Origin of the sequence: Amycolatopsis sp. MJM2582 (assembly GCF_000754115.1) — a bacterium.
In the GTDB taxonomy this organism is placed as follows: Bacteria; Actinomycetota; Actinomycetes; order Mycobacteriales; family Pseudonocardiaceae; genus Amycolatopsis; species Amycolatopsis japonica.
The window spans coordinates 153,572-207,855 of record NZ_JPLW01000002.1 but is presented as its reverse complement, the minus strand read 5'-3'; the positions used below and the strand labels follow the sequence as shown (position 1 = coordinate 207,855).

Annotated in this window: 41 protein-coding genes and 1 pseudogene; 15 read left to right on the top strand and 27 right to left on the bottom strand. The window is 69.3% G+C overall.

Annotation, left to right across the window (positions count from 1 at the left end; translation table 11 throughout):
• Nucleotides 1-12: 12 nt before the first annotated feature.
• Nucleotides 13-1,236: an HNH endonuclease signature motif containing protein gene (locus ED92_RS11275; protein WP_037336699.1), complete on the bottom strand. Its 1,224-nt coding sequence runs from the start codon at nucleotides 1,234-1,236 to the stop codon at nucleotides 13-15.
• Nucleotides 1,237-1,383: 147 nt separating this feature from the next.
• Complete coding sequence (locus ED92_RS11270; RefSeq protein ID WP_052120474.1) at nucleotides 1,384-3,444, bottom strand: tetratricopeptide repeat protein; 2,061 nt, start codon at nucleotides 3,442-3,444, stop codon at nucleotides 1,384-1,386.
• A gap of 213 nt (nucleotides 3,445-3,657) precedes the next feature.
• Here ED92_RS11270 and ED92_RS11265 point away from each other — a divergent pair, with 213 nt between their 5' ends.
• Complete coding sequence (locus ED92_RS11265; RefSeq protein WP_037336697.1) at nucleotides 3,658-6,642, top strand: family 16 glycoside hydrolase; 2,985 nt, start codon at nucleotides 3,658-3,660, stop codon at nucleotides 6,640-6,642.
• A gap of 67 nt (nucleotides 6,643-6,709) precedes the next feature.
• Here ED92_RS11265 and ED92_RS11260 read toward each other — a convergent pair whose 3' ends face one another.
• Both ED92_RS11260 and ED92_RS11255 read right to left on the bottom strand, forming a co-directional pair.
• A complete protein-coding gene (locus tag ED92_RS11260; RefSeq protein ID WP_037336695.1) occupies nucleotides 6,710-8,503 on the bottom strand; it encodes a carboxypeptidase-like regulatory domain-containing protein in 1,794 nt (597 codons plus the stop codon).
• A 75-nt stretch (nucleotides 8,504-8,578) separates the two neighbouring features.
• Entirely contained in the window at nucleotides 8,579-9,325 is a 747-nt protein-coding gene (locus ED92_RS11255) for an EI24 domain-containing protein (RefSeq protein ID WP_037336693.1), read from the bottom strand.
• Between ED92_RS11255 and ED92_RS11250 the strand changes: the two are divergent.
• Both ED92_RS11250 and ED92_RS11245 read left to right on the top strand, forming a co-directional pair.
• Nucleotides 9,276-10,322 (top strand): annotated as a pseudogene (locus ED92_RS11250) (MFS transporter); the annotation flags it as partial. The gene ED92_RS11255 and the pseudogene ED92_RS11250 sit on opposite strands and share 50 nt — an antisense overlap.
• 228 nt (nucleotides 10,323-10,550) lie before the next feature.
• Nucleotides 10,551-10,967, top strand: coding sequence for a Dabb family protein (locus ED92_RS11245; RefSeq protein WP_037336691.1), 417 nt, complete (start codon nucleotides 10,551-10,553; stop codon nucleotides 10,965-10,967).
• An 8-nt stretch (nucleotides 10,968-10,975) separates the two neighbouring features.
• Here the strand turns inward: ED92_RS11245 and ED92_RS11240 are convergent, their stop codons facing one another.
• A complete protein-coding gene (locus ED92_RS11240; protein WP_037336689.1) occupies nucleotides 10,976-11,968 on the bottom strand; it encodes a hypothetical protein in 993 nt (330 codons plus the stop codon).
• A 127-nt stretch (nucleotides 11,969-12,095) separates the two neighbouring features.
• Between ED92_RS11240 and ED92_RS11235 the strand changes: the two genes are divergently transcribed.
• The 3 genes from ED92_RS11235 (at nucleotide 12,096) to ED92_RS11225 (ending at nucleotide 15,132) form a co-directional block, all read left to right on the top strand.
• Nucleotides 12,096-12,668, top strand: a complete 573-nt coding sequence (locus tag ED92_RS11235; protein ID WP_037339778.1) for a TetR/AcrR family transcriptional regulator — start codon at nucleotides 12,096-12,098, stop codon at nucleotides 12,666-12,668.
• An 8-nt stretch (nucleotides 12,669-12,676) separates the two neighbouring features.
• Nucleotides 12,677-13,813 carry an SGNH/GDSL hydrolase family protein gene (locus ED92_RS11230; protein WP_152610914.1) on the top strand — a complete coding sequence of 379 codons (1,137 nt, stop codon included), beginning with the start codon at nucleotides 12,677-12,679 and terminating at the stop codon, nucleotides 13,811-13,813.
• 224 nt (nucleotides 13,814-14,037) lie between these two features.
• Nucleotides 14,038-15,132 carry a S1 family peptidase gene (locus tag ED92_RS11225; RefSeq protein WP_037336686.1) on the top strand — a complete coding sequence of 365 codons (1,095 nt, stop codon included), beginning with the start codon at nucleotides 14,038-14,040 and terminating at the stop codon, nucleotides 15,130-15,132.
• An 18-nt stretch (nucleotides 15,133-15,150) separates the two neighbouring features.
• On the opposite strand, the gene ED92_RS11220 is transcribed toward ED92_RS11225, so the two are convergent.
• On the bottom strand, nucleotides 15,151-16,047 hold the full coding sequence (locus ED92_RS11220; RefSeq protein ID WP_037336684.1) for a LysR family transcriptional regulator: 897 nt from the start codon (nucleotides 16,045-16,047) through the stop codon (nucleotides 15,151-15,153).
• 80 nt (nucleotides 16,048-16,127) lie between these two features.
• On the opposite strand from ED92_RS11220, the gene ED92_RS11215 reads away from it, so the two are divergent.
• Nucleotides 16,128-16,535 carry a hypothetical protein gene (locus tag ED92_RS11215; protein WP_037336683.1) on the top strand — a complete coding sequence of 136 codons (408 nt, stop codon included), beginning with the start codon at nucleotides 16,128-16,130 and terminating at the stop codon, nucleotides 16,533-16,535.
• Nucleotides 16,532-18,100, top strand: a complete 1,569-nt coding sequence (locus ED92_RS11210) for a multicopper oxidase family protein (protein WP_037336681.1) — start codon at nucleotides 16,532-16,534, stop codon at nucleotides 18,098-18,100. Before ED92_RS11215 ends, ED92_RS11210 begins: the two co-directional genes overlap by 4 nt.
• Here ED92_RS11210 and ED92_RS11205 read toward each other — a convergent pair.
• From ED92_RS11205 to ED92_RS11195, 3 genes are read right to left on the bottom strand one after another with little or no spacing between them, the layout of a single operon-like run.
• Nucleotides 18,097-18,834: a fumarylacetoacetate hydrolase family protein gene (locus ED92_RS11205; RefSeq protein WP_037336679.1), complete on the bottom strand. Its 738-nt coding sequence runs from the start codon at nucleotides 18,832-18,834 to the stop codon at nucleotides 18,097-18,099. The genes ED92_RS11210 and ED92_RS11205 overlap by 4 nt on opposite strands.
• A complete protein-coding gene (locus ED92_RS11200; protein ID WP_037336677.1) occupies nucleotides 18,831-21,728 on the bottom strand; it encodes an FAD-binding and (Fe-S)-binding domain-containing protein in 2,898 nt (965 codons plus the stop codon). Before ED92_RS11200 ends, ED92_RS11205 begins: the two co-directional genes overlap by 4 nt.
• Nucleotides 21,729-21,738: 10 nt before the next feature.
• Entirely contained in the window at nucleotides 21,739-22,905 is a 1,167-nt protein-coding gene (locus ED92_RS11195) for an alanine--glyoxylate aminotransferase family protein (protein WP_037336675.1), read from the bottom strand.
• Nucleotides 22,906-23,060: 155 nt separating this feature from the next.
• Here ED92_RS11195 and ED92_RS11190 point away from each other — a divergent pair, with 155 nt between their 5' ends.
• A complete protein-coding gene (locus ED92_RS11190; RefSeq protein WP_037336673.1) occupies nucleotides 23,061-24,374 on the top strand; it encodes an SLC13 family permease in 1,314 nt (437 codons plus the stop codon).
• 306 nt (nucleotides 24,375-24,680) lie between these two features.
• Here ED92_RS11190 and ED92_RS11185 read toward each other — a convergent pair whose 3' ends face one another.
• Entirely contained in the window at nucleotides 24,681-25,418 is a 738-nt protein-coding gene (locus ED92_RS11185) for a GntR family transcriptional regulator (RefSeq protein WP_081975766.1), read from the bottom strand.
• Nucleotides 25,419-25,530: 112 nt separating this feature from the next.
• On the opposite strand from ED92_RS11185, the gene ED92_RS11180 reads away from it, so the two are divergent.
• From ED92_RS11180 to ED92_RS11170, 3 genes are read left to right on the top strand one after another with little or no spacing between them, the layout of a single operon-like run.
• Nucleotides 25,531-25,884 carry a RidA family protein gene (locus ED92_RS11180; protein ID WP_037336671.1) on the top strand — a complete coding sequence of 118 codons (354 nt, stop codon included), beginning with the start codon at nucleotides 25,531-25,533 and terminating at the stop codon, nucleotides 25,882-25,884.
• On the top strand, nucleotides 25,877-26,521 hold the full coding sequence (locus ED92_RS11175) for a transcriptional regulator (protein ID WP_037336669.1): 645 nt from the start codon (nucleotides 25,877-25,879) through the stop codon (nucleotides 26,519-26,521). Before ED92_RS11180 ends, ED92_RS11175 begins: the two co-directional genes overlap by 8 nt.
• Nucleotides 26,518-27,477 carry a pyridoxal-phosphate dependent enzyme gene (locus ED92_RS11170; RefSeq protein ID WP_037336665.1) on the top strand — a complete coding sequence of 320 codons (960 nt, stop codon included), beginning with the start codon at nucleotides 26,518-26,520 and terminating at the stop codon, nucleotides 27,475-27,477. The genes ED92_RS11175 and ED92_RS11170 overlap by 4 nt, the downstream gene beginning before the upstream one ends.
• Nucleotides 27,478-27,569: 92 nt before the next feature.
• Here ED92_RS11170 and ED92_RS11165 read toward each other — a convergent pair whose 3' ends face one another.
• From ED92_RS11165 to ED92_RS11115, 11 genes are all read right to left on the bottom strand, one after another.
• The gene (locus ED92_RS11165) at nucleotides 27,570-28,547 is read right to left on the bottom strand and encodes an alpha/beta hydrolase family protein (RefSeq protein WP_037336663.1); all 978 of its coding nucleotides are present in this window, start codon (nucleotides 28,545-28,547) and stop codon (nucleotides 27,570-27,572) included.
• A gap of 13 nt (nucleotides 28,548-28,560) precedes the next feature.
• Entirely contained in the window at nucleotides 28,561-30,126 is a 1,566-nt protein-coding gene (locus ED92_RS11160; protein WP_037336661.1) for an acyl-CoA carboxylase subunit beta, read from the bottom strand.
• The gene (locus ED92_RS11155; protein WP_037336659.1) at nucleotides 30,123-36,542 is read right to left on the bottom strand and encodes a type I polyketide synthase; all 6,420 of its coding nucleotides are present in this window, start codon (nucleotides 36,540-36,542) and stop codon (nucleotides 30,123-30,125) included. The genes ED92_RS11160 and ED92_RS11155 overlap by 4 nt, the downstream gene beginning before the upstream one ends.
• On the bottom strand, nucleotides 36,539-38,296 hold the full coding sequence (locus ED92_RS11150) for a fatty acyl-AMP ligase (RefSeq protein WP_037336657.1): 1,758 nt from the start codon (nucleotides 38,294-38,296) through the stop codon (nucleotides 36,539-36,541). The genes ED92_RS11155 and ED92_RS11150 overlap by 4 nt, the downstream gene beginning before the upstream one ends.
• Before the next feature lie 169 nt (nucleotides 38,297-38,465).
• Nucleotides 38,466-39,842 (bottom strand): MFS transporter, encoded by a 1,377-nt coding sequence (locus tag ED92_RS11145; protein WP_037336655.1) that lies wholly within the window; start codon nucleotides 39,840-39,842, stop codon nucleotides 38,466-38,468.
• Nucleotides 39,843-39,948: 106 nt separating this feature from the next.
• Complete coding sequence (locus tag ED92_RS11140) at nucleotides 39,949-40,866, bottom strand: helix-turn-helix transcriptional regulator (RefSeq protein ID WP_037336653.1); 918 nt, start codon at nucleotides 40,864-40,866, stop codon at nucleotides 39,949-39,951.
• A 185-nt stretch (nucleotides 40,867-41,051) separates the two neighbouring features.
• Complete coding sequence (locus ED92_RS11135; RefSeq protein WP_037336651.1) at nucleotides 41,052-42,824, bottom strand: alpha/beta hydrolase; 1,773 nt, start codon at nucleotides 42,822-42,824, stop codon at nucleotides 41,052-41,054.
• Nucleotides 42,825-42,981: 157 nt separating this feature from the next.
• Nucleotides 42,982-43,782: a siderophore-interacting protein gene (locus tag ED92_RS11130; protein ID WP_037336649.1), complete on the bottom strand. Its 801-nt coding sequence runs from the start codon at nucleotides 43,780-43,782 to the stop codon at nucleotides 42,982-42,984.
• Between the two features lie 144 nt (nucleotides 43,783-43,926).
• Nucleotides 43,927-44,382: a flavodoxin family protein gene (locus ED92_RS11125; RefSeq protein WP_037336647.1), complete on the bottom strand. Its 456-nt coding sequence runs from the start codon at nucleotides 44,380-44,382 to the stop codon at nucleotides 43,927-43,929.
• Between the two features lie 62 nt (nucleotides 44,383-44,444).
• Nucleotides 44,445-45,347 (bottom strand): serine hydrolase, encoded by a 903-nt coding sequence (locus ED92_RS11120; RefSeq protein ID WP_037336645.1) that lies wholly within the window; start codon nucleotides 45,345-45,347, stop codon nucleotides 44,445-44,447.
• A complete protein-coding gene (locus ED92_RS11115) occupies nucleotides 45,344-46,225 on the bottom strand; it encodes a LysR family transcriptional regulator (RefSeq protein ID WP_037336644.1) in 882 nt (293 codons plus the stop codon). Before ED92_RS11115 ends, ED92_RS11120 begins: the two co-directional genes overlap by 4 nt.
• A gap of 75 nt (nucleotides 46,226-46,300) precedes the next feature.
• Here ED92_RS11115 and bla point away from each other — a divergent pair, with 75 nt between their 5' ends.
• Nucleotides 46,301-47,194, top strand: coding sequence for a class A beta-lactamase (bla, locus tag ED92_RS11110; protein WP_037336642.1), 894 nt, complete (start codon nucleotides 46,301-46,303; stop codon nucleotides 47,192-47,194).
• A 53-nt stretch (nucleotides 47,195-47,247) separates the two neighbouring features.
• Here bla and ED92_RS11105 read toward each other — a convergent pair whose 3' ends face one another.
• From ED92_RS11105 to ED92_RS11095, 3 genes are all read right to left on the bottom strand, one after another.
• The gene (locus ED92_RS11105; protein WP_037336641.1) at nucleotides 47,248-49,122 is read right to left on the bottom strand and encodes a Calx-beta domain-containing protein; all 1,875 of its coding nucleotides are present in this window, start codon (nucleotides 49,120-49,122) and stop codon (nucleotides 47,248-47,250) included.
• Between the two features lie 349 nt (nucleotides 49,123-49,471).
• The gene (locus ED92_RS11100) at nucleotides 49,472-50,098 is read right to left on the bottom strand and encodes a hypothetical protein (RefSeq protein WP_152610913.1); all 627 of its coding nucleotides are present in this window, start codon (nucleotides 50,096-50,098) and stop codon (nucleotides 49,472-49,474) included.
• A gap of 19 nt (nucleotides 50,099-50,117) precedes the next feature.
• A complete protein-coding gene (locus tag ED92_RS11095) occupies nucleotides 50,118-50,594 on the bottom strand; it encodes a MarR family winged helix-turn-helix transcriptional regulator (RefSeq protein WP_037336639.1) in 477 nt (158 codons plus the stop codon).
• A 92-nt stretch (nucleotides 50,595-50,686) separates the two neighbouring features.
• Here ED92_RS11095 and ED92_RS11090 point away from each other — a divergent pair, with 92 nt between their 5' ends.
• Entirely contained in the window at nucleotides 50,687-51,112 is a 426-nt protein-coding gene (locus tag ED92_RS11090) for a Rid family hydrolase (RefSeq protein ID WP_152610912.1), read from the top strand.
• A gap of 75 nt (nucleotides 51,113-51,187) precedes the next feature.
• Entirely contained in the window at nucleotides 51,188-51,583 is a 396-nt protein-coding gene (locus tag ED92_RS11085) for an ATP-binding protein (protein WP_037336637.1), read from the top strand.
• A gap of 1 nt (nucleotide 51,584) precedes the next feature.
• Here the strand turns inward: ED92_RS11085 and ED92_RS11080 are convergent, their stop codons facing one another.
• From ED92_RS11080 to ED92_RS11070, 3 genes are all read right to left on the bottom strand, one after another.
• Nucleotides 51,585-52,508 carry a chlorophyllase gene (locus tag ED92_RS11080; protein WP_037336636.1) on the bottom strand — a complete coding sequence of 308 codons (924 nt, stop codon included), beginning with the start codon at nucleotides 52,506-52,508 and terminating at the stop codon, nucleotides 51,585-51,587.
• A 66-nt stretch (nucleotides 52,509-52,574) separates the two neighbouring features.
• Entirely contained in the window at nucleotides 52,575-53,306 is a 732-nt protein-coding gene (locus ED92_RS11075; RefSeq protein WP_052120472.1) for an aminoglycoside adenylyltransferase domain-containing protein, read from the bottom strand.
• A gap of 17 nt (nucleotides 53,307-53,323) precedes the next feature.
• On the bottom strand, nucleotides 53,324-54,226 hold the full coding sequence (locus ED92_RS11070; RefSeq protein WP_037336634.1) for an NmrA family NAD(P)-binding protein: 903 nt from the start codon (nucleotides 54,224-54,226) through the stop codon (nucleotides 53,324-53,326).
• Nucleotides 54,227-54,284 lie beyond the last annotated feature (58 nt).

Here is a 54,284-nt window from a genome sequence, read left to right as displayed (position 1 = left end):
CCGGCGACGGACTCAGAAGGGTGGCGGCTCGTCGCTTCCCGGGCGGGGTTCGTGCAGCGGCGGAGGAGCGCTGTCGTAACGCTGCCCGGTCGGTGTGGTGATCGTCAGAGTGCCATCGGAGGCGAGGTGGTAGATCCAGCCGGGTTCGTCTTTCAACCGGTGGTCGCGGCGGCAGAGGTCGATGAGGTCGGTGTCGGTGGTGTGCCCGCCGTGCTGCCACGGCACCGCATGATCGAGATCGCACGCCTGAGCCGGGCGATGGCAGCCGGGTCTTCGGCACTCCCGATCCCGCACCCGCACGAACTCGGCCAAACCCGCGGTCGGTCGGTACCGGTCCCGGCCGAGATCGAGCACTTGCCCGGACAGCGGATCGGTGACGATCCGCCGCAACACACTGTTCCCACCCGTGGCGATCTCCCTGGCCAACGTGGCGGGGATCGTGCCGTGCCCGGCCAGCTCCGCCGGATCCTCATTCAGCCCGAGATAGGTGAACAAATCCATATAGAGAAACACTTCGCTGCGCTCACTCGCCCCGCCCTGGCCGCCGAGCAGGAGATCGAGCGCGACATCCGCCCGCAACTGGTCCAACGTACGAGTCTCGCCACGGGTTCTGAGTGCGCGCGCTTCACGGTCGATCCGCTGATACGCGGCAGCGACCTTCTCCACCGGCCCATCCTCCACCTCGATCGACGCCACCCCCGTCTCACCATGCCGCATCGTGAGGCGGCGGCCTTCACGGTGCTGCTCGGCCCGTTTACCGGCACCCTCAGGGTCGATCGTGTTCGCCGCATGGTTCGCGGCTTTCCGGACCTGATCCGGGTTCTTGTCCCCGATCCGGTTCTCTAGCACGGCGTCGACCGCGCGAGCGTCCTTGTCGGAGAGCCAGGCGGTGGCCGTGGCGACCTTCATCGCGCTGAACCCGGCCAGCTTCCCCTCATCCATCAAGCTCAGCGTGCGGGGCAGGCGGGTGGTCAGCGCGTCGGCGGCGGCGACCAGCGCACCGGCGTGATTGTCCACAAGGGACAACTCAAGCGCGACCTCCTGCGCCATACTCCGCGCACCCTCACGATGACGGTTCAACTGCGCCAACGCCCGAAACCGCACCGCCTCCAAGCGCGCGATCCCCGCCGACGCGGCTTGCGCCAACGCCACGCAATCCTTGTCATCCAAAGAATCCACCACGGAGTTCACCGCGGCCAACACCTCGGGATCGGTGAGACTTTCCAAGAGCGCCACAGGCGCGGAATGAGTATCCACCCCACAAACCTACGACCCACCACCGACAATTCCCGACCCCACGAACAACCAAAGCATCGCCGATTTTCGGCAACAAAACCGGCGGCCCATCACATCTCCCGCCAATGAGTCGCCGCAGGCAAAACCCTAGCTCGCTTGAACCTCACGAAGCCGCGCGTACACCTCCGCAGCCCTCGGCGCACCGAGTTCGTTGAAGATGTTCAACGCGTCACCCCAGCAGGTCTTCGCCCACTCGGTTTCGCCCTTTCTCGCCCAGAGCTGCCCCAAGTGGTCCAGCGCCGCCGCTTCACCATAGCGATCTCCCATGTCGCGACGTAGTTCCAAGGCCCGCTTCAGCTGCCCTGCGGATTCGCCGCTCCGGTCGATCTTCTGGAAGACGAGGGCCAGCCCCACCAGTGTCTCCGCTTCGCCGTAGCGGTAGCCGATCCGATGGCGGATGTCCAAGGCCTGCCGGAGGTTCTCGTAAGCCTGGTCGAATCGGCCCAGCCCATGGTTCGTGAGGCCGAGGAAATGCAGTGTCTGCGCCGCGCCCCATTCGTCACCGAGGAGCCGGAAGACCTCCAGCGCGTCTGTGTGGTGCCCGAGGGCTTCGGCGAACCGGCCCTGCTCGTGGTACGCGATTCCGAGACTGATCAGCGCCTGGCCCTGCCCCCAGGAATCGTCGATCCGCCGCCGGATCGCGAGCGCCGACTCCAAATACGCCAACGCCTCTTCGAACCGGCACAGATCCCGGTGCGCGATGCCCAGTCCGGCCAGCAGGGAAGCCTCGCTGAACTGGTCGGAGCATCGTCTCGCGGCCTCGACGCCCGCTTTGTAGGTGGCGATCCAGTCGGCCCACGGTTTCCGCAAGGTGAAGAACGCCCACAGCGCGAGCGGCAGCCTGCACGCGATCGAGCACCAGTCCGCGGCCAGCGCGGCGTGCACCGACGCGACCAGATTGGCCTGTTCGGCCTCGCACCAGGCGAGTGCTTCCCCGTAGGTGCCGAATTCGAGCTTGCCGGAGACATCCGGGGAGACTTCGAGAGCGACACGTCTTCGCATGGGTGTGAGCACCCGGTCCGCCGAATCGGCGCAGGCGAGATACCACTCGAGCAAACGCCGAGGCGATTCCTCGCGTTCTTCGGCGGACTCCTCCGCGTCGACACGTTCCTTCGCGTACACGCGCAGCAGGTCGTGGAAACGAAATCTGTCGTGATCGACTTCGCTCAGCAGGCATCCCGCGGTGAGCTTGTCGAGCCTGCGCCGGACATCGGCCGCGGGCAAGCCGACAAGCACGGACGCGGTGGCCACGCTGACGGTCGGCCCGGGATGCAGGCCGAGCATCCGGAAGACGCGGGCCGTGGCGGGATCCAAGGCTTGGTACGACCACGAGAACACCGGCCGCAGGGCGGACATTTCGTCGTCACCCGTTTCGAACGCGTCGAGTCTTCGTGCCTCCGACCGGAGTTCCCCGAGAAGATCCGCCAGCCTCAGATACGGATGCGCCGCCACTCGCTCGCCGGCGATCCTCACCGCCAGTGGCAGATGCCCGCACAGATCCGCGAGCTCCCTGATCGCGCCGGGTTCGCCGTCCGCCCGGCGCGCTCCGATCGCCGTCCGGAGCAGGGTCTCCGATTCGGCGGGCATCAGCATGTCCAAGGTGATCCGGCGGGCACCGTTGGTCACGACGAGGCCCGACAGGCTACTGCGGCTCGTCACCAGCACGAAACAGCCGGGCGTGCTGGGCAGCAGCGGGCGCACCGCGTCCGGTGAGGTGACGTTGTCCAGCACGATGACGAACCGGCGATCGTTCAGCAACGAGCGGAAGAGCGCCGACTTCGCCTCCAGGCTTCGCGGGATCTTCTTCCCGGGAACTTCGAGCGCACGCAGGAAACCGGCGAGAACTTCGGGTGGCGTACTGGCCGGACCCGGCGCGTAGCCGTGAAGGTCGCAGTAGAGATCGCCGTCGGGAAAACGCTCGCGCTGCGCGGACGCCCATTGCACGGCCAAGGCGGTCTTCCCCACCCCCGGCGCGCCCGCGATGATCGCGATCGCGTTGGAGCGGCCGTCTCCTCGGTCCGCGATCGCGCTGATTTTCGCCAATTCCGTTTCCCGCCCGACGAACGTCGCGGTCACCGACGGGAGCTGATGCGGGGTCAGCGGAGAACCGTCACCGCGCCCGGGGGACTCGTCGTACCAACGATCCATACCGGGAAATCGCGCCGGGACGGACCGTTGTCGCGAGTTCCCGGGGTTCCCACCTGAATGGCGCAGGTCGAGACGGCAGGGCAAAGACCCTGAACGCGGCCGTTCGGTCTAACTTTCGTCCGTTCTGTACAGACTTTCGTTGACTTCGATCGAAAGTCCTCTTAGGTTCAGCGGCGTCACAGAGGTGCTCCGCCGCCGACCCGAGGAGCAACGATGCTTCCGTTTGTCCGCAAGCGCTTCAACCGGTCCATCGTCGCCTCGTTGGCGCTGGTCACGGCATTGACCGGGCTGACGACAGTCCCGGCCGAAGCGGCCATCCCACCCCAGCAACCCGGTGTCACGCTCCGCACGTACGACCTCCAGCGTGAGCTCACCAAGCTCTGCGCGATCAAATCCGGCCAGACCCCCAACGTCGACAAGTTGATGCCGACGATCAACTGGACCACCACCGCCGACTTCGGTCTGGACGAGCGGTTCGTCTCCGAGGTCATCGGGAACATCAACATCGCCACCGCGGGCCAGTACGAATTCCGGCTCACCAGCGACGACGGCTCCCGGCTCCGGATCGACGGCCAGACGGTGATCAACCACGACGGCCTGCACGGGGCGACCCCGGCCACCGGGTCGGTGCAGTTGAGCACCGGGTATCACGCGTTGCGGATCGACCATTTCGACAACACCAACGATCAGCAGGTCACCCTCGAATGGCGGCCGCCGGGCGCGGCGGATTTCGCGCTCGTGCCGAATTCGGTGCTCAGCACCGACGCCGACGTCGTGCGGGTGACCTCGCCCGGGCGCAAGGAATGCGAAGGCGCCACGGACTCCCCCGGTGATGGCCTGCCGCTCAACGGCGTCCACCCCGGCTTCACGCTGACGAACCTGCGTCCCGAGGGATTCCAGCCGCAGGTCACCGGCATGGACTGGCTCCCGGACGGACGGCTCGCGATCGCCACGTGGGGCGGCTCCGACAAGGTTCTCGGCGAGGTCCACCTGCTGAGCAACGTCAGCGGGAACACCGACCCGAGCAAGGTCCGCACGCAGCGCGTCGCCAGCGGGCTCAAGGAACCGATGGGCGTCAAGTACGTCGACGGCAAGCTGTACGTCTCGGAGAAGACGCGGCTCGTCGAACTGAACGACACCAACGGCGACGGCGTGACCGACGACTACCGCACGGTCGCCACCTGGCCGTTCGGCGGCAACTTCCACGAGTTCGCGTTCGGCCTGCTGTACAAGGACGGCTACTTCTACGCCAACCTTTCCGTCTCCATCAACTACGGCGGCGCCACCACCGACCCGCAGCCCGCGAAGAACCGCGGCACGACGATCAAGGTGAACAAGGCCACCGGCCAGGTCTCCTACATCGCCGGCGGGCTGCGTACACCGCACGGCATCGGCTGGGGACCGGAAGGCGACGTCTTCGTCACCGACAACCAGGGCGGCTGGCTTCCCGCGAACAAGCTCGTCCGGATCAAGCAGGACCGCTTCTTCAACCACTACACCAATCCCGCGGGCCCGTTCGACGCGAAGCCGGTGACCGCGCCCGTTTTGTGGTTGCCCCACAACGAGATCGCGAACTCGCCGAGCAACATGGTCATGCTGCCGACGGGCCCGTTCGCCGGGCAGATGGTGTACGGAGACGTGACCTACGGCGGGCTGCAGCGAGCTTTCCTGGAGAAGGTCAACGGCGAGTACCAGGGTGCGGTCTTCCGCATGACCCAGGGCCTCGAGTCGGGTGTCAGCCGGATCAGCCTCGGCCCCGACGGCGCGATCTACACCGGCGGGATCGACGGCGGCGGGAACTGGGGCCAGCCCGGCAAACTCGCCTACGGCCTCCAGAAGGTGACGCCCAACGGCACGAACGCCTTCGACATCCGGGCGATGCGGGCCGTCGCGGGCGGATTCGAACTGGAGTACACCCAGCCGCTGTCGGCCGGGACCGCGCAGAACCTCGCGGCGAAGTACCAGGCACAGCAGTGGCGCTACCAGCCCACACCGGCCTACGGCGGGCCGAAGATCGACGAGCAGACGTTGTCCGTCACGTCCGCGAGCCTGTCGGCCGACCGCAAGAAGGTCACGCTGCAGGTGGCGGGTCTGAAGGCCGGGCACGTCGTCCACCTGCGCTCGCCGCGTCCGTTCGCGTCGGAGTCCGGTACGGCGCTGTGGAGCACGGAAGCCTGGTACACGCTCAACTCCCTGGTCGGCGGTCCGCCGGCGAGCACGACCTACGAGGCGGAGCGGGCCGCGCTGAGCGGTGGCGCGGGGACGAACACGAACCACGCCGGCTACACGGGCACCGGTTTCGTCGACGGCTACTGGAACCAGGGCGCCGCGACGACGTTCACCGTGAACGCGCCGAAATCCGGTGCCTACAACGCGGCCTTGCGCTACTCGAACGGCCCGGATCCGGCGCCGGGGACCAAATCGGTGACCGTCTACGTCAACGGGATGAAGGTGAAACAGGTCCGGCTCGCGAGCACCGGCAACTGGGACACCTGGAACACCCAGCCCGAGACGCTCGACCTCAAAGCCGGAGCGAACACGATCTCCTATCGCTACGACACGGGCGACGCGGGCAACGTCAACCTCGACAGTCTCACCCTGACCGAGTCCCGGCGCATCACGTTGTTCAAGGGCACCGATCTGAACGCGTGGGAGAAACGCGCGGGCGGCGCGGCGACCTGGCCGGTGTCCGGCGGCGCGATGGAGTCGAACGGCGGGGACATCCGCACGAAGCAGCAGTTCGGCGACTTCCGGCTGCACGTCGAATGGAACGAGCCGAACTATCCGCCGGAGGTCACCGGACAGCAAAGGGGCAACAGCGGCGTCTATCTCCAGGAACGCTACGAACTGCAGGTGCTCGAATCCTTCGGGGACACCACGCTCGCCAACAACGAGGCGGGCGCGATCTACTCGAAGAAGGCGCCTGACCGGAACATGGCGACGGCGCCGGGCACCTGGCAGACCTACGACGTCACCTTCCGTGCCGCCCGGTTCGACGGTGCCGGGAACAAGACCGACAACGCCCGTGTGACCGTGGTGTGGAACGGCGTCGTGGTCCACGACGACGTGGCGATCGACGGCGGTACGGGCGACAGCATCCCGGAAAGCGCGGCACCGGGCGCGATCCGCTTGCAGGACCACGGGGATCCTGGTGAGAACCCGCGGTTCCGCAACATCTGGATCGAGCCCATCGGCTAGTACGCATTGCGCGTGAAGGCCTCCTTCCCTCGGCTGAGCCGAGGGAAGGAGGCCTTCACGGACTTTGTCAGCGGCGGCAGGGGCGGAGGTCCACTCCTCCCGTCGTCTGCCCGGCGGTGACCGGAATCGGCGTGGCGGAAGCGAAATCGGCCGCGTCGCGGTACCAGCAGTCGGCATCGATGTAGTGCTTGATCTTGACGTTCTGCGTGGTGAGACCGTTGACCGTGTACTGCCCGTTCGAATCCGAATTGGTCGCGTCCAGGATGTCGCCGGTGCGCGCGCTGTAGGCGTAGACGTAGCCGAAGGTCGGCTTGCCGTCCTTGTCGAGGATCCGTCCGCTGACCGCGCCGTTCGGCACCAGCGCGGCGTTCTCGGTCACGGTCGCGCCGGACCGCACCCACACCGGACGGGCGGCGAACCGGTCCGCGCCGCCTCCCGACCACTGCCACGCGTAGTCGCCCCGCGAGGACGCGAATTCGAGCGGCCACTTGTACGGCCCGAGGCCCTTGATCGTGTAGACCCCGCCGTCGCGGCTGCAGTTCACGTCGAAGCGGAAGCCGATCCTGGGATCGACCGCGTACGGGTAGACGCAGACGCCGTTCACCGGCGCCCCCGTGGCGCGATCGGTGACCTTGCCGGTGATCGCGCCGGCGGGATCCATCTTGATGTCCGCGGTCGGGACGGCCTTGCCGAGTTCGGCGGTGACCGTGCGGGCCTGCCCGATGTCGCCGGTGCCGCCGTCCGGCCCGGCCCACTGGATGCCGTAGCGCTCGTCGAGCGGCTTGACCAGCAGTTTGTACGCGCCGGGTTCGATCGGCCCGATCACCAGTTTTCCGTTCGCGTCACTGCAGTAGTACTGATAGTCGGCGTCGAGGACACCGACGATCGGAAGGGCGTAGGTGTCGACGCAGATCCGCTCCAGCGGCGCCTTGGTCTTCGCGTCCCGCACGGTGGCCACCACCGACGCGGCGGGTTTCATCGACGCCCGGAAGTCGGTGGTCTGCCCGGGAGCCAGATCGACATGCTGCCAGTTGACCGGGTAATGCGTACCGTCCGGACCCCATACGCTCAGCGTGTAGTAGCCGAACGGCGGCATGTCCTCGTACAGCATGGCTCCGTCGGCGCCCGCGCACTTCCGCAGCTCCGGCGGATGCCCTTGCTCGACCTGCGAGCACGCACCCGCGACGGGCGCTCCGGTCTTCTCGTCCGTCGCGACCACCCGGAGCTTTCCGTACGGCGCCATGGCCTCGTCGACGACAGCGACCTGACCCTCCTCGACCGCGAAGGTGTCCGCGCCCGGGAAGCTCGACTTCTGCCGGATCCATTGCGTGCGATCGCCGTAGGTGACCGCCATCGTGTAGGTGTCCGCCTTGACACCGCTGAACGAATACGTGCCGTCCGCCGCGGTGAGGACCGTCGACCACCACCGCTGGTTCTGGTCGGTGAGGCTCACCGAGGCACCCGCGGCGGGCTTTCCCTCGGCGGTGATCTGCCCGCGGACCGTGGCCGTGCCCTGCCGCAACGAGAAGTCCAGACCGTGCGGCAGGTCCAGCACCTCGGCGGCGAGCGCGCTTCCCCTGTTGTACGCCCAAAGCTCGGCGTACCCGGCGGCGGTCGCGCGGGCCTTGTACTTGCCGGGTGCGACACCCGCGATCTCGTAGCGGCCGTCCGCGCCCGCGCACCCCGAACCCGTTTCCTTCAGGTCGAGATCGAACAGCGTCACACACGCCCCGGCCACCGGCTCACCGGAGTCGGCGGCCTTGACCACCCCGGCCACGATCCCTTCGTCGGCCATCGCCGGACCGGTCGTCAGCAGCGCGACGATCGGGATGGCGGCGGCCAGGAACAACGCTCTCTTCATCGGAAGCTCCCCTCAGTGTCCCGCCAACGATGGCGCCGGGGAGCCGCCCGTGTCTGCGTCATCTGACACAGACACCTAGGCCATGTCGTCCGCCAGGACTTCGCGCGCCACGAGCACGCCACCGACGAAACCGACCGGCATCACGATCAGCGCGGCGAACGGGATCAGGCACAGCAGTGACACGGGAAGCCCCAGCCCGAGGGCGAGCGCGCGGTGCCGTCGCAGCACCAGCCGGCGCTGCTTCAGGCCCATTCCGCGCCGGTAGAACGGCACGGCGATCAGTTCCAGCGCCAGGAACCACGCCGTCACCAGGGCCAGCAGGACCGGCACCACGGTCTGCCCCACCACGGGGATGAAGCCCGCGATCAGCAGCGGGATCGTGAACAGGAGCGAACGCAGCACCAGGGCAAGGCCGTCCTTCAGGCCCATCACCAGCAACCGCCACCCCGACAGGTCCACCGCGCCGGGCACGCCGCCGAGATCGTCCTCGACCTTCTCGGCGATGTGCTCGTAGAACGGCCCGCCGACGGCGAGGGTGATCGCCGTGAAGCCGATCATGGCGATCGCCAGCACCGCGCCGAACACCGCGACGCCGACCGCCACCCGGATCGTCGTCCGCCAGCCCGGCGACCAGTCGTCGGCGAACGGCGTGATCAGCAGCGAGAGATCGTCGATCCAGAACGCCAGCGCGACGATCCCGCCGATCAGCAGCACCGTGGTCAGCAACGCGGGCAGCGCGCCGATCAGCAGCAGTCTCGGCGACCGCGCCAGGATGCCGAGGCCTCGCCCGAACATCCGGATACCCCTGAAAAAGTCCCGCACCGGACATTTCTACCAGTGCGGGCGCCGGCCGGGGTCGAGCAGGTTCTCCGGCGCGTACTGGGCCTTCGCGTCGCCGAAGCGCTCACGCCAGGACGGACATAGGCGATTTTCACCGACGCGAACGCCGGTGTCCCGCTGCGAAATTGGTGGCGTGACGGACACCTTGGCACCGACGGGGCGGGCTCGCGGCACCGTGCTGGCCGCCGCGCCCCTGACCATCATGGCCGCGGCGATCATCGCGCCCAGCTTGCCCGCGATGCGGGAGGACTTCGCGGATACGCCCGGTTCGGGTCTTCTCGTCCGGTTGGCGCTGACCGTGACCTCGCTCGCGATCGCGATCAGCGCGCCCCTCTCCGGGATCGTCGCGGACCGCGTCGGACGCCGCCCGCTGCTCTTGACGGGTCTGGGGCTCTACGCGGTTTCCGGTACGGCCGGGTTCTTCGTGGACGACCTCTACCTGCTGTTGATCACCCGGGCGGCGCTCGGACTGGCCGTCGGCGGGATCATGACCGCGGTCAGCACCCTGATCACCGACTGGTTCACCGGCGGACGCCGTGCCTCCTTCCTCGGTCTGCAGCAGGCTTTCGCGAGCCTGGGCGGCGTCGTCTTCCTGCCGCTGGCCGGACTACTCGCCACCGTGAGCTGGCATGCCCCGTTCTGGATCTACTCGGTCTCGGCGATCGTGGCGGTCTTCGCGATCGTGTCGCTGCGCGAACCGGAACGGAACAGCCCCGCGGTCGGCGAAGGCGGCCGGCTGCCCGCCCGCGTCGTCGGGGTCTACGTCCTGGCGTTCGTGGTGACCCTGGCCTTCTACATGGCCCCGACCCAGTTGCCGTTCCTGTTGGAGGGTTTCGGCAGCGGGCCCGTCGTCGTCGGCGCCGTGGTCGCCGGGAGCACCTTGACCGGCGTCGTCGGCGCGCTGGCCTTCCCGCGGCTGCGCCGGCGCCTGGGCCCCACCGCGATCACCACCGTCAGTGTCGCGCTCATGGGCGCGGGCTGGCTGGTGATCGGGACCGCGGGAACCGTCGCGCAGGTCGTGACGGGACTGCTCGCGGGCGGTGGTCACCGGGATCTTCCTCGGCCAGTTCCTGTCCCCGCTCGTCGTCCAACCCCTCGTCCAAGGCATCGGCATCGCCGAAGCGTTCACCTGGACCGGCATCGCTTTGGGTGCCGGAGCGGCGCTCGCCGCCCTTCTCTCGAACCGGAACAACGGAAAGGAAACACGATGATCTACCACGGCAACCGTTTCACCCTGCGGCCCGACGCCTCGCCGGAGCAGGTCGAAGAGGCCTTGGAGAGCCTCCGGAACCAGGGCCGGGTCATCCCGGCGGTGAAATCCTTCGTCGTCGGCCGCGATTTCGGCGGCGACTACGAATGGGGCGCCGTCTTCGCGATCGAAGACCTCGACGGGTACTGGGAGTACCTCATGCACCCGGCGCACCGGAACACCGACCGGGTCGGGCTCCCGCTGGTCGACCGGTTCGCGTCCTTCGACGTCACCGACGACCCGGATCCGGAGATGGGCGCGAAGATCGCCGAACTGCACCAGCGCCGTTACGACAACGACGCCGAGCTGACCGAGCTGATCTCCGGCCTCGGCGAGTACTCCGGCAGTGCCGCGCCGGGAAAACACGGAGCCTGACCACGGCTTCAGCCACCGTCCGCGAGTGAGCCGCTGCCATCGGGGCCGGTCACGATCACCCGGCTGCTCACCGCGGTGCCGAACGGGATGATCGTGACCTGCCACGTCTTCGGCTCCCCGACGTGGATGGTCGCCTTCGCCCGCTGCACCAGGGCAGGGACCCGGTCGACCGCCAACTCACGGAGGTCGAACCGCGGCACCTGGGCGTCCGTCGGGGCGAAGACCACGGTCAGCCGCCGGTCCTCGACGACCGCGGTGATCACTCGGGAAACATCCGTCGCCAGTGCCAGCGAGTCGATCGCCCGGCGCAGTTCCCCCTCGCCCAGCAGGGATCTGTCGACGTTCACGGTCGCCGATCCCGAGGACGACGTGGTCGTCGACTGGGTTTCCTCCGCCCGGACGGGCGCTTCCGGCGCGAACAGTTCCGCACGGAACAGGTACAGCACGAGCGCCGCCCCGAGGGCGAATCCGAGGACCGCGAGCGCGCCGAACGCGCAACCCTCCGCCGGTTCCCGCACCAGGCTGGACTCCGGGGCGGATTCGATCACCGCCTCGGCCACGCGGCGCTCCCACTCCGGTGACAGCCGCTCGACGACCTCCGCCTTCCACGGCCGGTCCGGCGGGTACCGCACGACGAGGACATCGCCCGCGTGGTAGTCCGGGAGGTCGACCAGGTTGATGCCGTGGGTGATCTTCAACCGGTAGGTCGCCGACCCCTCGGGGGCGACGGTGAGGTCGAAGTAGACCGGGATGTCGCCCGTTTCGGTGCCGCCCGCGCGGAGGCTCTCGATCTTGGCGAGCGCGATCACCGGCGCGATCCTCGCCTCACGAGCACGTCGTGGCGCTCCGGCGAGGTAGAGCAGGATTCCGTAGGCGATGGGGAGTCCGACGCCCGTGATCATCAGTGGCACGTACTCGATGACGATCCCCACGACGAACGCGCACAGGGTCGTCCCGGTGATGATCCCGGTCAGGAATCCGCGGGCGAGGGCGAGCGGCATGGGCGTGGCTCCAGACTTCCGGGGCGGGTGCGGTCAGTCTTCGCCGAGCCGGGCGCTACCGAACCCAGGTTTCAGCTTCCTATTCTGATTAGGCAAGTCCCGAATGGACTATGGTACGGTGGTCGTCATGGCGAGAGCGGGACTGACCACGGAACGGGTGGTCCGGGCGGGTGCGGAGCTCGCCGACGAGATCGGTTTCGAGCACGTGACGCCCACGGAGCTCGCGAAGCGGTGCGGTGTCAAGACGGCGAGCCTGTACTCGCACGTGAGGAACGCCCACGAGCTGAAGACCGAGATCGCCCTGCTGGCCTTGGCCGAACTCGCCGATCTCGCCGCCACCGCGGTGGCGGGCCTGGCGGGCAAGGACGCGCTGATCGCCTTGGCGAACGTCCACCGTGACTACGCGCTCGAACACCCCGGCAGATTCACCGCCGCGAGATTCCGGCTCGCTCCGGAGAAGGCGTCCACCAGCGCCGGCGTCCGGCATGCCGAACTGATGCGGGCGATCCTGCGCGGCTACGACCTGGCCGAGCCGCACCAGACGCACGCCGTCCGGTTGCTGGGCAGCGTGTTCAGCGGCTTCGTGGGCCTGGAGTCCGCCGGAGGCTTCAGCCACAGCACCCCCGGCCCGCAGGAGAGCTGGACCGAGATCCTCGACGCGCTCGACGTTTTGCTGCGCGCTTGGCCCCGAACGAAATGAACGGAAGAATGCTCACCACCCCGATCAGCGCCGACCTCGTCCGCGGTTCGCAGGACCTCGAACACACCGAACGCGGCGTGCTCCCCCACCGGCTGCCCGCCAGGGCCAGGCAGCAGATCCCCGACGGTCAGCTGGCCATGGCGGAAGCGCAGCCGTCCGGGGTGCGACTGGTCTTCCGCAGCACGGCGACGATCGTCGAACTGGACGTCCTGGCCACCAAACGGGTCTTCGCCGGCACGCCGCCCCGACCCGATGGTGTCTACGAGCTGCTCGTCGACGGTCGGCTCGCCGGGCGGGCGAGCGTGACCGAGGGCGACACGATCACCGTCGACCTGGCCACCGGCACCGCGCGACACCAGCCCGGCCCCGTCCGGACACTGCGGTTCGACGGCCTGGCCGGGCACGACAAGAACGTCGAGATCTGGCTGCCGCACAACGAAACGACACAGCTCGTCGCCTTGCGCACCGACGCGTCCGTCCACAGTGTCCAGTCGACCGGTGGCAATACGTGGCTGCACCACGGCAGCTCCATCAGCCAAGGCTCCAACGCGGCGACCCCGACCGGGATCTGGCCCGCCACGGCCGCGGCCATCGCCGGAAAGGAACTGGTCAACCTCGGTTTCGGCGGCAGTGCGCTGCTCGACCCGTTCACCGCCCGCGCGATGCGGGACACGCCGGCCGACTTCATCAGTCTCAAGATCGGGATCAACGTCGTCAACGCGGATCTGATGCGGCTGCGCGCGTTCGGCCCGGCGGTGCACGGTTTCCTCGACACCATCAGGGAAGGCCATCCCACCACGCCGTTGCTGGTCGTCTCGCCGCTCTACTGCCCCATCCACGAGCACACGCCGGGGCCCGGCGAATTCGACCCGGACGCCTTGCGGGAAGGAAAAGTGCGGTTCAGGGCGACCGGTGATCCCGCGGAGACCTCCGCGGGAAAGCTGACCCTCACCGTGATCCGCGACGAACTCGCCCGCATCGTCAAGGAGCGGAGCGATCCGCACCTGCGTTACCTCGACGGCCTCGAGCTGTACGGCGAGGCGGACCATGCCGAGCTGCCGCTGCCCGACCGCCTCCATCCGGACGCGGCCACGCACCGGCTCATCGGGGAACGCTTCGCCCGCCTGGCTTTCGACGCCTCGTGAGTCTCACCGTTTACTGTGCGCGTCAAGCCCGGTAGCACCCGGTGCGGCTACCTATTTTTCTTCCTGTCCAACGAAAGTCGGTATCCGCCACCGGTGCGGCGGCTCACCATGATCGGCACCGGATCACCGGTGCCGGGTCGCCTTGGCCGTGCCCGGCGACCCCACTGTGTCCAGTGCGGCCACCCCTCGCGCTGGATCCTCCCTCGCGAAAGTGAGTCACCGGTATGCGCACAAACCCCTTAGCCCGTACCGCCACCACACTGGTGGCCGCAGCCGCGGCCGTCGGCTTCCTCGCCCCGTCCACGGCCACCGCCACCACCATCGCGGGCTACTCCCCCACGGTGCAGCACGAGGCGATGACGTCCCTCGCCGCCGAAGCCGGGATCAGCCAGGCCGCCGCGGTCGAGTTCCTCCGGACGCAGACGGCCAGTGTCGAAACGCTGCAGAAGGTCACCGCGTCGCTCGGCTCCCGTGCCGCCGACGGGTACCTCGACGACGCCGCCAAACCGGTGGTGAACGTGCTCGACCAGGCCGCAGCCGACCAGGTCACCGCGACCGGCGCGCGGGCCCGCGTGGTCAAGCACTCCACCGCGGCGCTCACGAGCGCGCAGAACGCCCTGCAGGCGCTGCCCACGGTCGCGCACACCTCGATCGGTCTCGACCCCAAGGCCAACCAGGTCGTGCTGACCATCTCCGACGCCGCGAAGGGCGCCGAGGCCCTCGTGAAGGCCGCGGAAGCGCTCGGCGACCGGGTCCGCGTGGAGCGGACCACCGGCGAGATGCACACCGCGATCTACAACGGCGAGGCCATCACCGGCGGCGGCACCCGCTGCTCGGTCGGCTTCAACACCAACCGCGGCGGCCAGAACTACATCCTCGACGCCGGCCACTGCACCCGCGCGGTCTCGCAGTGGAACGTCGGGCCGTCGCAGGGCGCGAGCTTCCCGACCAACGACTACGGCCTGATCCGCAACACCACCGGCAGCGCGCCGGGCGCGGTCACCCTGTGGAACGGCTCCACCCAGCGGATCGCCTCCGCCGGTTCGGCCACCGTCGGGCAGCGGATCAGCAAGAGCGGCAGCACCACCCGGCTCACCTCGGGTTCGGTGCAGCGGCTGAATGTCACGGTGAACTACGCCGAAGGCTCGGTGTACCAGCTGATCCAGACCAGCGCGCTGGTCAACCCCGGCGACTCGGGCGGCTGCCTGTTCTCCGGCAGCGTCGGTCTCGGCATCACTTCCGGCAAGGGCAGCGGCACCTCGTACTTCCAGCCGATCGGCGAGGCGCTGAGCGCCTACAGCGTCACGCTCAACCCGTAAGCCCGTTCCGGGCCCCGGTCACCGCGACCGGGGCCCGGCCGGTGCGTGGAAGTGCTCGACGACGTGGTCGCGGAAGCGTTGTGCCGCGGCCGAAAGATAGGTGTCCTCGCGCCAGGCGACGCTGAGCACGCGACGGCAATCGGGATCGTCGACGTCGAGCCAGACCACCGTCTGGCTGGTCTCGGGCCGCAGTCCGAGCGACGGCACGAGCGCGAGTCCGAGGCCCGCGTCGATGAGCTGGAAGAGCACGGCGGCTTCGTCGCCCTCGCAGACGATGTGGAGTTCGAGCCCGGCCTTCGCGAACAGGCGCTCGACGAGCGCGCGCTGCCAGTAGCCGGGGCGCGTGGTGAGGAACGGCTCGCCTTCGAGGTCCGCCAGGCCGACGTGACCACGCCCGGCGAGCCGGTGCCCGGCAGGAACGCAGAGGAACACCTGTTCGTCGAGCAGCACGCGGCTGCGGAGGTCGTTGCCCGCCAAGGGTTGCGACGAGATGCACAGGTCGACGTCGCCGGCTCGGAGCTTCTCGGCCATACCCTCGGCCGACGCCTGGGACAGCCGGACGTCCACCAGCGGATGCCCGGGCACGAACGTGCGAAGCGGATCGGTGAGGGCGAGCAGGCTTTCGGCCGCGACGGTGACGGTGCCGCGCTCCAGCCCGGCGGCGTCATCGAGCTCTTGACGGGCGTCGTCGAGTTCGGCCAGCGCCCGGTCGACGCGGCGGAGGAACGCGGTGCCGAAGCGGTTGAGCCTGATCCGGCGGCCGTGCCGGTCGAACAGCGGCACACCGAGTTCGTTTTCCAGTCTGGCCAAGGTCCGGCTGAGCGAGGGCTGCGCGACCCGCAGCTTCTCGGCCGCGCGGCCGACGTGTTCGAGCCGGGCGACGGTCTGGAAGTACCGGAGGGCCAGAAGATCCACTGCTGATACCTCACCTGTTATGAACAGATAACCGATCTTGTCTTGGACAGCATAAGGCCTCGGCTCTTACGTTCGATCGCGTGAGTGAAACCCTGACCAGCCCGAGCCGGAAGGCGAACGGGACGCTGGTGGTGAACCGGGTGCTGGTGAGCGCCCACGCCGTCGCGATCATCGGCCAGCCGGTGTTCGCGGGCGGCTACCTCGGCGGCGATTACGACATGCTCTGGCTGCACCGCTGGGGTGCCGACGCGGTCTCGTACCTGGCGTACGCGCAGATCATCGCGGCCTTGGTCCTCTGGCTGGTGCGCGGACCGCGCTGGCTGTTCTGGATCAGCCTGCTGCTCGCCGCGGGCGAGACCGGCCAGTACCTCGCCGGGATGGCGGGCGCGCTCGATCTGCACATCCCCCTCGGCGTCGCGCTGGTCACCGGAGCGGTGCTGACGACCATCGCCGTCTGGCGGCCGCAGATCTGGCGGGCACGCCGATGAGCCGCCGTCTTCCCCGCAGGACCTTCCTCGGGCTCGCCGGCGGGGCCGGTGTCCTCGCCGCCGCCGGGATCGCTGCTCCCCGCCTGCTCGCGCAAGGCGCGCCGGGGACTGGCGAGTTGCTGCGCAGCGGGCTCCCCTTGCCGGAACCGTTCCGGGTGCCGTTGCCGATCCCGCCAGTCCTGCGTCCACAAAGGACGGCAGACGCCGATCACTACACGATCACCCAGCGGGCGGCGACGGCCGAGATCCTGCCCGGTGTCAGGACGCCGATCTGGGGCTACGAAGGGATCTTTCCGGGTCCGACGATCGAATCGCGGCGGGACCGGACGGTGGTGGCGCATCATCGCAACGAGCTTCCCGTGCCGACCGTGGTCCACCTCCACGGCGGGCACACGCCGGCCGATTCCGACGGCTACCCGACCGATCTCGTCCTGCCGCGGTCCGGCTGGAACACCGCGCACGCCGGGCACGGCATGGTCGACGCCCGTGCCCGGATCTCGAACGGGGAGCGCGACTACGTCTTCCCACTGCGGCAACGGGCCGCGACGCTGTGGTACCACGACCATCGCATGGATTTCACCGGTCCGGCCGTGTACCGGGGCCTGGCCGGATTCCACCTCGTCCGCGACGACGAGGAAGACGCCCTGGGCCTCCCGTCGGGCGAACGTGAACTGCCGCTGATGATCGCCGACCGTTCCTTCGACGAGCACGGCGAGTTCGCCTATCCCTCCCTCGACCGCTCGCTGCGGACCACACCGGGAGTCGAAAGTGCTTACGTGGAGGGCGTTTTCGGTGACGTCATCCTCGTCAACGGCGCGCCGTGGCCGGTGCACGAAGTCGCGGCCGCGCGGTACCGGCTGCGCCTCCTCAACGGTTCCAACGCGCGGCGGTACGACCTGGCGCTCGACCCGCCGCCGCCCGGTGGAGGCGGTTTCGTGCAGATCGGCGCCGACCAGGGCCTGCTCGACGCACCGCGCGCACACGACCATCTCCCCATCGCCCCGGCGGAACGGTACGACGTCGTCGTCGACTTCGGCCGATATCCGGTCGGCACCGAGGTCACCCTCGTGAACCGGCTCGGCACCGGCTCGACCGCCCAGGTCATGCGGTTCGTCGTCGCGCGCCGTGCGGCGGACGACAGCCGGGTTCCCGCGAAGCTCAGCGACATCCCGCCGCTGCCCCGCGAGCAGGCCACGACCACGCGCGACTTCTCGTTCCGCGCGGGCGCCGTCCACGGTCGTTCGGGCTGGGTGATCGGCGGGGAGCCGTTCTCGCCGGACCTCATATCGGCGAGCCCGCGCCTCGGCGACACCGAGATCTGGCGATTCGTCGCCGACATCCACCATCCCGTGCATCTGCATCTGGTGGGATTCCGGATCCTTTCGCGTGGCGGGCGGCCGCCGGGGCCGTTCGACGGCGGGATCAAGGACACCGTCGATCTGGCCCCGGGCGAATCGGTCGAGGTCATCGCCCGCTTCGACGGCTATCGCGGCCGGTACGTCTTCCATTGCCACAACGCCGAACACGAGGACATGGCGATGATGGCGAACTTCGAGGTGGTCTAGCGGACGGGGTTGGTCAACTCCCCGATCCCCTCGATCGCGACGGTGACCTCGTCCCCCGGCTCCATCGGCCCGACCCCGGCCGGGCTGCCGGTGAGGACGACGTCGCCGGGGCGCAGGGTGAACCAGCGGGTCACCCACGCGAGGATCTCCGGCACACCGAAGATCATCTCCCGTGTGGTGGCCCGCTGGACGAGCCGATCGTTGATCCGCGTGGTCACCTCGAGGTCTCCGTTCTCGATACCGGTGGTGATCCAGGGCCCGAGCGGCAGGAACGTGTCGGCGCTCTTGGCCCGCGCCCATTGACCGTCGGCCCGCCAGTCGTGCGCGGTGACGTCGTTGGCGCAGGTGTAGCCCAGGACGTGCGCCAAAGCGTTTTCGACGGTCAGGTTCCGCGCGGTCCTGCCGATGACGACGGCCAGTTCGCCCTCGTACTCCAGGCGTTCGACCTGTCGCGGGTGCAGGATCGGCCGCCCCGGACCGGTGACGGCGTTCGGGGCCTTGAGGAACAGGGCGGGCCGCTCGGGCCACGGGCGGCCCTTTTCCTTCAGCTGGCAGGGATAGTTGCTGCCCACGCAGACGATCGTGCGCGGCTCGCACGGCGCGAGCAGCCGGACCCCGGACAGCGGGCCGACGACCTCGCCAGGGCCGGTGTCCGGGTCGTACGCGCGGACGACGTCACCTTCGACGCAGCCCGTCCTGGCGGCCTCCTCCCGGCCGAAGCGGATCAGTCTCATGCCGGCCCGCCGAGCGCTTCACGGACCAGTTCGAGCGGATGCCACGCCGTACGGCCGGCCCCGTGGAAGATCTGCTGCCGGCACGAAACGCCGGTGGCGGCGACCAGTGTTCCGGCCGGTTCCCGCTCCAGCGCGGGGAAGAGCCGGTCGCGGCCGACGGCCATCGAGGTCTCGTAATGCTCGGCCTCGAAGCCGAACGAACCCGCCATCCCACAGCATCCGGAGTCGATCTCGGCGACCTCCAGCCCCGGGATACGGCGCAGGAGCGCCATCGTGGCGGCGGTGCCGACCTCCGCCTTCTGGTGACAGTGGCCGTGGAAGACCACACGCCGACCGCTCAGCCACGATCGTTCCGGCAGGTTCAGCCTGCCGTCGTCGATGGCCTCGACGAGCAGTTCCTCGACCTGGCGGACCCGCTCCTCGACCTGCCGCGCTTCGGGAAGGTCCGGCAGCAGCGCCAAAGTCTCGTCGCGCAAGGTGAACACGCACGACGGCTCACAGCCGACGATCGGCGATCCCGGTTCGGTGTCACGCGCCAAGGACGTGACCAATCCGGTGGCCTTCTTCTTGGCGTCGTCCAGCAGGCCTTTGGACAGGCTCGACCGTCCGCAGCAGCCACCGGACGCGAGCTCCACCGCCCAGCCCGCGGTTTCGAGCAGTTCGATCGCCGCCTTGCCGATCTGCGGTTCGGTGAAGGTGGTGAAGGAATCCGCGAGCCAGTTCACCGTGCCCGCCGTCCCCGGCGCCGTCACCCGGCGGCGATTCCAGCGCACTAGGTTGTCCCGCGCGAACTTCGGCAGCGGACGTTCGGCCTTGATGCCGACGGCCCGCTCCATGAGCCTGCGGAGCGGGCCGATCCGACCGGGCACATTGGACAGTGGCGCGGTCGCCGAGCCGAGCCGGTTGAGGAACCGGATCGAGCCGAAGATCCGCGACCGCAGCGGGGTGCCGTGCTCCTCGTGGTGCTGGTGCAGGGTTTCGGCCTTGAGCGAGGCCATGTCGACGCTCATCGGGCATTCGCTCTTGCACGCCTTGCACATCAGGCACAGGTCGAGGATCTCGTGCAGGCGTTCCCCGCCGAGTGCGGCCTTCGGATCCGGTTCGGAAAGCGCCTTGACCAGTGCGTTGGCCCGGCCGCGCGTGGAATGTTCCTCCTGCAGGGTGACCTGGTACGACGGGCACATCACCCCACCGGTGGTCTTGCGGCACAACCCGATGTTCATGCAGCGGTCGGCGGCGTCGCGCATCCCGCCGACGACCTCGAACGACAGCATCGTCCGCAACGGCGGCGCGGGCGGCAGGGCGTCGCGGTCGCGCAGGTTCTCGGTCATCGAGGGCGCGTCGACGATCTTGCCGGGGTTCATCGTGCCCACGGGATCGAAGAGTTTCTTGACCTGGCGCATGGCTTCGTAGAGTTCGTCGCCGAAGATCTCGCGGTTGAACTCCGAGCGGGCGAGGCCGTCGCCGTGTTCGGAGGAGTTCACGCCGCCGAATTCGGCCACGAGATCCTTGATCTTCTCCGCGACCGCGCGCATCGTGTCGACCTGCGCGGGGTCGGTGAGGTCGACGAACGGCCGGATGTGCAGGCAGCCGACCGAACAATGGCCGTAGAACCCGGCTTCGAGCCGGTGCTCGTCGAGGATTTCCTTGAACCGCGCGGTGTATTCCGCGAGGTGCTCGGGGTCGACGGCGGTGTCCTCGATGAACGCCAGCGGCCGCTTGGTCCCCTCGCCTGCCGCCATCAATAGGCCGAGACTGGACTTCCGCACCTTGAGCAGCGCCGCCTGTTCGGCGGCCGTGACGAGTTTGAGCGTGTGGTAACCGTGCCCGTTACGCTCCCAAAGCGCGGCCACCTCGTCGAGTTTGGCCGCCAGCACGGTCTCGTCGTCGCCGGAAAACGACACGAACAGCAGTGCCTCCGGATCACCGACGAGATGGTTGCCGAGATCGGCGTACTCGATCTTCCGCCGTGACAGATCGAGGATCGTCTTGTCCATCATCTCGACCTGATGCGGCCCGCAGCTGAGCGCGTCGAGCGTCGCCGAAATCGCGCCGTGCGTCGTCTCGAAATGCCCGACCGCGTAGACGGTCTTCCTCGGCTTGGGCACCAGATCGACTTCGATCCGGGTGGCCAGCACGAGCGTGCCCTCCGCCCCGACGACGAATTTGGCGAGGTCGAAGGGTTTGTCGTCACCGTATCCGGAGAGCCGGTCGAGCCGGTAGCCGCACGCCCGCCGCCAGAACATCGGCATGCCCTTGGCGATGGCGTCCTCGTGCGCGGTGACGAGTTCGGGGAGTTCGCGGTAGATACGGCCTTCGAGCGTGTCCGCCTCGGCGCGCCGCAGGCGTTCGGTCTCGCTCACCGGTTCCAGGCGGGCGGTGGAACCGTCGGCGAGGACGACGTCCAGCGCGCGGACGTGGTCGATGGTCATCCCGAAGGTCAGCGACCCGGAACCCGCCGAGTTGTTGCCGACCATGCCGCCGATCGTGGCGCGGTTGCTGGTGGAGGTGTCGGGCCCGAACATCAGTCCGTGCGCGGCCGCCGCCTGGTTGAGCTGGTCCTGGACGACGCCGGGTTCGACGACGGCGGTCCGCGCGACGGGGTCGAGGGCGATGATGCGGTTCATGTGCCGCGACAGGTCGAGCACCAGACCGGGGCCGACGGTCTGCCCGGCCAGGCTGGTACCCGCCCCACGCGGGACGACGGGCACGCCGAACTCCGCCGCGGTGGCGACGGCCGCGGCGACGTCCTCCTGGTCGACGGGGAACACGACCCCGCGCGGCATGATCGAGTACATGCTCGCGTCGCGGGAGAACAGGTGGCGCGTGTAGTCGTCGAAGGCGACTTCCCCGGTGATCCGGGCACGCAACGCGTCTTCGAGAAGGCTGGTCATCGGCGGGCCCTCAGTCGTTCTGCAGCAGTTCGAGGGCGTCCTGCAGCCCGCGTGGATCGGCCGGGGCGCCGGCGAGTGTCAGTCCCATTTGGACTCCCGCGAGGGTGCCGGCGAGGGTGAGATCGTTGAACGCGCCGAGATGCCCGATCCGGAAGATCTTCCCGGCGAGTTTGCCCAGTCCCGCGCCCAAAGACAGGTCGAACCGGTCGAGGATGATCGCGCGGACCTTGTCGGCGTCGATCCCCTCGGGCATCAGGACCGCGGTCAGCGCGCCGGAATGCTCGCGCTCGTCCTGGCACAGGACCTCCAGGCCCCAGCCGCGGACGGCGGCACGTGTGGCGGCCGCGTGCCGGGCGTGGCGTGCGAAGACGTTTTCGAGCCCCTCGTCGTAGAGCAGGCGCAAGGCCTCCCGCAGGCCGTACATGAGATTCGTATTGGGGGTATAGGGGAAGAATCCGCGTTCGTTCGCGGTGAGCATCGGGCCCCAGTCCCAGAAGATCTTCGGCAGGCTCGCGGTTTTGGCGGCGTCGAGGGCCTTGTCGCTGATCGCGTTGAAACTCATCCCCGGCGGGAGCATCAGGCCCTTCTGTGAGCCCGCGACGGTGACGTCGACACCCCATTCGTCGTGCCGGTAGTCGATCGAGCCCAGCGACGAGATCGTGTCGACGAGCAGGAGCGCGGGATGTCCGGCGGCGTCGATCGCGGCGCGGATCTCCGGGATCCGGCTGGTGACACCGGTGGAGGTCTCGTTGTGGACCACGCAGACCGCCTTGATCCGGTGCGCGGTGTCGGCGGCGAGCCGGTCGGCGACCACCTCGGGATCGGCACCACGTCGCCAGTCGCCGGGCACGAAGTCGACGTGCAAGCCGAGCACCTGCGCCATTTCTTGCCACAGCGTGGCGAAATGGCCGGTCTCGAAAGCCAGGACGGTGTCGCCGGGGCTGAGGGTGTTGGTGAGCGCAGCTTCCCACGCACCGGTCCCGGTGGCGGGATAGATGACGACCGGGTTCGTGGTGCCGAAGACGGGCTTGATGTCGCGCAGCAGCCGCGTCGCCAGCTCCTGGAACTCCGGTCCGCGGTGGTCGATGGTCGCCGCCGACATCGCCCGGAGCACCACGTCGGGCACGTTCGTCGGCCCGGGGATCTGCAGGAAGTGCCGTCCGGCCGCGTATGTCATGTGCGCCTCCACGCTCGGCTTCGAAGGTTTCGGGAACGGGACCTTGGTCTCACCGCTTGAACGGTATACCGTGTACCAAACTCCGTCGAGGGGGTACCCGAAACAACTTCGACCCGATTCCCTGAATGTGTCAGCGCCGACCGCAGAGGATTCCGATGTCCATACAACTCGTCACCGTCGTGGCGCTCGCCCTGGTCTTCCTGATCGCGACCGTGCTCCCCGTCCACATGGGAGCGTTGGCTTTCGTCGCCGCCTTCGTGATCGGCACGGTCTTCGCCGGGGAGAGCACCGACGACATCGTCTCGGGCTTTCCCGGCGATCTCTTCGTCATCCTGGTCGGGGTGACGCTGCTGTTCGCCATCGCCAAAGGCAACGGCACCGTCGACCGGCTCGTGCGCCTGGTGGTGCGCGCCGTCGGCGGCCGGATCGCCCTGATCCCGTGGGTGATGTTCGTGGTCACCGCGGCCTTGACCGCGGTCGGCGCGGTGGTGCCGGCGGCGGTGGCGATCATCGCGCCGATCGGGATGGGATTCGCCCGCCGCTACTCGATCAACCCGATGCTGATGGGCCTGCTGATCATCAACGGCGCCAGCGCGGGCGGCTTCTCCCCCATCAGCATCTTCGGCAGCATCGTCAACGGCGTCGTCGCCCGCGACAACCTGCCGAGCGATCCGGGGCTGCTCTTCGCGTCGTCGTTCGTCTTCAACCTGGTGCTGAGTGTCGTGGTGTTCTTCCTCTTCGGCGGCCGTGAACTGATCCGCCGGTCGTCGGCCAAGCCCAAGGTCGCCGCGCTCGCGCACAGCGGTTCCTCGGGGGTGACGACGTTGACCGGCACACCTTCCAGCGGTGGCACCGAGGAGCCCGAGGAACGCCTTCCGCTCACGCGCGACCATGTGTTCACGCTGATCGGGCTGGCGGCGCTGGCGGTGGGCACGCTGGTGTTCAAACTCGACGTCGGCTTCACCGCGCTGACCGTGGCGACCGTGCTGTCACTGGTCTCGCCGGGATCGGCCAAGGCAGCCGTGGGCGAGGTGGCGTGGCCGACGGTGCTGTTGATCTGCGGGATCGTCACCTTCGTCTCGCTGATGGAGCGGGTCGGCACGATCGACTGGCTCGGCACCCTGGTGACGCGGATCGGTTCGCCGCTGCTGGCCGCGATCCTGATCTGCGCGATCGGTGCGGTGGTCTCGGCGTTCGCGTCGACGACCGGGATCCTCGGCGCGCTCATCCCGCTCGCGGTTCCGTTCCTGCTGGCGGGCGAGGTCGGCGCGGTCGGCATGATCATCGCGCTGGCGATCTCGTCCTCGGTCGTCGATTCGTCGCCGTTCTCCACCAGCGGCGCGCTGGTCGTGGCGAACGCGCCTGCCGGGCAGAACGACAAAGTGTTCCGGGGCTTGATGATCTGGGGATTCAGCATGTGCGCGATCGCGCCGATCGCGACCTGGCTGTTGTTCATTCTGCCCGGCTGAGGCTCAAACATAGCGTGATCGAACCCCTGCCACGCGGGATTCCGGAATGACTCGCCGGGATCACCCGGCGACATGTGTCCACAATGGACACCTTGCGCGAACTATGCACCCGATTGATGTCATGATGTCCGGTTCCCACAGGGGTCGTGAGTGGTAAAGAGAGTTAGAACGACCATTGCCACTCACGACCCGCGGGCAATACTGCGCAAAGTGCCCAAATCAGACGTTGCGATCTCAGCAAGTGTCCTTTTTGGACAGTTCGAGGAGTACGCCAGGTATCACTCAGGACCAACCCGCGCCCTTCGGCTACCGGCGCCGGCGCTCCTCCAGCCAGCGTTCCGAGTCGGGGGTGCCGCCGTCGAGCTGATCCACCACCGCGTCGAGGAAGCTGCCGTGACCGTGATCGGCCAGCGCCCGCAACACCGCTTCGGGATCTCCACCTTCGATGATCGTGAGCAGCTCGCGGTGCCGTTCGACGTTCTGCATCAACGATTCGCCGTCACGGCGGGCGCTGCGGTTGAGGGCCATGCACAGCTGCATCTGCAGGGAAAGCGCGCGATAGGCCTCGGTGACCCGCTCGTGCCCGGCCAGCGCGACGATCGACTGATGGAAGTCGTACTTCCGTTGCGTGAAAACACCTTCGTCGCCGTCGCGGCCCGCCTGCTCGAACGCCGCGAGGGCGTCGCGGCACGCTTGCAACCGCTCCGGCGAACGGACCGGGATCCCGATCCGGACAGCGAAGGCTTCGAGTTCTTCGCGCAGGGTGACGATTTCGTAGACGTCGTGGCGGGTCAGCGGGCGGACGATGACGCCACGCCGCGGATGGGGCACGACGAGTCCCTCGAACGCCAAGACCTGCAACGCTTCGCGCAGCGGCGGACGGGACACCCCGAGCCGCTCGGTGAGTTTGGCCTCGACCAAACGCGTGCCGGGCGGGAGTTCGCCGGAAAGTATCATCGCGCGCAGCGCCCGGGTGGCCAGGTCGGCCATGCTCGGTGGCGCGACGATCCGGCCGTCCTCGTCCTGCACGGAACTCATGGTCATACGGACCCCTCCCTGCCTGTATACGGTATATCAATCACCGTCTTCGCGCGTGAGCGGTAGGTCACTTCATATTCGGTTGGACAATCCGTCCAGCACTTATACAGTCGGTCTCGTGACCAACGAGCATCCGTATCCGCCCGCCTTCCGCAGCGGTGACCTGGTTTCCGTGTCCGGACGGCTCGGCGTGACCGAGACCGGGGCGCTGGTGTCCGGCGGATTCGACACCGAATGCCCGCAGGCCTTCGCCAACCTCGACGCCGCGCTGCGTTCGGTGGGCGCGACCCGCGCGGACGTGGTGAAGGTCGTCGTCTACCTGACCGACATCGCCGACCGCGACGGCCTCAACCGGGTCTACGAGGAGTTCTTCTCCGAGCCCAGGCCGGCCCGTACCTGTGTCGGGGTCGCGTCCCTGCCGTACGGCGGCGTCGTCGAAGTCGAGGCCCTGGCCCGAGTACGCGATGTCTGAGCAGGACGCGATCCTCGACGCGCTCGCCCCGGTCGCCGACGGCATCGCGGCGACGCTCGGCTCGTTCTGCGAGGTCGTGGTGCACGACTTCCGCCGTCCGGAACAGTCGGTGGTCGCGATCGCCGGCTCGGTCACCGACCGCACCGTCGGCGGGTCGATGAGCGAGATCGGCATGGGCCTGCTCGCCCGCGGCGACGACGCCGAAGACCAGCTGAACTACGTCACACGGACGGCGTCCGGGAAGCTCGTGAAGTCTTCGACCATGCTGCTGCGCGACAGCGGCGGCTCGGTGTTCGGGGCATTGTGCGTGAACCTCGACGTCACCGCGCTGGGGCAGCTGCGGACCCTCGTCGGCGAACTCGCCGATGTCGGCACCGCCGCCGAAACGCCGACCACCACCTTCGGCGACGACGTCGACGCGGTGGTCGACGCGATCGTCGACGAGCACCAACTCCGGCTGAACAAACCGTGGACCGCGCTCAGCCGCGAAGAACGTCTCGACCTGTTCCGCAGCCTGCACGCGCGTGGCGTCTTCGCCGTGCGGCGGGCCGTTCCCCAGGTCGCGGCGCGGATCGGGATCTCCCGCGCCTCCGCCTACAACTATCTCGCCGAAATCCGTGAACAAGGAGCATCATGACCGCCCCCGTGACCATCGACGACATCCGCGACGCGGCCGCCCGCCTGGCCGGGGTCGCGCACCGGACGCCGGTCGTGCGTTCCCGCACCCTCGACGAGCTCGTCGGCGCAGAGGTCTTCATCAAATGCGAGAACCTCCAGCGCGTCGGCGCCTTCAAGTTCCGCGGCGCGTACAACGCCGCCTCCCGGCTCTCGCCGGAGCAGCTGGCCAAGGGCATCGCCGCGTACTCCTCGGGCAACCACGCTCAGGCCGTCGCCCTGGCCGCGCGCGAACTCGGGAGCAGCGCGGTCATCCTGATCCCGGAGGACACCCCGCAGTCCAAAAAGGACGCCACCGCGGGTTACGGCGCCGAGATCGTCACCTACGACCGGTACACCGGCGACCGCGTCGCCATCGGTGAGGCGCTGGCGGCCGACCGCGGTCTCGCGCTCATCCCGCCCTACGAGCACCCGCACGTGATCGCGGGACAGGGCACGGCGGCGCTGGAACTGCTGGAGGACACCGATTCCCTGGACACGCTCGTCGTCCCGGTCGGCGGTGGCGGCCTGATCGCGGGCAGCTCGACCGCCGCGAAGGCCGTGCGGCCCGGCATCCGAGTGGTCGGTGTCGAACCCGCCGCGGGCGACGACACCAAACGCTCACTGGAGGCGGGGGAATGCGTGTCGATCCCGGTGCCGCGGACCATCGCCGACGGCCAGGCCGCTTCCGTCCCCGGCGAACTGACGTTCTCGATCAACCGGCGGCTCGTGGACGACATCGCGCTGGTCACCGACGAGCAGGTCCGGGACGCGATGCGGTTCGCGTTCGAACGGCTGAAGCTCGTCATCGAACCGAGCGGGGCGACCGGGCTCGCCGCGCTGCTCAGCGGCCGGATTCCCGCCTCGGGCCGGGTCGGGGTGATCATCAGCGGCGGGAACGTCAGCCCGGAACGCTTCGCCGAACTGATCGCCGGCTGACCTCTCCGCATTTAGTCCTCTGGATGCGGCCGTCCGTGAAGGCCTCCTTGAGGGACCCTGGGTCCCTCAAGGAGGCCTTCACGGACTTGCGCTCACAGACCGAGCCCGCCCGCCAGCACCGGCCAGGAGTTCCGCAGCGCCCGCTGCCAGTACGGCCAGCTGTGCGTACCGTCGCCGTAGTAGTCGACGGTCGCCGGAATCCCCTTGGCCTTCAACCGATCCGTGAAGGTCACCGACGAAGCCAGCGCCTGCGGCTCGAAGATGTCGGACTGGCCCGGCGGGTCGAGCGGGCCGGTCCTGCCGTTCCCGCACGAGATGTAGAGCGCCGTGCCGCGCAGGCCGTCGATGTTGTCGTACGGGTTGTTCGCCGTCCAGATCGGCCGCATCCCCCAGCTGTCGCCCCAGAGTTCCAGGTAGTTGAAGATCCCCGCGCGGGCCAGGATCCCCTGGATGAACAGCGGCGCGCCCTGGTTGAGCGTGTTCGGCACCCCGCTGTAGGACGCCGCCGCGGTGAACATCCCCTTGTGCTTGTACGAATACGCGAGCGCGCCGTACCCGCCGATCGACAGTCCGGCTACCGCCCGGCGGGTGCCCGCCCGGTAGCCGCGTTCGACGATCTGCCGCACTTCCAGCGTGTGGAAGGTGTCCCAGTCGGGCGTGCTCCTGAGCCCGAAGTTCCACCACTTCGTGTACATACCGGCCGGGCCGCCCGTCGGCATGACGACGAGGGCGTCCTTGTCCGCGGTGAACGCCTTGACGTCGGTGAACTGGTCCCACGAGCGGTAGTCGACCGGTTCGCAGCAGCCGTGCAGCAGGTACAGCGTCGGCCACGTCCGCGTCGGTTGCGCGGCCCAGCCGGTCGGCACCAGCAGGCGGACCATGCCGGTGGTGCCGAGCGCGGGCGAACTGATCTTGAGGTCGACCGTGCGCGCGTCCAGCCAGGTCTCCTCGACGACCTTCGCCCCGTTGTCGGCGGACACCGGCGCGGGCGCCGCGCTCGCCGGGATCGAGCTTCCGAGCAGGGCCACCATGGCCAGCGCCAGCAGACCCCACCGCCGGGTTCGCTTCATCACTTCTCCTCGCTCACAACGGGATGTTTCCGTGTTTCTTGGCCGGGAGGGTCTGCCGTTTGGTCCGCAGCGCGTCCAGGGCCCTCGCCACTTGAAGGCGGGTCTGCGACGGCGCGATGACCTGATCGACATAACCGCGTTCCGCCGCCACATAGGGGTTCGAATGCCGTTCCCGGTACGCCTCGGTGAGCCGCCGTCGTTCCGCGGTCCGCCGCTCCGGTGGCAGCGCGGCGAGTTCATGCCGGTGCAGCACCCGCACCGCGCCCTCGGCGCCCATCACCGCGATCTCGGCGGTGGGCCACGCCAGGTTGACGTCCGCGCCGAGGTGTTTCGACCCCATCACCGCGTACCCGCCGCCGTAGGCCTTGCGGATCACGACGGTCACCTTCGGCACGGTCGCTTCGGCGTAGGCGTAGATCAGTTTGGCGCCCCGCCGGATGATCCCGTGCCGTTCCTGCGCCTCACCGGGCAGGTAGCCGGGGACGTCGGCGAGGGTGAGGATCGGGATGCCGAAGGCGTCGCAGAACCGGACGAAGCGCGCCGCCTTCTCCGAGGCGTCGATGTCGATCACGCCCGCCTGATGCCGCGGCTGGTTCGCCACGACCCCGACCGTGCGGCCCCGCACCCGGCCGAACGCGCAGATCATGTTCGGCGCGAAGGCACTGTGGATCTCGGTGAACTCGCCGTCGTCGACAAGCCGCGAGATCACCTCGGTCATGTCGTAGGCCTGGTTCAGCGAGTCGGGCACCAGGCGGTCGAGTTCGAGATCGGCGGCGGTGAGTTCCGGATCTGTCTCGTCGGCGTATTCCGGTGCGGCGTCGAGATTGTTGGACGGCAGGTAGCCGAGCAAGGTCTGCACCCAGTCGATGGCGTCGTGCTCGTCGGCGGCCCGATGGTGGGCGTTCCCGGAGACCTCGCTGTTCACCGCGGCGCCACCGAGCCGCTGGGCGGACACCCGCTCGCCGCTGACGGCGTGCACGACGTCCGGCCCGGTGACGAACATGTGCGCGGTCTCGTCCACCATCACGGTGAAGTCGGTGATCGCCGGCGAGTACACCGCCCCGCCCGCACACGGCCCCATGATCAGCGAGATCTGCGGGATGACCCCGGACGCGAGCGCGTTGCGCCTGCCGAGTTCGGCGTAGTAGGCCAGCGAGACGACGCCTTCCTGGATCCGGGCGCCGCCGGAGTCGTTGATGCCGACCACGGGGCAGCCCAGCGTCATCGCGAGATCCATCACCTTGAGGACCTTCTCGCCGAAGACCTCGCCCATGCTGCCGCCGAACACGGTGAAGTCCTGCGAGAACACGCAGACCTGCCTGCCGTCGACGGTGCCGTGCCCGGTCACCACGCCGTCGCCGTACGGGCGGTTGGCGTCCATCCCGAACTCGGTGCACCGGTGCCGGGCGAACTGGTCGAGCTCGACGAAGGAATCCTGATCCAGCAACAGTTCGACGCGTTCGCGCGCGGTCAGTTTGCCCTTGGCGTGCTGCCGGTCGACCGCCCGTTTCTCGGCGATCCGGAGATCTTCCCGGCGGGCGGCGAGGTCCGCGATCCGGAATGCCGTCGTGTCGGTCATGGCCGCGCCGCCTTGGGCGCCCCGAGCCGGGCCGCGAGCGCGGCGGCGACCACCTCGACATGCGGCGGGTCGATCATCGACAGGTGATCGCCCGGTACCCGCACGACCTCCAGATCCGCGCAGAAGGCGTCCCAACCGAGGGCTTCGTCGGTGCGCAGGTACCGCGGATCGAGGGTGGTGGTCAGCGGATGCGGCTCCTGCGCGCGCATCAGCAGCACCGGCCCGGCATACGGCTCCGGCTGGTACCGTTCGGCCACACGTGCGTCCACATAGGACTCGTACTGGTGCCGCAGCACCCCGTGCCCCATCCCGGGCACCTGCGCGGCGAGGCTGCTGATCACCAGCCGGATCTGTTCGTCGTCGCCGAGCCGGACGAGGTCCTCGCGCGGGATGTCCAGCGGGACGCCGTAGGTCCGCTCGACGTGTTCGGCGAAGCGGTCGAACCGGTCCAGCAGGATCTCGTGCGCCGGTTTCCCCGGCGCGGGCAGCGGCAGGATGCTGTCGATCATGAACACCAGATCGACCCGCTCCCCCGCCGCCGTCAGCCGCCTGGCGGTTTCGTAGGCGAGGCAGCCGCCGAACGACCAACCACCCAGCCGGTACGGGCCTTGTGGCTGGATTTCCCGGATCAGCTCGAGATAGCACTCGGCCTTGTCCTCGACCGTGTCCTCTTCGTCGATCCGTTCCAGCCCGTAGACGGGCCTGCCCTCCGGCAGCAGACGGACGAGCCCTTCGTAGACGCTCGTCGGACCGCCCGCCGGATGGAACAGGAAGACCGGATCCGCGCCGCCCTCGCGCAGTGGCCGGACAGGGCTGCCTCCTCGTCCTTCGATCGCGTCGCGCAGCAGATCGGCCATCGCTGCGATCGTCGGCGTCGCGAACAGCCCTTCGGGGACCGCTCCGAGCTGCCCGGCGAAAACGGCGCGCAGCCGCTCGGCCGCCTCGGCGTCGCCACCGGCGGCGAAGAAGTCGTCGTGGACGCCGGGTTCCGCGCCGCCGAGTTCCGCCTGCCAGTGCCGGGCGATCCAGCGCTCGGCCGGATCGCGGGGCCCGACGACCGCACTCGGTCCGGCAGGCCGCGAGCCCGCCTCGCCGAACCCGGCCTGTTCCGCGAGATGGTCGGCGAGTTCGCCGAGACTCGCGCCACGCAACAGCAGCGGGATCGGCAGCGGCAGACCGAAGTCGCGCTCCACCACTCCCCTGGCGCGCATGGCGGTGAGGGAATCCAAGCCGAGCCGGGTGAGCGGCGCGTTCCGGTCGATCTCGTCCGCCGCGAGGCCGAGCATCCCGGCGACGAGCCCGGCCAGGTAGTCGGCCAGCATCTCGCGGGCCGCTTCAGGCAGGACGGCCCGCAGCGCGTCCAGTCCGTCCCAAGTGGACTGTCCGGTGACCGGTTCGTCGCCCGGTACCAGGATTTCGAAGAAGGGCCGTCCGGCCAGCCGCGGGAACAGGGCCAGGACGGTCCCGGCGTCGACGCGGGCGATCCCGGTCGAGGCGCGGTCGAGGCGCAGCACGGCGTCCAGCGCCGCCAGCGCCTCCTCCGTACCGAGCGGTTCGAGGACGGGGTTGCGGTTGCCGACGGCCGCTCCGGCCTCGCCCCAGGCGCCCCAGCCGATGGTCGCCGCCGGCAATCCGGCGGCCCGGCGCCACGCGACGAGCGCGTCCACCCACGCGTTCGCGGTGGCGTAGGCGGTCTGCCCCGGCGATCCGAACAGTGCGGCCGCCGACGAGTACGTCAGCCACCAGTCGAGTTCGTGCCCCGCCGTCGCTTCGTGCAAACGCCACGCCCCCAGCGCTTTCGCCCGCCAGACGGCCTCGACCGCGTCTTCGTCGAGGCTGACGGCGGCACCGTCGGACAACACACCGGCCGCGTGCAGGACACCACGCAACGGCAGGCCGCCATCGGTCGCCGCCGCGACCAGCGCTTCGGCCGTCCCTGGCGCGGCGATGTCAGCCGCCACCACGCGGACGTCGACGCCCTGGTCACGCAAATCCGCCAGCATCGGTTCGACGGCGGGGCTCGCACCACGCCGTCCGGAGAGGACGAGCCTGGTCGCGCCGCGTCCGGCCAGCCAGTCCGCCGCGACCAGGCCGAGGCCGCCGAGGCCACCGGTGATCACGTAAGTGCCTTCGCGCACAACGGTTTCACGGCCGGGTTCACCGAGTTCCGGCCGGGCCAGCACCCGGGTGTAGCGCACGCCCTCGCGCCAGGCGATCTCGTCGTCCGGCGCGTCCGCGCGGAGCTCCGCCGCCAGCTTGGCGACCCAGAGCAGGGCGGGATCCGGCTCGGCGTCGAAGTCGACCTGGCTCGCCCGCAGTTCGGGATGTTCGAAGGCGAGAACACGGACCAGTCCGCGCAGCCAGGCTTGGCCGGGATCTCCGCGCTCGCCGGGTTCGACGGCCGACGCGCCCGCGCTGACGAACCACAACCGCGGCTCGCCCGCAGCCAGTTCGGCGACGACACCGGAGAGCGTCGCGACCATCCGCGCGTCCCGCATCGGGTCGGGCTCACCGGACCCGACGCAAACCAGGACTCCCGTGACATCACGGGCTCGCACGGCTTCCGCCAGCGCTGCCCTATCCCCGAGTGGGACGGTCACCAGTTCGTCCCCGGCGAGCCGGTCACGCAACGCCGTCAGCCACGGCGCGTCCTCGTGCAGGACGACCCAACGGCGCGGGCCCGGCGCGGCCGCCGGCAGGTCGGCCTGCCGCCAGACCGTCTCGAACAGCAGGTCCGCCATCGGCACCGGCAGCGCCGAACGCTGGAACCGGCGGCAGTAGACCTCGCGGAACTCGACCAGGACGACACCGTAGGCGTCGACCAGCTGGACCCCGCCGACCAGGCCGTCCCCCGCCGGATCGAGCGAGTCGAGTACGGCGTCGACCCGGACACCGCGGCGTGGGTCGCCGGTGAGCACGACCTCGCCCAAGGTCAGCGGCAGAAACACGCCATCGGCTTCGCGCAGCACGTCCCCGGCGGCCGCGGCCAGCGCGTGCAGGCAGGCGTCGGCGATCACCGGATGCAGCACGTACGCCGGATCGTCGGCGGGCAGGGTGATCGACGCCGAGGCCCGGCCGGGCGCCGCCAGGACATCGCGCAACCCGCGGAAAGCGGGACCGTAACTCTGCCCCACCCCGGCCAGCACCTGATACAGGTCGATCGGCCGGGCGTCGTCGCCGACCGCGCCGAACGGCACCACCGCGGTGTTCCCGTCGCGGACGCGGGCCGTGGCGTGCCGCACCCAGCCGCCGTCCGCGGACCGCGCGTAGACGTCCACTTCGGACGGTCCGGTGCGCAGGCTGGTCGTCACCTCGGTATGCGCGGCCAGCGGGAGGACCCGGTGCAGTTCGAGCCCGCCGACGCGGAGCTGTCCGCCTGGCCGCAGGACCGACTTCGCCGCCGCGAGCGCGAGCTCCAGGAATCCGGCGGCGGGGAACAGCGGGACCCCCATCGCCGCGTGGTCGGCCAGCCAGGGCAGCGTCTCGGTCCCGACGTCCGCGCGCCACAGGTGCCCGCCGCCGGTCGGTTGTTCGATGTGGACACCCAGCAACGGATGCGTGCCACCGGATCGGTTCGCCGGGCGGCGCGGCCAGAACCGCCGGTGCCGCCAGCGCGGACCGGGCAGCTCGACCGGAAGCGGGCGGGGGTCGCCGTCATCGAGTACGACGGGCAGTCCGAGGGTGTGGAGCCGGGCGAGCGTGGTCAGGAATGCCTGTCGCTCGTCGGCCTTGCGGCTCGCGGACGGCACCGCGAGCGCGCCGGTGCTCTGCTCGATCGCGGCCAGTGCCACCGGATGCGGCGAGATCTCGACGAACACGCCGTATCCGTCGGCGGTCGCCGCGGCCAGCGCCTGGCTGAACCGCACCGGACGCCGCAGATTCGCCGCCCAGTAGTCGACGTCGAATACCGGCATCCACTGTGGATCGTCGAGAACGCTGCTGTAGCAGGGAATTTCGGCCGGTCTCGGGGACAGCCCGGCGAGCTCGGCGCGGAACCGGCCGAGCACGGCGTCGACGGCTTCCGAATGGCCCGCGCCGCCGACCGGAAGCCGCTTCGCGAGCCTGCCGAGGCTCTCGACGTGCGACACCAGCGCCTCGACCTGCTCGGCTCCACCGCTGACGGTGCACTGGACCGGTGAGGCGTAGACCGCGACCGTGATCCCGGGGAAGTCCGCTTCCAGATCGGCCAGTTCGGCCGGGGACAGCTCGACCACCGCCATCGCGCCGTCGCCGGAGGCGTCGACCTCGGCCAGCAGCCAGGCGCGGGTGGCCATCACGCGCAGACCGTCGGCGACGTCCAGCGCGCCCGCGACGACGGCGGCCGCGACCTCGCCCATCGAATGCCCGAGCACCGCGGCCGGGACGACACCGTGTGCACGCCAGAGCCCGGCGAGGGCGAGTTGCATGCCGAACAACGCGAGTTGGGTCGCGCCGAGGTCCGGCGGGTCGTAGTCGCCGGAGAACACCGCACGCAGGGAGAATCCGGCTTCGGCCCGGAACACCGGATCGAGGGCGTCCACCTCGGCGCGGAACGCGGGCTCGGTGCGCAGCAGGACACGGCCCATCCCGGGCCACTGGGAGCCGTAACCGGAGAAGACGAACACGACGTCGGACACGGGTGCGGCCTCGCCGAGGACGACGTCGGTGCTCTCGCGTCCGGCGGCCATCGCCCGCAAGGCGTCGGCCACCCGGTCGCGGCCCTCCGCGACGACCGCGCCACGGACGGGCAGGTGGTCCCGGCTCCTGGCCAGCGTCGCGGCGACCGTGTCCAGCGAGACGGACCGGTGGGCGGGGTCTTCGAGCCAGTCGGCCAGATCGGCGGCCCGCGCCCGGAGCACCTCGGCCGAACGAGCGGACAGCGCGAACACGTGCGCCCTCTCGGTTTCCTTCCCCCGGGCGGCGAACGACGCGGCAGGCCACTCTTCGAGGACGACGTGGGCGTTGGTGCCACCGAAACCGAACGCGGAAACCCCGGCGCGCACGACGTCGGAGTAGCGCGGCCAGTTCGTCCCGGTGTCCACCACGCGAAGGCGGAGACCGGCGAAATCGATATGCGGGCTGGGTTCGTGATGATGCGGGGTCGGCGGCAGCCGCCGGTGGACCATCGCGAGGACGACCTTGATCAGCCCGGCCATCCCCGCCGCGCCTTCCAGATGGCCCAGGTTCCCCTTCACCGAGCCGATCAGGAGCGGACGGTCGGGTTCGCGGCCGGAGCCGAGCACCTCGCCGAGCGCGCCGGCTTCGATCGGGTCGCCTACCTCGGTCCCGGTCCCGTGCGCCTCCACGTAGTCCACAGAGGACGGTTCGACGCCCGCCGCCGCGTACGCGTCGCGCAACAGGTCCGCCTGGGCGCCGGGGCTGGGTGCCACGAGACCGTTCGACCGGCCGTCGGAATTGACCGCGCTGCCGCGGATCACCGCGAGCACCCGGTCGCCCGCGCGGCGAGCGGCCTTCAGCGGTCTCAGCACGAGCACCCCGCAGCCCTCGCCGCGGGCGATACCGTCGGCGGCGGCGTCGAACGGTTTGCAGTGCCCGTCCGGCGCCAGCACCCCGGCCCGTTCGAAGGACGCGGTGACCGCGGGTGAGAGCAGCAGGTTCACCCCGGCGACGAGCGCCGTCCCGCATTCGCCGCGGCGGAGGCTCTGCACCGCCTGGTGCACGGCGACCAGCGACGACGAGCACGCGGTGTCGAGGGTGAGGCTGGGGCCGCGCAGGTCGAACAGATACGACAGCCGGTTCGCGGCGATACTCGTCGCGGCTCCGGTGGCGGACCAGACGTCGACGGCGGCGGGATCGGCCATCGTCAGGTGGCCGTACTCGCCCGCCGACAGCCCGACGAACACCCCGGTCCGGCTCCCGCGCAGCGTGGACGGCGGGATCCCGGCGTGTTCCAGCGCCGCCCACGCGACTTCGAGCAGCATCCGTTGCTGGGGATCCATCGTCTCGGCCTCGCCCGGCGTGATACCGAAGAATTCGGCGTCGAAACCGGCGATGTCGTCAAGGAATCCGCCGCGGGCGGGGGTCTCCCAGCGGTCTTCCGGGACCTCGCGGATGCCGTCGCGTCCGGCGTCCAGGAGCCGCCAGTACCGCTCCGGGGAGTCCGCGCCGCCAGGCAGACGGCAGCCGACACCCACGATCGCGATCGGTTCCTCTTCACGGCCTTCACCGCCGACGGCCGTGGATTCCTCCACTGTGGACAGACGGGCGGCGAGTGCGGTGATCGTCGGGTACTGCCACACCAGCGTCGGCGGCAACGGGCGGCCGAGGTGCCTGCCCAGCTCCGCCGCCAGTTCCATCGACTCGCGTGAGGAAAGCCCGCTCTCGTGCAGTGGCCGATCGGGATCGATCTGGTCGGCGGGTACTCCGGTTCGTTCGGCCACCCGTGCGATGAGCCAGGCGCGGATCTCCGCGGTCACCCGAGCCGCCGCGCGGTCAGCGAACCGTCCAGATAGGACTTCCGGCAGAGCGCCCGGCTGATCTTGCCGCTGGAGGTGCGCGGGATCTCGCCCGGGGCGAGGAAGACGACGTCGTACGCCCGCAGGCCGTGCGCGGCCGAGACCGCCCGCCGGATCTCGCCGGTCGCCACGACGAGGTCGGCCTCGCTCCCCTTGGCACGCTCCGCCAGCACGACCGCCGCCTCGCCGTCTTCTCGCTCGATCGCGAACGCCGCGGCGGAATGCGGCCGGACCGCGGGATGGGTCTCCACGGTCTGCTCGATGTCCTGCGGATAGTGGTTGCGGCCGTCGACGATGACGAGATCCTTGAGCCTGCCGGTCATGAAAAGTTCGCCGTCGTAGCGCACCCCGAGGTCCCCGGTCGCGAGCCAGCCCGCGCCGGACTCCGGATCGATCGGCGGCAGGCCGAAGACACCGTCCGCGGCGGGCCGTCCCCAATACCCCACTCCGACGTTCGGGCCGTTGACCTGGATCTCCCCCACCCTGCCGGGTTCGACCAGCGCGCCGGTGACCGGGTCGGCGATCCGGACCCGTTGCCCCACCGGGAATCCGCACGAGACGAGCGTGGTGGACGCCGCGCCGGGAAGCGCGGGCGTCGCCAGGCCGGCGGCGAGCTGATCGCGGTCGAAGGCGACCTCTCGCGGCGCCTTGCCCGCCTCGGTGACGGACACGAGCACGGTGGCCTCGGCCAGCCCGTAGGACGACCGGTGCACCTCCGGGCGCAGCCCGCATTCCTCGAAAGCGCCGTGGAACTTCGCGATCGTCGACGGGAGGACCGGCTCGCTGCCGTTGATCAGCGAGACGACCCGGCTCAGTTCGAGGTAGCTCTTCTCGGCCTCGGTCACACGGGAAGCGCTGTAGGCGTAGGCGAAATTGGGTGCCGCGCTGATCGCGCCGGGGCTCGCCGAGAGCGCGCGCAGCCAGCGTGACGGGCGTTCGAGGAAGGCGAGCGGATCCATCAGGACCGACGACACGCCCGCCGCCATGGGCGCGCCGATCCCGAGGATCAGGCCCATGTCGTGGAAGAGCGGCAGCCAGCTGACGGTGGACGTCGTCCCGGTTTCGATCGCGTAGGCGTCGCACGCCTGGCGGGCGTTGGTGAGCGCGTTGCGATGGGTCAGCATCACGCCCGCCGGCGTCCTCGTGGAACCGGACGTGTACTGCAGGTACGCCAGTCCGTCCGGTTCCGGTCGCGGCCAGGAGCGGTCACCGGCCGCGACCGGAGCAGTGGTGTCGACGGCGAGCACGGCGGGGCGCTCGATCGCCGTCGAGGCGAGGAAACCGGCGGCGGCGTCGAGTCCGTCGGTGGTCGTGAGCACGACCCTCGGCGCGCAGTCGGCGAGCACGGCGGCCAGCCTGCCCGCGTGCCCGGGGAGGTCCGGGGCGAACAGCGGGACCGCGACCAGGCCGGCACGGATCGCGCCGAGGAACGCGACGACGTAGTCGACGGACTGCCGCGCCAGGATCGCGGCCCGGTCACCGGCGCCGGTGAACGAGGTCAGCCGGGTGGCGAGGACGTCGACACGTTCGTCGAGTTCCCGCCAGGACAGGGTGATCGCCCGGCCGTCCGCTCCGGCGCGATGGTCGAGGTAGGTCACCGCGACCTCGTCGCCGAGCCGCCACGCCCAGTACCTCAGCAGGGTCGCGAACGATTCCCCACCGGGTGCGTCGTCCGTGCCGCGGGCGGCGACGACCGTTTCCGAAATGGTTTCCATGGCCCCTCGTTTGACGACGTGAGCAGGAGCGGGTGAATTCGGAACGGCGCCGTTGCCGAAAGCGGATTCCATTCCGGAGACCGTTCTTTATCTGTCCGGAACTGTATGGACGTCCCGGGAAGGGTGTCAATGAAAGGATGATGGAACGCCGGTGCGCGTGCGGACGTGCTCACCGGGAAGTGAGAAAGGGGGCACCCCGCTTGTCACTTCGGGACGAACTTCGGGGGTTCAGGAGCCGGAGCGCGAGCAGCGCTCCGGCGAGTTGCAGTGCCGCCGCGGTCAGCAGGCCCGCCGTGTAGCCGTCGGCCAGCGCGGCCGCGGCACCTTCGTCGAGCCGGGCCGCGCGGACCACCGACAGCACGGCCCCGATCAGCGCGACGCCCAGCGCGCTCGACAGTTCACGGGACGCGGTGAGCAGTCCGGAGGCGGTGCCCGCATGCCGTTCGGCGACGATTTCCAGCGCGTACGAGGTCAGCGGGGTGGTCAGGGCCGATCCGGCGCCGATCAGCACCAGTCCGGGAATCCTGGGCGGTATTTCCGGCAGATGGTTGACCGCGGCGAGCGCCAGCAGTCCGGCGGCCACCGTGGTCAGCCCGGCCGCGACCGTCCGATGTGGACCCCAGCGCGGTACCGCCCAGGGCACCAGCGGCGTGGCGGCGACGACCGCGACCGCCACCACGACCAGCGGCAATCCGGCGAGCATCGGCCCGAGGCCGAGGGATTCCTGATGCAGCAACGGCGTGAAGAACAAGACGCCCGAAACCCCCAGCCCCCACAGCAACTGCACGGTGAGCGCGCCGGTGAAGACCCGCGTTCCGGTCAGCGCCTTTGGCACCAGCCGCACGCGCGCGCGTCTTTCCCTGAGCACGAACCAGATCGCGAGGGCCGTCCCCGCCGCACCGAGCACGACGCTCAGCTCCACCACGGCGGCGGTGGTCAGGACCATCGCGGTGGTCACGACCAGCATGGACAGCACAGCGGGCCTCCGCGCCGCCGGATCACGATCGGCGAGGGCGACCTTGCGCACCAATAGCAGCATCGCCGCCACGAACGGGAGGTTGACGAAGAAGACCCAGCCCCAACCCAGATATTCGCTCAGCAGCCCGCCGAGCGTCGGGCCGAGTGCGAGGGCGGCCGCGAGGCAAGCGGTCCAGACCGTCGCTCCCACAGCGCGTCTTCGGGCGTCGAGGTTGGTGCGGAGCAGGCTGAGCAGGGCCGGGACCAGGAACGCCGCCGCCGTGCCTTGCAGCACCCGCGCGGCGATGACGAGCCACGCGGTCGTGGCGAATCCTCCGACGGCCGCGCCGGCACCGAACGCGAGCAGCCCCGCCCGCAGGGTCGCCGCCTGGCCCCAGCGGTCCACCAGCGTCCCCGCCACCGGCAGCAACCCGGCGAACGGGAGCATGTAGCCGATGCTCACCCATTGCAGCGTGGGCAGATCGAGCCCGAGTTCCCGGGCGAGCGAAGGCGCGCCCGCCGCGACGATCGTGTTGTCGAGGGTGGTGACGAAGGCTCCGAGCCCGATCATGAGGAGCGTCGCTCGCATTTCGGCTCCTCGTGAGTGAAGAGGACGGTTCTAACCGTCTTTACCACTCACGAAACGGGACCCCACTCCCCCGTGACAATTCCTCGGACTCGGGTTCACACTCGCGCTACAACCACCCCTGTCGCGAAGCCTGAGCTCCCAGCTGGAACCGGGTCTGCGCGCCCAGCAGTTGCTGCAGGCGGCTGATCCGCCGAAGGACCGTGCGTTCACTGATCCCGAGCTCGCGGGCGATCGCCTCGTCGGTCAGGCCACCGCTCAGCAACGCGAGCAGGCGGCGGGTGGCGACGGTCGGCTCCTGCGTCGCTTCCGCGTCGTCCGGACCACCCGCCCGCACCGGCACCCCCATCCGCCAGAACGATTCGAACAACTCGATCAGCGCGCTCAGCAGCATCGACGGATGGATCAGCAGGGCCAGCACGTCACCGGCGTCGGAGTTCGGGACGGCGATCAGCGCCCGGTTGCTGTCGGCGATCACCAGTTTCAGCGGCAGCCTGGGAAACACCCTGGCCTGCTCCCCGAGCGCGATACTCGACTGCACCTGGGCGAATCCGTCGTCGGTCCGCAGCACGGACGAGTCGTAGACGACGCGGTACGCGATGCCGCGCGCCATCGATCCCGGCTGCACCGTGCTCACTTCGGCCTTCGGGCTCATGTACGACCCCGGGTCCAGCGCGACGATGTCCACGCCCGCCTGCGTCTGCATGGCCTCGAAGGTGGCGATCACCTCGTCCCGGCTCCGCAGCACCTCGACGAAGTCCGCGTCGCGGCCCGTCCGCAAGGAGTAGGCGGCGCCGAGCACCTCGGCCGCTTCCCGCGCGCGGACGGCCGCGGCCTCGTGCTGCGCCGCGAACGCCGACAGCGCCGCACGCGGCGGGCACACCTCGACGCCGGACGCGCCGGCGCGGATCAGGCCGAACCGCTCCAACTCCGCCAGTTCGGCACCGGGTGGGCCAGGACGCCCTTCCAGCAGGGCCCGGTACAGCTGCTCGGCCTCCACCGACAGTCCTCGCGACTCGGCGAGCATGACGCTTCTCCTCCCCCACCCCAGGATCGATCGGCGTGACATCGATGTCACGCCTCACCCTTCTTGAGGAGGAAACCGGCCGGATCGTGCGCCTGGACCGATAACGAAACCGTCACGGATCACGCCGAAGAGGCTCCCGCGAACCGGATCGGTCCGCGGGAGCCTGTGTTCGACGCCGCCGGTGATCAGGCGTTGGCGGGCATGCCCTTCTCGTCCGCTTCCGGCGTGGCGGTGCCTTCGAGCAGCTCACGGACGATCTCGTTCGCCTTGCGCACCTGGGGCGTGATCATCTTGATCTTGATCTTCCCGTCGTGCCCGAGGTTGCCACCGACCTCGACCGTCTTGTCCTCACCCGGCAAGGGCAGACCCTGGCAGCCGGTGAACTTCTTCTTCGGCGTGAGACCGGTCTGGAAGTAGGCGACGATCGGGTCGTCGACGCAGTCGGTGTTGTACGGGAAGATCCCGTGGCTGCCTTCGTTGTCGACGCTGATCATCTTGGCGCCCGGCAGGCCGTTCGCGGTGGCGAGCGCGCCCTCGTACGGCGTGGCCGCGTCGAGTTCGGTCTGCGCGATCAGCAGCTTCGGGAACGTCTTGGCGTCCGGCGCCGGCTTGGCGTTGCTGGTCGGCCAGAACGCGCACAGCGGCGCGCCCGACAGGGCCATGATCGGCGCGATGAACGGCGCGTTCACGGTCAGGTCGGCCTGCCAGTAAGTCCAGTAGTGCAGATTCTGGTTCCACTGGCCGTCCTGGCAGCGGATCGCCTCGAACGCCGCGTCCCAGGTCTCGACCTCGGCACCGCCCTGGTAGGAGGCCTTGCGCTCGACAGAGTCCTTCTTCGCGATGGCCTCGAGCGCGTTGCCCTTGGCCTTGTTCAGGAACGCCTTGTTCGCGTCGGTCAGGCCCGGGGTGGCGAGGGCCTTCGCGACGACCTGCTCCAGCTTCTCCGCGTCGGTCCCGGTGGGCGCCGGTCCCTTCGCCAGCGCGGCCACCATCGAGGCCGCCGACGGATACTGGGTGGTGTCGTACATCGCCGGGATGATGAACCACGCGGCGTAGAGCATGCCCGCGAATTCCCGCGTGCCGCCCGCCTTCTCCCAGTTGCGGCGGATCTCCAGCGGATCGGTGCCCGCCTTGTACTTGGCGTCGTTGCGCGCGACGTAGGGCAGCAGCGCCTCCTGGAACTGACGGTCACGGCTGCGCGGCTGCAGGTCCCAGGTCTTCTCCAGGGTCGGGCGGCTCGCGTCGGTCGAGGAGTCGAGCAGGAACCGGTGCGCCTTGCTCGGGAACGTGGTGGCGTACCAGGTGCCGAGCCACGTGCCGTACGAGTAGCCGATGTAGCTGGTCTTCTTCTCCCCGAGCAGCACCCGGATGAAGTCCATGTCGTACGCGGTCTGCTCGGTGGTGATGAATTTCGTCAGCGGGTTCTTCAGGCAGCCCTCGACCTTCGCCCGGCTGATCACGTTCTGGTCCGTGCTGTCCGGGACGGTGTAGCTACAGGTCAGCGGAGTGCTCTGGCCGACGCCGCGCGGGTCGAAGCCGACGAAGTCGTACTGCGAGGCCAGGACTGGGCTGCGCATCGCCATCGCGGCGCCCCACGGAAGGCCTTCGCCGCCGGGCCCGCCGGGGTTGACCAGCGCGATGCCCTGCCTGCCGGTGCCGGGGTAGGCGGTCGCGGTCTTGGAAACGCGGACGCCGATCGTGTTGCCGTCCTGCGGGTTGTGCCAGTCCCGCGGCACCTGGACGGTGGCACAGGCCAGACCCTTGACCTTCTTCAGTTCCGCTTCCGTCGCCGGCGCGACGGACGGGAACGAGCACTCGCCCCAGGCCACGGCCTGCTTGGTCAGCGCACCGGCGAGCGCGGCGGTGTCCGGCTCGGCCGCCTTGGCCGCGGGAGCCGCACCCGCGGCGGGGGCCAGCACCAGGCCCGAGGCCAGGAACGCACCGGCGACCACGACCACCGTGCGTCTCCGCGTCTTTCTCGTCCTACTGATCACCATGATCCCTTTCGACAGGAGCCCCCCGACGTCCGTACGTGAAGTAAAGACCGGTGATCAGGTTTCCCACACGGCCGAGAGCTGGCGGATACCCGACATGGCGGGATCTCGACACGAACGGTCAACCCGGGGAGCTCCAGCCGTGCCGCCAATATCCGGCGAACGAGATGTCCGCCTTCGCCGCACCTCGCTCGGACACCAGATGGCGGCGCAACGACGTCGCCAGCCGGGACTCGCCCGCGACCCAGGTGTAGAACCGCCCTTGCGGCAACGATGCCCGCTGAACCGCCTCCAGGGCCGGCGTTCCCGGACGAAGTCCCGGGTCGTCCCTGCTGAGCCAGTGGACGCGGACACCGTCGGCCGTGTCGTACCGCCGGATGTCCGCGGCGGTCGGCACTTCCAGGAACACTTGCGCGGTAAGGGATTCCGGGGCGTCGTCGAGGATCGCCAACGCGGCGGGCAGCGCGCTCTCGTCGGCGACGATGAGCTGAGCGCCGACGTCGTCCGATGGCCGGTAGGTGGTGCCCATGTCGAAGATCCCGGCCGGATCGCCCGGTCGCACGCGGCGGACCCATTCGCTCATCGGCGAATTCCCGTGGAGGGCGAACTCGATGTCGACCTCGTCGTCGGCCGGCCTCGCCCGGCGGATGGTGAGCGTGCGCACCCAGGGCCGCACCGATTTGGGCAACAGCATCAGCTCCGGCATCCACGTCTCGTTCGAAAAGGTGGGCATCCGCAGTCCGCGCTGTCCCTCGCGGGGAAAGAACAGCCGTACCGTCTGGTCCGCGCCCGTGACGACGAGATCTTTCAGCCCCGGCCCGCCGAGCGTGACCGACGCGAAGTTCGGACTGAGGCTCACACGCTCCCGGACCTCCAGCGTGATCATCTTGCGCGAGACCGGGGCCTTGAGGCGCGGAATCATCGCGCGCCCTCGGTATTTTTGCAGTTCATGGCACTATTATGAGCTTTTCCTCAGTTCTCGGGTACTCGCTTTTACCTGCCCGCCGGGAGACCTCGGGACCTGCTGCGGGACGCGATCACGGACCGAGCCTGCTCACGTTACGGCTCAGGCCGCGAGGCCTTCGGCGAACCGCCGCGCCGCGTCGAGATCCGCCGTACCGGGCCGGTTCTTGCCGATGCCACCGACGAGCCGGAACGGGAGCCACGTGTCGAAACCGCGGCACGAGAACGTGCCCACCACGTCGAATCCCTTGTGGCCGAGCAGCCGCGCGAGGCGGCGGAGGTAGCGCCGGAACGGCGGTTCGGGAAGCCCGCTCGTGGTGAACACGAACGCCTTGCGCCGCTGCTCCCCCGGCAACGCCTCAACGAACCGGAGCAGGCGCGGATGAAAGTCCATGCCGAAGATCCCCGAGCCGAATCCCACCAGGTCGCAGGAATCGAGGTCGGCGGGCTCGATTTCCTCGGGGCCGACGACGCGGGCGCCGAGTACTTCCGCCATGACTTCGGCGACCCTCGCCGTGTTGCCGTGCGACACCGAAACGCACACGATGACGACCTTCATGCCGATCCTCCACTTCGCCGGTCCTTTCCCCCAAGAACCAGGCAGCGGCGGAGAACGTGACATCACCCCTCGCGCAGGTGATCCCTCAGCTCCCGCGCCACGCGGGCCATCAGCACCTCGGCCTCCGGCTGGATCGCCGCGGGCACCTGGGATTCGGTCAGCGCGGCGATCGCGAACATCCCGCCGTCGGCGTGCTCGACCACCCCGACCTCGTGCCGCAGGTTCAGCACTGTGCCCGTCTTCGACGACCATTTCGTGGCGTCGGAGACGAAATCCGGGCTCAGCCGTTGACGCAACAGGTTGAGCCCCATGAGCTCGCGCACCCGCGCCGCCACCTGTTCGTCCACTTTGGACGGCTTCCACAGCGCTTCGAGCAGGTTCACGAACGCGCGGGCCGAACCGGAGCTCGCGCGCGTGACGTCGAGCTGCGGGACGGGATGGCCTCGCCCCGACGTACCCGCGTTGATCGCGAGCGCGTGCGCGAGGTGGACGTCGGCGGGGTCGAAGCGTTCGGCCGGCGTGTCGCTGAGATCCGCGGCCGGATGCCGAGCGGTGATCCCGGTGATCCCCCAGTCTCGCGTCATCCTGGTGACCTCGGCGGGCGGCGTCAGCGCGAACAGCGCGTCCGCGGCGGTCTCGTCGCTGATGGCCATGGTCAGGTAGAGCAGGTCGTCGATCGCCACCCTGGCCGGATGCCGGAACCGCGTCAGCCCGGTCGGCCCCGGCGTGGTGGCCCGCCCCGGTTCGACGTCGAGCGCCGCCGAACCGTCCAGCTCGCCCCGCCGGATCCGTTCCAGGGTCGCCGCGGCGAGCGGGATCTTCACCAGTGAAGCACTCGGGAACTCGAGGTCGGGGTCGATGCCGGCCTCGAAACCGGTCCGCAGATCACGCACGAGGAACGAACCGCGCAGGCCTCCGTCGGCCAAGTCGGCGCGTAGCCGCAGGAGCAGCGTTTCCGTGTTCACGTCGTCTCCTCCGCGCCGAGACATCGGGCGATGTCCGGCCCCAATCGTGCCCGGAGGCGCTGCGCGTCCTCACCGGGCCCCGTCGTGATCTCGAACCCGCGCACGAGCCGGATCTCGCCGATGGTCCGCCAGTTCAGGCCGAGCTCGCCGGCCTGCGCCGCCGAACACAGCAGCAGATCGTCCGAACCGAACACGGCCGCCGCGGCCGCGGTGAGCGAATCGGCGACGGACACCTGCGCGGGCCGCAGCCCCACCGCGTCGCGGATCCGGAAGAGACGGTCGCGCAGATGCGGCACGTCGTCCTCCGGCTGGATCCAGACCCGCCGAGGCGAACCACCCGACCGGCCGACCCGCAGCGTTTCCAGATGGAGGACGTCCGCGCGCGGCCTGCCGCCACCCGCCAGCCCGAGCGGCACCTTCCAGCTGCCCTCTTCGCCGGGAACGGCGGTGAGCGCGGCGCGGACCTCCTGCGTGCGCACGAGTTCCGCCCGTTCCCTCGGCGGCGCCTGCCGGAACTCCAGGAAGACGTCCAGCTCCCGCGCCGCCGCGTCGAGTTCGGCGAGTTCGCGGACGGTGCAGGTTTCCGGCATCGCCAGCCGCATCGGCCGCAGCCTGGCGCGCCGCGCGTCGTGCTCCAGGGTGTCGGCCAAGGCCACCAGCCGTTTCGCCGACGGCAGCATGTCCCGCCCGAACGGGGTGAGCACGGCGCGCCGGGTGGAGCGGTCGAACAGCCGCTCGCCGAAATGCCGTTCCAGCGCGGCGATCCGGCGGCTCGCCACCGGCTGCGGGATACGCGCGAGCGCGGCTCCGGCGGTGAACGTCCCGGCCTCGCTCACGCTCACGAACGCCCGGCAACTCCCGATCAGGTCCACGACCACATACTATGCGCGTTTCGCATGAAAGACGTCATTCATGTCTTGGACAGCATGATCAGAGCTGGACAGACTGCGAGCATGTCAGTCACTTCTCGCCGTTGGGCCGCGCTACTGGCGCTCTCGGCCGTATCACTCGCCGCGTGTTCCGCACCTGCCCCCGCGCCACCTCCCGCCGCCGCTTCGCCGGTCGCGGCGTCCGAGCGCGCCGACTTCGAACAGCTCGAACGTGCCTTCGGCGCCCGGCTCGGGGTGTACGCGGTGGACACCGCGACGGGCCGCGAGGTCGCCTTCCGCGCCGACGAACGCTTCGCCTACGCCTCGACGCACAAGGTGTTCAGCGCCGGCGGTGTCCTGCAGCGGACGCCGGTCGCCGAACTGGACCGCACGGTGACCTACGGGCAGCAGGATCTGGTCACCAATTCGCCGGTCACGGAGAAGCACGTGGCGACGGGCCTGCCGCTGCGCGCCGTCATGGACGCGACCCTTCGCTACAGCGACAACACCGGCGGGAACCTGCTCTTCCGAGAACTCGGCGGCCCCGAAGGACTCAACGCGGTGTTCCGCGGGATCGGCGACACCACGAGCCACGCCGACCGGATCGAACCCGAACTCAACGACACCTTCCCCGGTGACCTCCGGGACACCAGCACACCCCGCGCCCTCGCCGTGAGCCTGCGCGCCTTCGCGCTCGGCGACGCCCTCCCCGAGGACAAGCGCAAGATCCTCGTCGACATGATGCGCGCCAACACCACCGGCGACCAGAACATCCGCGCCGGCGTGCCCGGCTGGGCGGTCGCCGACAAGACCGGGACGGCGGCTTACGGCACCCGCAACGACATCGGGGTCGTGTGGCCGCCGAACCGCGCGCCGATCGTCGTCTCGGTGCTCACCGACCGGCCGGAGAAAGACGCCAAGATCGACAACAAGCTCCTCGCCGACGCCACCGCGGCCGCGATCAAGGCCCTCCCCTGACCGGTCCCGCCGGGACGGACGAGGATCCGTCCGTCCCGGCGGGGTTCAGCGGCTCAGCGACGGCAGGGGTTGCCCGCCGGATGCGCCGAGGTTCCGTGCACGTCGGCCTGGGACTCCGCGAGCACGATCTTCGCGAGCGCGGTGTCCAGCGCGACGGCCTGCTGCTTCACGACGCCGTTCGCCACGGTCTGGCCGTTGAGCTTCAGCGAACCGATGACCAGCGGAATGGTCAGCGGCGCCGAGCCCACCGTGATCGACTCACCGTTGATCTTCAGCGAAGCGACGTTCGAACTGCCCGCCAGCACCGGCGCGAGCCCGCCCGCCGACGGCTGGCAGGTCGCGGTCGCCTGCGACTGGATCACGCCGAGCTCGATGGTCAGCCCGAGCGTGCTGATCACCGTCTTGTCGATCTTGGCCGACGCCAGCGCGCGATCGCCCGCGGCCGGAGCCGCCGACTGGTCGTCCGGCGTCAGATCGGTCGACGCGGTCAGCACCTTGGTGTCCACCTTGATCAGACCGGCGTTGAGCGTCGCGGCGGCGACGGTGCTGCTGTCGTCGGCACACGGCAGGTTCGCCGGGTTGGCGCGCGCCGCGGTCACACCGAGGACGTTCGCCGCGGTACCCGTGCAGGAGAAGACGCCGTCACGGTCGTCGTCGACGATCGTGCCGACTCCGGTCGCGTCGAGGAGACCGGCGCCCGACGGGGCCGAGAGGTTCACCGTGAAGGTCTCGTTCGGCTCGTCGACCGTGTCCGGGTTGACCAGGACGGTCACCGGTTTGGCCGTCTGCCCGGGGGCGAACGTGACCGTCCCGCTCGCCGCCGCGTAGTCGGCGGGCGCGGTGGCGGTCCCGTTGGCGGTCGCGTACTGGACCGTCACCGGATTCGGGCTGGGGCCGCCGAGCAGCGACACCGTGAACGTCGCCGGGACCTGCGCGCCCCCGGAACCCTCGTCGACCGTCACGTCGTTGATGCTCAAGCCGAGCACGCGCACCGTGGTGGTCTCGATGTACCCGCGGGAGACGCCGTCGACCTGGTAGTCGACGACGCACTGGTAGGTGCCGGGAGCGGCGCCGTCCGCGGCCTTGATCGTCTCGGTGAACGTGGCGACCTCGCCGCTGGTCACCTTGATGCTGCCGGGATCGTTGGTGACGGTGAGCTGCGGGTCGCAGCTGGTCACCTTCGGCGTCACCGTGACCTCGATGGATTTGATCCCGTCCAAAATGGCCTGCGAGACCTGCCCGGCCGGGACGTTGTTCAGCAGGACACCGCCCGTCGCCGAAGTGATGGCGGAGGCCTGCCCCGTGGCGTCGAGGCCGCCGACGTTGACCGCGACCACCCGGATCTTCGCCGCCTGCAACGCCGCGATGGTCTGGGCCAGCGTGTGCCCGCCGCTCGGATCGTGCGACGGCGCGTCGCCGAACCACGCGATGATGCGGGTGCCGTCCGGCCGGAACGCGACCGCGCCGGTGGCCAGCTGGTAAAGCGCGTTGAGGTTGGCCTCCGGCGTGTCCCCGCCGCCCGCGGCCGCCCACTGGTCGATCCCCGCCTGGACGGCGGTCGTGTCCCCGGTGATGCCCTGGTTGACCTTGAACGGCACCGAGTCGGTGAAGTCCTTGTACTCGGCGACGCCGAACTGCGCGGTCGGCTGCGCGGCGAGCACGTCACCGGTGATGGCGCTGGCGTTCGACCGCACGTTGCCGATCGGCCCGCCCATGCTGCCCGTGGTGTCGGCGAGCAGGACGAGGTCGGGGTTCGGCGGCACGGCCGAGGTCGTCACGTTCTTGGTCACGGTCGTGCTCTGCCCCGCGTTGAGGGTGAGATCGACCGTGGCCGGGTCGACTCCCGGCGGGGCCGCGGCGGCGACCGCGGTGGAGGCGAACATCGCCGTGACCGCGGCCAAGACGACGAGCAGTGGTCTTCGTGACATGGACTTCCCTTTCGAGACTCGGCCGGAGCCGGAATTCCTGTGGGCTTCCTCGGAAAGACGGAATATTTCGATTTTCGTTAGCGTGAGAGCCGGGCTTCACCCGGAGCGCCCTGTGTCAAGCCGCCCAACGGGCTGTTACCGCGAATCCGGACTACTCGGACCAGGTCCGCATTGCACCGTCCAGCCGAAGGACCTTCGACATCTCTCACTCTTCAGCGTGAGAGATGTCGAAGTTTCCTGCTTTTCCGTGATCACCTCGGCCGGGCGGAATCCGTATTCACGCGGCGAACAGTCACCGAATGTCGCAACGTAACGCGCCGATCGATACCGCGGCGAGACATCGGGTCCGTCAGTAGACGCACTGGATGATCGCGTCGTCCAAGCGGATGTACTTCGCCGGCCCGCCGTTGTTGCCGTAGATCGGCTGCAGATAGACGGTAGCCACGCCGTTGAGATTCAGATTAGGGAGCGTGATGAGCTGATAGCCCGCCCAGTCGTCGATCCATTTCACCGTGTGGGAGATTTTCCGCCAGCCGTTGGGGTCCCAGATCTCGAGGCCGATGTTCGCTCCGCCACCGACCGGGTCGGCATAGATCGCAGCGGCGCAATTCGACCGATTCGACGGGAAACTGCTCAGCGACTTCGCCGTCCGCATCGCCGACCAGCCGTTGTCCGCGAAGAGCCAGCCGTTGTTGTTGCCGGTCCGGGCCACTCCCATGCCGATATCGAACCAGGAATGCCCGTCACCGCCCTGGATTCCCCGTTCCCATACACCGAACGGGTTCGATTCGTAACCGTCGGACCATTGCACGATCCCGGCCTGCGCCGTTCCCGCGAGCCCCAGGAGTGCCGCCGAAAACACCGACAAGACGGCCAATATCTTCTTGACCACGAGAGTTCCCCCCTCTTCGTGCGGAATGAACTCCGCCAGGGGACCAGAGTCCGCGACGCGCGCACAACGTACCTTCGCGCGCACATTCGACCGCCTCGAAGTGCTAGGCGAGATCCACGGGCCGCGTCCGCAGCTTGGCGGCGATCCGGGCCAGCGCCTGCTGATCCTCCGAGGTCAACGGGTCGAGGACGAGCTCCCGTACCGAACGGACGTGCGTGGGCGCGGCCGCGACGACCACGTCGTAGCCGTCGTCGGTGAGCACGGCGAGCGTGTACCGGCCGTCGCCGGGGTCCGGCGTCCGCTCCACCCAGCCGCGTTGCTCGAAGCGTTTGACCACATTGGACAGACGGGAGAGCGATCCGTTGGCGAGGTACGCCAGTTCACTCATCCGCAGCCGCCGCTCCGGGGCCTCCGAAATATGACTGAGGGTCAAGTACTCGAACAGCGTCAACCCGGCGTCGTGCTGCAACGGCGCCTCGAGCCGCCCCGGCAGCAGGAGGACCAGGGAGACCAGCCCGGTCCAGGCCTCCTTTTCGGCAGGGGTCAGCCACAGCGCTTCGTCCGGGTCCAGGGTGGCCATGGCGGAACCTTACCCAGAACGGCGTGACTTCACACGTGAAGTGAAATCGTGCTAGCTTGACTTCAAGCATGAAGTCAACGAGAGGATCCACCATGACCCAGCCGGAGTTCTTCGCCACGCCTGGCTACGGCGACCGGCAACTGGCCGAAATGCGCTACAGCCAGGCGGTGCGCGTCGGCGATCGCGTCGAGATCTCGGGGCAGGGAGGCTGGGACGACGACTTGACCTTCCCGGAGTCACTGGAAGAGGAGATCGTCAAGGCCTTCGAGAACGTCGCCCGCACCCTCGCCACCGCGGGCGCCACTTGGCGCGACGTCGTCTCGGTCGACTCCTACCACGTCCCGGAGGCCCCCGGCTTCATCGGCGAGACCCACAACCGCGTGATGGTGGCGCAGTTCCGCGAGCACATGGGCGACCGGGCGCCGATCTGGACCGAGATCGGCGTCGCCGCCCTCGGCGCGCCGACGATGCGGGTCGAGATCAGGGTCACCGCGATCGCCGGGAACGCCCGCGTGTGAACCCGGCGCTCCTTGGGTACTCCATGGCTGCGCCCATGCTCTTGGCCCAGCTGGGAAACCCGCTAAGGAGAACGCGTGGGTATCACGAGAACACGACAGACGTACGAATTCCCCACCGGCATCGCCCCGCCATTGGGAGAGGTCCGGGCCTGGCTGCGCGAGCGGCTGAGCGAGGTCGGGCGCACCACCATCGCGGACACCGAACTGCTGACCACGGAACTGGTCACCAACGCGCACGAACACGCGGACGGCGTCGCCGAGCTCAGAGTCTCCGTCCCCTCGGGACGGGATGTCGTCCGCGTCGAGGTCGACGACCGTCGCCCGCGGCTGTGGCCGCACCGGGTGATCAAAAGCGACCCCACGAGTCCGCATGGACGGGGGCTGGCGCTGGTCGAATCGATCAGCACCGAATGGGGCGTGGACACCGGCGCGGGATTCAAGACGGTGTGGGCGGAGATCCCGGTGCTCTGAACTACTTCGACTCGACCCGGCCCAGCGGATCCGGCGCCGCCGCCAGTTCCTCGCAAGCCGCCTGCCACGCGGTGTCACCCGGGTAAAGCTCGGAGCGCAGATAGGCCCAGGTGAGGCGCCCCACCGCGGCCACCCGATCCGGGTTCTCGTCCGTCGTCTCGGCGACGTCGTAGCCGGACACCCCGCCGAGCCCGTGCTCGGCGCCGAACAGGGTCAGCAGCGTTTTCCGGCCTGGCGAAAGGAAGTACGGGTCGGCATGCCATTCCGGGCCCCGGACCGTCAGATGACCGGAGTCGTCCTTGTCCCCGGCGACCACGAGCGCGGGAGTCGTCATCGCGGAGAAGTCGGTGCTGAGAAAGAAGGGATAGTTCTCGGCCACGAATCCGGTGACCGCGTCGCCGCCGCGGCCGGGCGCGGCGAGCAGGACACCGGCCGAGATCCGCGGCTCGGCGAGGCGCACTTCGTCGCCACTGTGGGGATCGGTGTATCGCGCGCCCAGCAGAAGGCTCGCGGTGTGCCCGCCCATCGAATGCCCGGCCACCGCGACCCTCCCCCGGTCCAGCCTGCCGCGCAGCAGCGGGACGGCGTCCTCGATCTCGTCGAGCCGGTCGAGGATCCGGATCATGTCCTCGGCCCTGGACCGTTGGTACAGCGGCGCTTCCGGATCGCCGGGTGGCAGGTTCAGCGACCGTGAGCTCAGATGGGTCGGCTGGACGACGGCGAATCCGTGCGCCGCCCAGTGATTCACGAGCGGGGCGTAGCCGTGCAACGACGAGAGATGGTTCGAAGGCCCCTGGCCGTGCGACAGCAGGATGATCGGCAGTTCATTCCCGGTCGCCGGCACGGAGATCCGCAGCCGCAGGTCCACGGCCCGGTCCGGCGTGGACAGCTCCACCGGGGCGATCGAGATCACTGGCGTGCTCATGTGAACTTCCTTCGCGAGTTAAGCGGAACACTGTTCCATAAACATACGGAGCAGTGTTCCGCTTTGTCAAACGCTCCTCGCCCGGTCCGCGAGAGCGCGCGCGAGCGAGGCCACCTCGGCCGAAAGCCCGGTCCAGTCATCGAAAGCCGTGCCGAGATACCCCGCCCGCGCGCATTCCAGCAGCACACCGCCGTCGACCATCACCGCCGCGGTGTCCTTCGAGACGATCCGTCCCGTTTCGACGGTCACGACGATGCGCGCGAGCGTGAGCAGGACGTTGCGTTCATCGCCCTCGATCTCGGACAACAGGCCGGGGATGACGCCGAGTGCCGCCTCACGAAGCTGATCCGGCGGCACTGGATCGACGACCTCCGCGAGCGCGGCACCGCGAAGAACTCGGTGCGCCGCATGGGCCGTGGCCGCGAGGATCACGACATCGGGATCCTCGGCAGGCATGGGAAGACGGCCCTCGACGAACTCTTCCCGAAGCCATTCCCCGTATTGGAAATCCCGGCGAGCCGGTTCACCCCCGGCCACGATCACGGTCAGTTCGATCGGACGCCGGTCCGCCGCGTCGGGAAAGCGGTCGGCGTGGCCACACCAGCCCGAAAGCCGCAACAGCAGCGACACCAGAGCGGCGCGTTCCTCTTCATCGAGCGATCGGCGGGTGACCAGCAGAAGATCGACGTCGCTGTCCGGTTTGAGCCCGCCCGCCGCGGCGGAACCGTAGAGGTACAACCCGAGGACGCCGCCGGGATCCTCACGGTCGAGATGATCCAGCAGGGGCTTGATGCGCATGCCTCTACGATCACCCGCTACGCAAGGTATTTCCGCGCCCAGTCGTCGAAGCCGGTGAGCGGGATGCCGAGGTCCCGGGCGAATTCCGGGCGCCCCGGCTGACCGATCACGTTCAGCCATTCGTGCGAAGCGCCCATCGGCGGCATCCCGGCGGCGACCGCCTGCTCGACGGTCATATCCGGAGCCGTCAGCTTCGTCCCCAGCGCACCGGACAGGACTTCGGCGATCTCGGTCATGGTCAGGAAGTCGCTCGCGAGCTCGAGTTCGACCCCGGTGAACCGGTCCGGTTCGGCGATGGCCGCCGCGGCGGCGGTGCCGATGTCGTCGACAGCGGCCAGCGAAAGGGACGTCGAGGGCTTGATGACGCTCACCAGGCCGCCGTCCACCCCGCGCGGGAACAGGAACTTCATGTCGGGCAGGAAGTTCTCCATGAAGAAACCCGGCTTGAGCAGTGTCCACCGTGGAAAGTCCGCCTCGCGGAGGCGATCCTGGATCGCCGCCTTGGCGCCCAGCGTCGGCTCCATCGATGCCCAGCGGCCTTCGGCCCATCCGTCCGCCTCGACGTGCTGACCGGCTCCCGAGACGGAGGTGTGCACGAACTGCGGCACGCCCGCCGCCTTCGCACCTTCGATGAGGTTGAAGCCTTGCGTGACCTCCCCCGCGAAGTCGAATCCGTCTTCGTTCATTCCGGGCATCTGCACCGAGAAAACGGCGCGGGCCCCCTGGGCCGCGCGGATCACGGACTCGATGTCGTGGAGATCGCCGACGACGAGTTCGGCACCGAGCGCTTCGACGGCTTTCGCCCTGGCCGGATCGCGGACGAGGGCGCGGACGGGAACGCCGGCCGCGAGCAGGGCACGGGCGGTCGCACCGCCCTGCCTGCCGGTGGCGCCGGTGACCAGAACGGGTGCTGCGGACATGGTGGCTCCTTCGCTCGACTAAGTGGCGGGGCCCGCCACTTATCGTCCGCTACAATAT

Coding starts and splice junctions, on each gene's coding strand:
- ED92_RS11260 (WP_037336695.1), bottom strand. CDS start 8,503: ATGAAGAGAGCGTTGTTCCTGGCCGCCGCCATCCCGATCGTCGCGCTG.
- ED92_RS11070 (WP_037336634.1), bottom strand. CDS start 54,226: ATGTCCGCAGCACCCGTTCTGGTCACCGGCGCCACCGGCAGGCAGGGC.
- ED92_RS11210 (WP_037336681.1), top strand. CDS start 16,532: ATGAGCCGCCGTCTTCCCCGCAGGACCTTCCTCGGGCTCGCCGGCGGG.
- ED92_RS11270 (WP_052120474.1), bottom strand. CDS start 3,444: ATGGATCGTTGGTACGACGAGTCCCCCGGGCGCGGTGACGGTTCTCCG.
- ED92_RS11175 (WP_037336669.1), top strand. CDS start 25,877: ATGTCTGAGCAGGACGCGATCCTCGACGCGCTCGCCCCGGTCGCCGAC.
- ED92_RS11075 (WP_052120472.1), bottom strand. CDS start 53,306: ATGCGCATCAAGCCCCTGCTGGATCATCTCGACCGTGAGGATCCCGGC.
- ED92_RS11105 (WP_037336641.1), bottom strand. CDS start 49,122: ATGTCACGAAGACCACTGCTCGTCGTCTTGGCCGCGGTCACGGCGATG.
- ED92_RS11230 (WP_152610914.1), top strand. CDS start 12,677: ATGCTCACCACCCCGATCAGCGCCGACCTCGTCCGCGGTTCGCAGGAC.
- ED92_RS11145 (WP_037336655.1), bottom strand. CDS start 39,842: ATGCGAGCGACGCTCCTCATGATCGGGCTCGGAGCCTTCGTCACCACC.
- ED92_RS11190 (WP_037336673.1), top strand. CDS start 23,061: ATGTCCATACAACTCGTCACCGTCGTGGCGCTCGCCCTGGTCTTCCTG.
- ED92_RS11165 (WP_037336663.1), bottom strand. CDS start 28,547: ATGAAGCGAACCCGGCGGTGGGGTCTGCTGGCGCTGGCCATGGTGGCC.
- ED92_RS11185 (WP_081975766.1), bottom strand. CDS start 25,418: ATGACCATGAGTTCCGTGCAGGACGAGGACGGCCGGATCGTCGCGCCA.
- ED92_RS11205 (WP_037336679.1), bottom strand. CDS start 18,834: ATGAGACTGATCCGCTTCGGCCGGGAGGAGGCCGCCAGGACGGGCTGC.
- ED92_RS11195 (WP_037336675.1), bottom strand. CDS start 22,905: ATGACATACGCGGCCGGACGGCACTTCCTGCAGATCCCCGGGCCGACG.
- ED92_RS11245 (WP_037336691.1), top strand. CDS start 10,551: ATGATCTACCACGGCAACCGTTTCACCCTGCGGCCCGACGCCTCGCCG.
- ED92_RS11130 (WP_037336649.1), bottom strand. CDS start 43,782: ATGATTCCGCGCCTCAAGGCCCCGGTCTCGCGCAAGATGATCACGCTG.
- ED92_RS11265 (WP_037336697.1), top strand. CDS start 3,658: ATGCTTCCGTTTGTCCGCAAGCGCTTCAACCGGTCCATCGTCGCCTCG.
- ED92_RS11225 (WP_037336686.1), top strand. CDS start 14,038: ATGCGCACAAACCCCTTAGCCCGTACCGCCACCACACTGGTGGCCGCA.
- ED92_RS11200 (WP_037336677.1), bottom strand. CDS start 21,728: ATGACCAGCCTTCTCGAAGACGCGTTGCGTGCCCGGATCACCGGGGAA.
- ED92_RS11150 (WP_037336657.1), bottom strand. CDS start 38,296: ATGGAAACCATTTCGGAAACGGTCGTCGCCGCCCGCGGCACGGACGAC.
- ED92_RS11235 (WP_037339778.1), top strand. CDS start 12,096: ATGGCGAGAGCGGGACTGACCACGGAACGGGTGGTCCGGGCGGGTGCG.
- bla (WP_037336642.1), top strand. CDS start 46,301: ATGTCAGTCACTTCTCGCCGTTGGGCCGCGCTACTGGCGCTCTCGGCC.
- ED92_RS11240 (WP_037336689.1), bottom strand. CDS start 11,968: ATGCCGCTCGCCCTCGCCCGCGGATTCCTGACCGGGATCATCACCGGG.
- ED92_RS11140 (WP_037336653.1), bottom strand. CDS start 40,866: ATGCTCGCCGAGTCGCGAGGACTGTCGGTGGAGGCCGAGCAGCTGTAC.
- ED92_RS11095 (WP_037336639.1), bottom strand. CDS start 50,594: ATGGCCACCCTGGACCCGGACGAAGCGCTGTGGCTGACCCCTGCCGAA.
- ED92_RS11090 (WP_152610912.1), top strand. CDS start 50,687: ATGACCCAGCCGGAGTTCTTCGCCACGCCTGGCTACGGCGACCGGCAA.
- ED92_RS11080 (WP_037336636.1), bottom strand. CDS start 52,508: ATGAGCACGCCAGTGATCTCGATCGCCCCGGTGGAGCTGTCCACGCCG.
- ED92_RS11160 (WP_037336661.1), bottom strand. CDS start 30,126: ATGACCGACACGACGGCATTCCGGATCGCGGACCTCGCCGCCCGCCGG.
- ED92_RS11125 (WP_037336647.1), bottom strand. CDS start 44,382: ATGAAGGTCGTCATCGTGTGCGTTTCGGTGTCGCACGGCAACACGGCG.
- ED92_RS11170 (WP_037336665.1), top strand. CDS start 26,518: ATGACCGCCCCCGTGACCATCGACGACATCCGCGACGCGGCCGCCCGC.